Source organism: Enterococcus faecalis (assembly GCF_029024925.1).
Lineage (GTDB): Bacteria > Bacillota > Bacilli > Lactobacillales > Enterococcaceae > Enterococcus > Enterococcus faecalis.
Map to the genome: position 1 here is coordinate 222,501 of NZ_CP118962.1, position 57,671 is coordinate 280,171.

At 38.0% G+C, this 57,671-nt stretch carries 55 protein-coding genes, 14 tRNA genes and 2 pseudogenes (2 of these 71 cut by a window edge); 53 read left to right on the top strand and 18 right to left on the bottom strand.

Features of this window, described 5'->3' with window-relative positions; genetic code table 11:
* The 20 genes and pseudogenes from PYW42_RS01085 to PYW42_RS01180 form a co-directional block, all read left to right on the top strand.
* Positions 1-56: transfer RNA gene (locus PYW42_RS01085), tRNA-Ser, on the top strand; it begins 34 nt to the left of the window's first position.
* A gap of 33 nt (positions 57-89) precedes the next feature.
* Positions 90-163 (top strand) — tRNA-Met (locus PYW42_RS01090).
* Between the two features lie 38 nt (positions 164-201).
* Positions 202-278, top strand: a tRNA-Asp gene (locus tag PYW42_RS01095).
* Between the two features lies 1 nt (position 279).
* Positions 280-350, top strand: a tRNA-Gly gene (locus tag PYW42_RS01100).
* A gap of 9 nt (positions 351-359) precedes the next feature.
* Positions 360-433 (top strand) — tRNA-Ile (locus tag PYW42_RS01105).
* A gap of 14 nt (positions 434-447) precedes the next feature.
* Positions 448-519, top strand: a tRNA-Glu gene (locus tag PYW42_RS01110).
* Between the two features lie 12 nt (positions 520-531).
* Positions 532-621: transfer RNA gene (locus tag PYW42_RS01115), tRNA-Ser, on the top strand.
* A 33-nt stretch (positions 622-654) separates the two neighbouring features.
* Positions 655-728 (top strand) — tRNA-Met (locus PYW42_RS01120).
* 48 nt (positions 729-776) lie between these two features.
* A tRNA-Asp gene (locus PYW42_RS01125) sits at positions 777-850 on the top strand.
* 5 nt (positions 851-855) lie between these two features.
* A tRNA-Phe gene (locus tag PYW42_RS01130) sits at positions 856-928 on the top strand.
* A gap of 14 nt (positions 929-942) precedes the next feature.
* A tRNA-Gly gene (locus PYW42_RS01135) sits at positions 943-1,013 on the top strand.
* 13 nt (positions 1,014-1,026) lie between these two features.
* Positions 1,027-1,100, top strand: a tRNA-Ile gene (locus tag PYW42_RS01140).
* Between the two features lie 10 nt (positions 1,101-1,110).
* Positions 1,111-1,198 (top strand) — tRNA-Ser (locus tag PYW42_RS01145).
* A 15-nt stretch (positions 1,199-1,213) separates the two neighbouring features.
* Positions 1,214-1,285, top strand: a tRNA-Glu gene (locus tag PYW42_RS01150).
* 143 nt (positions 1,286-1,428) lie between these two features.
* The gene (locus tag PYW42_RS01155; protein WP_000221326.1) at positions 1,429-2,388 is read left to right on the top strand and encodes an IS30-like element IS6770 family transposase; all 960 of its coding nucleotides are present in this window, start codon (positions 1,429-1,431) and stop codon (positions 2,386-2,388) included.
* Between the two features lie 237 nt (positions 2,389-2,625).
* Positions 2,626-3,759 (top strand): annotated as a pseudogene (locus PYW42_RS01160) (glucose PTS transporter subunit IIA); the annotation flags it as partial.
* A gap of 23 nt (positions 3,760-3,782) precedes the next feature.
* Positions 3,783-5,213, top strand: a complete 1,431-nt coding sequence (locus tag PYW42_RS01165; RefSeq protein WP_002355183.1) for a 6-phospho-beta-glucosidase — start codon at positions 3,783-3,785, stop codon at positions 5,211-5,213.
* A gap of 122 nt (positions 5,214-5,335) precedes the next feature.
* Positions 5,336-6,802 (top strand): glycoside hydrolase family 1 protein, encoded by a 1,467-nt coding sequence (locus PYW42_RS01170; protein ID WP_010708955.1) that lies wholly within the window; start codon positions 5,336-5,338, stop codon positions 6,800-6,802.
* A 20-nt stretch (positions 6,803-6,822) separates the two neighbouring features.
* Entirely contained in the window at positions 6,823-7,641 is an 819-nt protein-coding gene (locus PYW42_RS01175; RefSeq protein ID WP_002358330.1) for a histidine phosphatase family protein, read from the top strand.
* A gap of 1,083 nt (positions 7,642-8,724) precedes the next feature.
* Complete coding sequence (locus tag PYW42_RS01180) at positions 8,725-9,468, top strand: alpha/beta hydrolase (RefSeq protein ID WP_010708956.1); 744 nt, start codon at positions 8,725-8,727, stop codon at positions 9,466-9,468.
* Between the two features lie 17 nt (positions 9,469-9,485).
* Here PYW42_RS01180 and PYW42_RS01185 read toward each other — a convergent pair whose 3' ends face one another.
* Positions 9,486-10,079 carry a bifunctional transcriptional activator/DNA repair enzyme AdaA gene (locus PYW42_RS01185; RefSeq protein WP_002379037.1) on the bottom strand — a complete coding sequence of 198 codons (594 nt, stop codon included), beginning with the start codon at positions 10,077-10,079 and terminating at the stop codon, positions 9,486-9,488.
* Positions 10,080-10,190: 111 nt separating this feature from the next.
* On the opposite strand from PYW42_RS01185, the gene PYW42_RS01190 reads away from it, so the two are divergent.
* From PYW42_RS01190 to PYW42_RS01210, 5 genes are all read left to right on the top strand, one after another.
* Positions 10,191-10,682, top strand: a complete 492-nt coding sequence (locus PYW42_RS01190; RefSeq protein WP_002389531.1) for a methylated-DNA--[protein]-cysteine S-methyltransferase — start codon at positions 10,191-10,193, stop codon at positions 10,680-10,682.
* A 12-nt stretch (positions 10,683-10,694) separates the two neighbouring features.
* Positions 10,695-11,207 (top strand): DNA-3-methyladenine glycosylase I, encoded by a 513-nt coding sequence (locus tag PYW42_RS01195; protein WP_010816087.1) that lies wholly within the window; start codon positions 10,695-10,697, stop codon positions 11,205-11,207.
* Positions 11,208-11,219: 12 nt separating this feature from the next.
* The gene (locus PYW42_RS01200; RefSeq protein ID WP_002389606.1) at positions 11,220-11,894 is read left to right on the top strand and encodes an HD domain-containing protein; all 675 of its coding nucleotides are present in this window, start codon (positions 11,220-11,222) and stop codon (positions 11,892-11,894) included.
* A gap of 142 nt (positions 11,895-12,036) precedes the next feature.
* Positions 12,037-12,972, top strand: a complete 936-nt coding sequence (locus tag PYW42_RS01205) for a cation diffusion facilitator family transporter (protein WP_002355191.1) — start codon at positions 12,037-12,039, stop codon at positions 12,970-12,972.
* Between the two features lie 29 nt (positions 12,973-13,001).
* Positions 13,002-13,415, top strand: a complete 414-nt coding sequence (locus PYW42_RS01210) for a DUF4809 family protein (protein ID WP_002389555.1) — start codon at positions 13,002-13,004, stop codon at positions 13,413-13,415.
* A gap of 97 nt (positions 13,416-13,512) precedes the next feature.
* Here PYW42_RS01210 and fabI read toward each other — a convergent pair whose 3' ends face one another.
* Positions 13,513-14,265 (bottom strand): enoyl-ACP reductase FabI, encoded by a 753-nt coding sequence (gene fabI, locus PYW42_RS01215; RefSeq protein ID WP_002358338.1) that lies wholly within the window; start codon positions 14,263-14,265, stop codon positions 13,513-13,515.
* A 297-nt stretch (positions 14,266-14,562) separates the two neighbouring features.
* Between fabI and fabF the strand changes: the two genes are divergently transcribed.
* The 4 genes from fabF to PYW42_RS01235 all read left to right on the top strand — a co-directional run bounded on the left by fabF (position 14,563) and on the right by PYW42_RS01235 (position 18,246).
* Entirely contained in the window at positions 14,563-15,801 is a 1,239-nt protein-coding gene (fabF, locus tag PYW42_RS01220; RefSeq protein WP_002358339.1) for a beta-ketoacyl-ACP synthase II, read from the top strand.
* 1 nt (position 15,802) lies between these two features.
* A complete protein-coding gene (fabZ, locus tag PYW42_RS01225; RefSeq protein ID WP_002355197.1) occupies positions 15,803-16,237 on the top strand; it encodes a 3-hydroxyacyl-ACP dehydratase FabZ in 435 nt (144 codons plus the stop codon).
* Positions 16,238-16,328: 91 nt separating this feature from the next.
* The gene (locus PYW42_RS01230; RefSeq protein ID WP_002355198.1) at positions 16,329-17,219 is read left to right on the top strand and encodes a hypothetical protein; all 891 of its coding nucleotides are present in this window, start codon (positions 16,329-16,331) and stop codon (positions 17,217-17,219) included.
* Between the two features lie 58 nt (positions 17,220-17,277).
* The gene (locus PYW42_RS01235) at positions 17,278-18,246 is read left to right on the top strand and encodes a dihydroorotate oxidase (RefSeq protein ID WP_002386045.1); all 969 of its coding nucleotides are present in this window, start codon (positions 17,278-17,280) and stop codon (positions 18,244-18,246) included.
* A 40-nt stretch (positions 18,247-18,286) separates the two neighbouring features.
* Here the strand turns inward: PYW42_RS01235 and PYW42_RS01240 are convergent, their stop codons facing one another.
* Positions 18,287-18,934 (bottom strand): FusB/FusC family EF-G-binding protein, encoded by a 648-nt coding sequence (locus PYW42_RS01240; protein WP_002361142.1) that lies wholly within the window; start codon positions 18,932-18,934, stop codon positions 18,287-18,289.
* 354 nt (positions 18,935-19,288) lie between these two features.
* Between PYW42_RS01240 and efp the strand changes: the two genes are divergently transcribed.
* The 4 genes from efp (at position 19,289) to PYW42_RS01260 (ending at position 22,313) form a co-directional block, all read left to right on the top strand.
* Positions 19,289-19,849 (top strand): elongation factor P, encoded by a 561-nt coding sequence (gene efp, locus PYW42_RS01245; protein ID WP_002355202.1) that lies wholly within the window; start codon positions 19,289-19,291, stop codon positions 19,847-19,849.
* A gap of 169 nt (positions 19,850-20,018) precedes the next feature.
* Positions 20,019-20,156 carry a hypothetical protein gene (locus PYW42_RS01250; RefSeq protein ID WP_002355203.1) on the top strand — a complete coding sequence of 46 codons (138 nt, stop codon included), beginning with the start codon at positions 20,019-20,021 and terminating at the stop codon, positions 20,154-20,156.
* 89 nt (positions 20,157-20,245) lie between these two features.
* On the top strand, positions 20,246-21,163 hold the full coding sequence (locus PYW42_RS01255) for a PLP-dependent cysteine synthase family protein (protein WP_002358341.1): 918 nt from the start codon (positions 20,246-20,248) through the stop codon (positions 21,161-21,163).
* A 13-nt stretch (positions 21,164-21,176) separates the two neighbouring features.
* Positions 21,177-22,313 carry a cystathionine gamma-synthase gene (locus PYW42_RS01260; protein ID WP_002358342.1) on the top strand — a complete coding sequence of 379 codons (1,137 nt, stop codon included), beginning with the start codon at positions 21,177-21,179 and terminating at the stop codon, positions 22,311-22,313.
* A gap of 36 nt (positions 22,314-22,349) precedes the next feature.
* Here the strand turns inward: PYW42_RS01260 and genA are convergent, their stop codons facing one another.
* The 3 genes from genA to genR all read right to left on the bottom strand — a co-directional run bounded on the left by genA (position 22,350) and on the right by genR (position 26,076).
* A complete protein-coding gene (gene genA, locus PYW42_RS01265) occupies positions 22,350-23,780 on the bottom strand; it encodes a 6-phospho-beta-glucosidase GenA (protein WP_002355206.1) in 1,431 nt (476 codons plus the stop codon).
* Positions 23,781-23,806: 26 nt separating this feature from the next.
* Positions 23,807-25,141, bottom strand: a complete 1,335-nt coding sequence (gene genB, locus PYW42_RS01270) for a PTS sugar transporter subunit IIC (protein WP_002355207.1) — start codon at positions 25,139-25,141, stop codon at positions 23,807-23,809.
* Positions 25,142-25,314: 173 nt separating this feature from the next.
* Positions 25,315-26,076, bottom strand: a complete 762-nt coding sequence (genR, locus tag PYW42_RS01275) for a MurR/RpiR family transcriptional regulator (protein ID WP_002355208.1) — start codon at positions 26,074-26,076, stop codon at positions 25,315-25,317.
* Between the two features lie 198 nt (positions 26,077-26,274).
* Between genR and PYW42_RS01280 the strand changes: the two genes are divergently transcribed.
* From PYW42_RS01280 to PYW42_RS01305, 6 genes are all read left to right on the top strand, one after another.
* Positions 26,275-26,865: a dihydrofolate reductase family protein gene (locus PYW42_RS01280; protein ID WP_002386047.1), complete on the top strand. Its 591-nt coding sequence runs from the start codon at positions 26,275-26,277 to the stop codon at positions 26,863-26,865.
* 131 nt (positions 26,866-26,996) lie between these two features.
* The gene (locus tag PYW42_RS01285) at positions 26,997-28,364 is read left to right on the top strand and encodes a TrkH family potassium uptake protein (RefSeq protein WP_002370177.1); all 1,368 of its coding nucleotides are present in this window, start codon (positions 26,997-26,999) and stop codon (positions 28,362-28,364) included.
* A gap of 20 nt (positions 28,365-28,384) precedes the next feature.
* Positions 28,385-29,548 carry a cation:proton antiporter gene (locus PYW42_RS01290; RefSeq protein WP_002355211.1) on the top strand — a complete coding sequence of 388 codons (1,164 nt, stop codon included), beginning with the start codon at positions 28,385-28,387 and terminating at the stop codon, positions 29,546-29,548.
* Between the two features lie 128 nt (positions 29,549-29,676).
* The gene (locus tag PYW42_RS01295) at positions 29,677-30,117 is read left to right on the top strand and encodes a CopY/TcrY family copper transport repressor (protein ID WP_002355212.1); all 441 of its coding nucleotides are present in this window, start codon (positions 29,677-29,679) and stop codon (positions 30,115-30,117) included.
* Between the two features lie 15 nt (positions 30,118-30,132).
* On the top strand, positions 30,133-32,619 hold the full coding sequence (locus PYW42_RS01300; RefSeq protein ID WP_002411288.1) for a heavy metal translocating P-type ATPase: 2,487 nt from the start codon (positions 30,133-30,135) through the stop codon (positions 32,617-32,619).
* A gap of 21 nt (positions 32,620-32,640) precedes the next feature.
* On the top strand, positions 32,641-32,847 hold the full coding sequence (locus PYW42_RS01305) for a heavy-metal-associated domain-containing protein (RefSeq protein ID WP_002370181.1): 207 nt from the start codon (positions 32,641-32,643) through the stop codon (positions 32,845-32,847).
* Positions 32,848-32,891: 44 nt separating this feature from the next.
* Here PYW42_RS01305 and PYW42_RS01310 read toward each other — a convergent pair whose 3' ends face one another.
* The gene (locus tag PYW42_RS01310; RefSeq protein WP_002389650.1) at positions 32,892-34,262 is read right to left on the bottom strand and encodes a DUF5808 domain-containing protein; all 1,371 of its coding nucleotides are present in this window, start codon (positions 34,260-34,262) and stop codon (positions 32,892-32,894) included.
* Entirely contained in the window at positions 34,262-34,651 is a 390-nt protein-coding gene (locus PYW42_RS01315) for a GntR family transcriptional regulator (RefSeq protein ID WP_002358356.1), read from the bottom strand. Before PYW42_RS01315 ends, PYW42_RS01310 begins: the two co-directional genes overlap by 1 nt.
* A 149-nt stretch (positions 34,652-34,800) precedes the next feature.
* On the opposite strand from PYW42_RS01315, the gene PYW42_RS01320 reads away from it, so the two are divergent.
* Positions 34,801-36,129: a C1 family peptidase gene (locus PYW42_RS01320; RefSeq protein ID WP_002358357.1), complete on the top strand. Its 1,329-nt coding sequence runs from the start codon at positions 34,801-34,803 to the stop codon at positions 36,127-36,129.
* 42 nt (positions 36,130-36,171) lie between these two features.
* On the opposite strand, the gene PYW42_RS01325 is transcribed toward PYW42_RS01320, so the two are convergent.
* Together PYW42_RS01325 and PYW42_RS01330 are read right to left on the bottom strand one after the other, a co-directional pair.
* Entirely contained in the window at positions 36,172-36,792 is a 621-nt protein-coding gene (locus PYW42_RS01325) for a flavin reductase family protein (RefSeq protein WP_002389630.1), read from the bottom strand.
* A 21-nt stretch (positions 36,793-36,813) separates the two neighbouring features.
* Positions 36,814-37,788, bottom strand: a complete 975-nt coding sequence (locus PYW42_RS01330) for a ring-cleaving dioxygenase (protein ID WP_002389575.1) — start codon at positions 37,786-37,788, stop codon at positions 36,814-36,816.
* Positions 37,789-38,053: 265 nt separating this feature from the next.
* Here PYW42_RS01330 and PYW42_RS01335 point away from each other — a divergent pair, with 265 nt between their 5' ends.
* On the top strand, positions 38,054-38,410 hold the full coding sequence (locus PYW42_RS01335) for a DMT family transporter (protein WP_002386054.1): 357 nt from the start codon (positions 38,054-38,056) through the stop codon (positions 38,408-38,410).
* Positions 38,407-38,718, top strand: coding sequence for a DMT family transporter (locus PYW42_RS01340; RefSeq protein ID WP_002355223.1), 312 nt, complete (start codon positions 38,407-38,409; stop codon positions 38,716-38,718). Before PYW42_RS01335 ends, PYW42_RS01340 begins: the two co-directional genes overlap by 4 nt.
* 95 nt (positions 38,719-38,813) lie before the next feature.
* Here the strand turns inward: PYW42_RS01340 and PYW42_RS01345 are convergent, their stop codons facing one another.
* Positions 38,814-39,860 (bottom strand): chitinase, encoded by a 1,047-nt coding sequence (locus PYW42_RS01345; protein WP_002411289.1) that lies wholly within the window; start codon positions 39,858-39,860, stop codon positions 38,814-38,816.
* A 42-nt stretch (positions 39,861-39,902) separates the two neighbouring features.
* Positions 39,903-40,487 carry a lytic polysaccharide monooxygenase gene (locus tag PYW42_RS01350; protein WP_002355225.1) on the bottom strand — a complete coding sequence of 195 codons (585 nt, stop codon included), beginning with the start codon at positions 40,485-40,487 and terminating at the stop codon, positions 39,903-39,905.
* 273 nt (positions 40,488-40,760) lie between these two features.
* Between PYW42_RS01350 and PYW42_RS01355 the strand changes: the two genes are divergently transcribed.
* The 3 genes from PYW42_RS01355 to PYW42_RS01365 are packed head-to-tail and all read left to right on the top strand — an operon-like array spanning position 40,761 to position 42,932.
* A complete protein-coding gene (locus PYW42_RS01355; protein ID WP_002389611.1) occupies positions 40,761-41,495 on the top strand; it encodes an acyl-ACP thioesterase domain-containing protein in 735 nt (244 codons plus the stop codon).
* 50 nt (positions 41,496-41,545) lie between these two features.
* The gene (locus PYW42_RS01360) at positions 41,546-42,379 is read left to right on the top strand and encodes a DUF72 domain-containing protein (RefSeq protein ID WP_002358361.1); all 834 of its coding nucleotides are present in this window, start codon (positions 41,546-41,548) and stop codon (positions 42,377-42,379) included.
* A gap of 16 nt (positions 42,380-42,395) precedes the next feature.
* On the top strand, positions 42,396-42,932 hold the full coding sequence (locus tag PYW42_RS01365; protein ID WP_002389675.1) for a pyrophosphohydrolase domain-containing protein: 537 nt from the start codon (positions 42,396-42,398) through the stop codon (positions 42,930-42,932).
* A 22-nt stretch (positions 42,933-42,954) separates the two neighbouring features.
* Here PYW42_RS01365 and PYW42_RS01370 read toward each other — a convergent pair whose 3' ends face one another.
* The gene (locus tag PYW42_RS01370; protein WP_010708960.1) at positions 42,955-44,307 is read right to left on the bottom strand and encodes an aspartate kinase; all 1,353 of its coding nucleotides are present in this window, start codon (positions 44,305-44,307) and stop codon (positions 42,955-42,957) included.
* A 186-nt stretch (positions 44,308-44,493) separates the two neighbouring features.
* Between PYW42_RS01370 and PYW42_RS01375 the strand changes: the two genes are divergently transcribed.
* The 3 genes from PYW42_RS01375 to PYW42_RS01385 all read left to right on the top strand — a co-directional run bounded on the left by PYW42_RS01375 (position 44,494) and on the right by PYW42_RS01385 (position 48,373).
* A complete protein-coding gene (locus PYW42_RS01375) occupies positions 44,494-45,180 on the top strand; it encodes an HAD family hydrolase (RefSeq protein WP_002355232.1) in 687 nt (228 codons plus the stop codon).
* Positions 45,181-45,365: 185 nt separating this feature from the next.
* Positions 45,366-47,102, top strand: coding sequence for a septation ring formation regulator EzrA (ezrA, locus tag PYW42_RS01380; RefSeq protein WP_002355233.1), 1,737 nt, complete (start codon positions 45,366-45,368; stop codon positions 47,100-47,102).
* Positions 47,103-47,227: 125 nt separating this feature from the next.
* Positions 47,228-48,373, top strand: a complete 1,146-nt coding sequence (locus tag PYW42_RS01385) for a cysteine desulfurase family protein (RefSeq protein WP_002361153.1) — start codon at positions 47,228-47,230, stop codon at positions 48,371-48,373.
* Positions 48,374-48,425: 52 nt separating this feature from the next.
* Here the strand turns inward: PYW42_RS01385 and PYW42_RS01390 are convergent, their stop codons facing one another.
* Positions 48,426-49,118: a response regulator transcription factor gene (locus tag PYW42_RS01390; RefSeq protein ID WP_002355236.1), complete on the bottom strand. Its 693-nt coding sequence runs from the start codon at positions 49,116-49,118 to the stop codon at positions 48,426-48,428.
* Entirely contained in the window at positions 49,115-50,458 is a 1,344-nt protein-coding gene (locus tag PYW42_RS01395) for a sensor histidine kinase (protein ID WP_002403698.1), read from the bottom strand. Before PYW42_RS01395 ends, PYW42_RS01390 begins: the two co-directional genes overlap by 4 nt.
* Before the next feature lie 323 nt (positions 50,459-50,781).
* Between PYW42_RS01395 and PYW42_RS01400 the strand changes: the two genes are divergently transcribed.
* From PYW42_RS01400 to PYW42_RS01420, 5 genes and pseudogenes are all read left to right on the top strand, one after another.
* A complete protein-coding gene (locus tag PYW42_RS01400) occupies positions 50,782-51,759 on the top strand; it encodes a DUF4822 domain-containing protein (protein WP_002358366.1) in 978 nt (325 codons plus the stop codon).
* Between the two features lie 184 nt (positions 51,760-51,943).
* Positions 51,944-52,910: pseudogene (locus PYW42_RS01405) on the top strand (DUF4822 domain-containing protein).
* Positions 52,911-53,128: 218 nt separating this feature from the next.
* Entirely contained in the window at positions 53,129-54,172 is a 1,044-nt protein-coding gene (locus PYW42_RS01410; RefSeq protein WP_002387660.1) for a DUF4822 domain-containing protein, read from the top strand.
* A gap of 173 nt (positions 54,173-54,345) precedes the next feature.
* Positions 54,346-55,149: an ankyrin repeat domain-containing protein gene (locus tag PYW42_RS01415; RefSeq protein ID WP_002403695.1), complete on the top strand. Its 804-nt coding sequence runs from the start codon at positions 54,346-54,348 to the stop codon at positions 55,147-55,149.
* 51 nt (positions 55,150-55,200) lie between these two features.
* Positions 55,201-56,412, top strand: coding sequence for an amidohydrolase family protein (locus PYW42_RS01420; RefSeq protein WP_002391512.1), 1,212 nt, complete (start codon positions 55,201-55,203; stop codon positions 56,410-56,412).
* A gap of 109 nt (positions 56,413-56,521) precedes the next feature.
* Here the strand turns inward: PYW42_RS01420 and PYW42_RS01425 are convergent, their stop codons facing one another.
* The 3 genes from PYW42_RS01425 to PYW42_RS01435 all read right to left on the bottom strand — a co-directional run.
* Positions 56,522-56,941, bottom strand: a complete 420-nt coding sequence (locus tag PYW42_RS01425) for a type II toxin-antitoxin system death-on-curing family toxin (RefSeq protein ID WP_002355245.1) — start codon at positions 56,939-56,941, stop codon at positions 56,522-56,524.
* Positions 56,938-57,177 (bottom strand): AbrB/MazE/SpoVT family DNA-binding domain-containing protein, encoded by a 240-nt coding sequence (locus PYW42_RS01430; RefSeq protein WP_002358371.1) that lies wholly within the window; start codon positions 57,175-57,177, stop codon positions 56,938-56,940. The genes PYW42_RS01425 and PYW42_RS01430 overlap by 4 nt, the downstream gene beginning before the upstream one ends.
* Before the next feature lie 100 nt (positions 57,178-57,277).
* Positions 57,278-57,671 carry the 3' portion of an alpha/beta hydrolase gene (locus tag PYW42_RS01435; RefSeq protein WP_002391513.1) on the bottom strand. Its footprint extends 419 nt past the window's final position, so only the last 394 of its 813 coding nucleotides appear in the window; its start codon lies off the right edge, out of view; the stop codon is at positions 57,278-57,280.

Genomic DNA, 57,671 nt, shown 5'->3' on the forward strand with positions numbered 1-57,671 from the left:
CTTGAAAACCGTCAGGCGGGTAAAACCGTGCAAGGGTTCGAATCCCTTATCCTCCTTTCTTAGGAATTAAATTTCCTTGGTCTAATTATCGCGGGGTGGAGCAGTCAGGTAGCTCGTCGGGCTCATAACCCGAAGGTCGTAGGTTCAAATCCTGCCCCCGCAATTGCTTTTGATTTCAAAAGCACATAAAAAGAAAAGTATGGTTTGGTAGTTCAGCTGGTTAGAATGCCTGCCTGTCACGCAGGAGGTCGCGGGTTCGAGTCCCGTCCAGACCGCCATGCGGGTGTAGTTTAGTGGTAAAACCACAGCCTTCCAAGCTGTTGTCGCGAGTTCGATTCTCGTCACCCGCTTTTCTTTTTGGGCCTATAGCTCAGCTGGTTAGAGCGCACGCCTGATAAGCGTGAGGTCGATGGTTCGAGTCCATTTAGGCCCATAATTTTATAAAATGGCCCGTTGGTCAAGCGGTTAAGACACCGCCCTTTCACGGCGGTAACACGGGTTCGAGTCCCGTACGGGTCATAGTTTTGTTACGGAGGATTACCCAAGTCCGGCTGAAGGGAACGGTCTTGAAAACCGTCAGGCGGGTAAAACCGTGCAAGGGTTCGAATCCCTTATCCTCCTTTCTTAGGAATTAAGTTTCCTTAGTCTAATTATCGCGGGGTGGAGCAGTCAGGTAGCTCGTCGGGCTCATAACCCGAAGGTCGTAGGTTCAAATCCTGCCCCCGCAATTGCTTTTATTTTTTAAAGCATACATTTGCATAAAGCAAAAACGAATTGGTTTGGTAGTTCAGCTGGTTAGAATGCCTGCCTGTCACGCAGGAGGTCGCGGGTTCGAGTCCCGTCCAGACCGTTTTTGGCTCGGTAGCTCAGTTGGTAGAGCAATGGATTGAAGCTCCATGTGTCGGCAGTTCGATTCTGTCCCGCGCCATCCAAGAAAAATTTGCGGGTGTAGTTTAGTGGTAAAACCACAGCCTTCCAAGCTGTTGTCGCGAGTTCGATTCTCGTCACCCGCTTTTTTCTTATTTTGGGCCTATAGCTCAGCTGGTTAGAGCGCACGCCTGATAAGCGTGAGGTCGATGGTTCGAGTCCATTTAGGCCCATTTATTTCTTGGGGAAGTACTCAAGTGGCTGAAGAGGCGCCCCTGCTAAGGGTGTAGGTCGGGAAACCGGCGCGAGGGTTCAAATCCCTCCTTCTCCGTTTTTTCTTTTTAATGGCCCGTTGGTCAAGCGGTTAAGACACCGCCCTTTCACGGCGGTAACACGGGTTCGAGTCCCGTACGGGTCATAGTGAAGCATACAAACATTGTTTGTATGCTTTTTTTATTTTTATTACGCGAATTGTAAAATTAAGTTAGAAAAATAAAAAGGCATTTATGGTACACTCAAATTGTATTTCCGACGAAAGAAAACAAAGGAGTGTAACCATAAATGACCTACAAACATCTTACCATAGACGAACTGACAATGATAGAATCATATTATCTTCAACATAATAAACCGGTTGAAATCGCTAACCGAATGGGTCGTGCTATACAAACTATTTATAATGTAGTCAATAAGTTCAAGCAAGGCAAGACTGCTCTTGATTATTGGCACCAGTATAAAGAAAATAAGAAAAAATGTGGTAGAAAAGTCATTCAATTACCTGCTCATGAAGTAGATTACATTAAAGAGAAAGTCACTCTTGGTTGGACGCCTGACGTCATTATCGGGCGAAAAGAAAGGCCTGTTTCATGCGGTATGAGAACACTTTATCGTTTATTTTCTAAAGGGATATTTGATATTGACACACTACCGATGAAAGGTAAAAGAAAACCCAATGGTCATCAGGAAAAACGGGGAAAACAACAATATCAGCGCTCAATCCATGATCGACCTGATAATTATCCTGATTTCAATTCTGAGTTTGGTCACCTTGAAGGTGATACGATCGTTGGCATTCATCATAAAAGTGCCGTCATTACTTTAGTTGAAAGATTATCTAAAGTCATTATCACGATTAAACCCAACGGCCGTAAGGCATTAGATATTGAAACCGCCCTTAATCAATGGTTTTCTCGCTTCCCTAAAAACTTCTTTAAATCTATTACGTTTGACTGTGGAAAAGAATTTTCTAACTGGAAAGCCATTAGTAACCAACACGATATTGATATATATTTTGCGGACCCTGGAACACCTTCTCAACGCCCATTAAACGAGAATTCTAACGGGATTCTGCGTCGTAATGGACTGCCGAAATCAATGGATTTTAGAGAAGTGAATCAGACATTTATTTCCAGTGTCAGCAATCAACGTAATCATATTCCAAGAAAATCATTGAATTACAGAACACCAATTGAGATATTTTTGAGCTATGTACAAGAAGCATTTTATTCTAACTTAATTTGACAAATCATATTACAAAAAAATGTCGTTGAAAGCGTTGACATTTGTTGTAAATATGTTATTCTTTGAATGTAGGGATAAGTAAATAGATGGATAGTGATTGTTTAAAGACAAGCTAAACCTAATTTTTTCATGAAGCGACAGGTGTGTCGTTCTTTTTGAAGAAATTGGGTTTTTCTTTTTTCAACGAAACACAAAGGAGGTGGGGCATTGATTATTCACAAAATTTTAAACAATAATGTGGTTATTACATTATTAGTACCGTTTTTCGTCTTGTTGATTGCCTTACCAATTGGTTTATTAGTAATTGGGCCAATCGTTAGCATGCTAACAGATTTATTAAGCGCTGGCTTTACAGCATTAATGAGTTTCTCACCAGCTTTGTATGGTTTGATTCTTGGTTTCTTCTGGCAAGTCTTAGTTATTTTTGGTTTACATTGGAGCGTTGTGCCATTAGCTATTATGCAAGTGACACAAGAAGGTTCAAGCCAAGTATTAACGGGATCATTTGCAGCTAGTTTTGCGCAAACAGCGGTTGTTTTAGCGATGTTCTTCAAATTGAAAGATAAAAAGTTAAAAGCTTTGTGTCCGCCAGCAATTATCTCTGGTATTTTTGGTGTAACAGAGCCAGCAATTTATGGAATCACTTTACCAAAAAAATGGCCATTTATTTATTCAATGATTGGTGGCGCTGTCGGTGGTTTATATTTGATGATCAACAATGTGACAGCTTATACAATGGGTGGTTTAGGAATTTTCGGTGTGCTAAACTTTATCAATGGTGATGATGCAAGTGGGATGATTCAGTCCTTTATTGCAATTGCCATTGCAGCGGTCGTTGGTTTTGGTCTAACATTCTTCTTCTGGAAAGACAATACAGTTGAGGAAGAAGAAGTGATTATTGATAAAACAACGATTAAAAAAGAAAATATTACAAGTCCAGTCAAAGGACGAGTGTTATCTTTAAAAAATGCAGAGGATCCTGCTTTTGCAAATGGAGCTTTAGGAAATGGAGTCGTGATTGAACCAACGGAAGGTAAAGTGGTTGCACCCTTTGATGGAACGATTGTCACACTATTCCCAACAAAACATGCATTAGGTTTGATTTCAGATAACGGCACAGAATTATTGATTCATATTGGGATTGATACAGTTCAATTAGAAGGCGAAGGCTTTGAAGCTTTTGTAAAACAAGGTGACCGCGTGAAAAAAGGTCAAACATTAGTAACCTTTGATTTAGAAGGAATTAAAAAAGCTGGGTTTAGTACACAAATTCCAATCGTTGTGACGAATACAGCGGATTATTTAGATATTTTGGAAGTCGGCAGTAATGAAGTTTCAACAAGTGATGATTTGCTGACCGCTTTAATATAAAAAGATGTGGAGGAAGAGAATTTATGGCATTTAGAAAAGACTTTTTATGGGGTGGCGCAACAGCAGCCAATCAATGTGAAGGTGGCTATAACGAAGGCGGACGTGGTTTGGCAAACGTCGATTTAGCGCCAACTGGTCCAGATCGTTTTCCAGTAATCACTGGTGAAAAGAAAATGTTTAACTTTGATGAGGAACATTTCTATCCTGCACAAGAGGCGATTGATATGTATCATCGCTATAAAGAAGATATCGCCTTGTTTGGTGAAATGGGTTTTAAAACATACCGTTTATCCATTGCTTGGAGTCGAATTTTTCCAATGGGAGATGAAACAGAGCCGAATGAAGAAGGCTTGAAGTTCTATGAAGACTTATTCAAAGAATGTCATAAATATGGGATTGAGCCACTAGTAACGATTACACACTTTGACTGCCCAATGCACTTAGTGGAAGAATATGGCGCTTGGCGTAGTCGTAAGTTAGTAGGTTTCTATGAAAATCTTTGCCGTGTAATTTTCAACCGATATAAAGGATTAGTCAAATATTGGTTAACATTTAACGAAATTAATATGATTTTACATGCACCATTTATGGGAGCAGGTCTATACTTTGAAGAAGGCGAAAACAAAGAACAAGTGAAATACCAAGCGGCCCATCATGAACTACTAGCAAGTGCAATTGCGACAAAAATTGCTCATGAGGTAGATCCTGAAAACCAAGTAGGTTGTATGTTAGCGGCTGGTTCCAACTACGCTTATACTTGTAAACCAGAAGATGTTTTCGCTGCTCGACAAGCAGATCGTGAAAATTATTTCTTTATTGATGTCCAATCACGTGGGGAATACCCTGCGTATGCTTTAAAAGAAATGGCCCGTAAAGGTATTCAAATTGAAATGGAAGAAGGCGACGAAGAACTTTTAAAAGAACATACGGTGGACTTCATTTCGTTCTCTTATTATTCTTCTCGTGTCACATCAACAGATCCAGAAATTAATGAGCAAACAGCTGGTAACATCTTTGCCTCTGTGAAAAATCCTTATTTAAAAGCCAGTGAATGGGGTTGGCAAATTGATCCACTTGGTTTGAGAATTACGATGAATGACTTATATGATCGTTATCAAAAACCACTATTCATTGTTGAAAATGGCTTAGGAGCGGTAGATACACCAGACGAAAATGGTTATGTAGTCGATGATTATCGTATCGATTATTTGGCGGCGCATATTCAAGCGATGAAAGATGCCGTTGAACAAGATGGTGTCGACTTGTTAGGCTATACGACTTGGGGCTGTATTGATTTAGTATCAGCTGGAACAGGTGAAATGAAAAAACGCTATGGCTTTATCTATGTGGATCGCGATAACGAAGGAAATGGTACGTTAAAACGAAGCAAGAAGAAATCGTTTGATTGGTACAAAAAAGTAATCGCAACAAATGGTGAAGATTTAAGTAATTAATAAAATTAGCAACTATTAAAGGGCGTTTGACGTTGGCAGAAAAAACAAGGACTCTTCTGCCAGCGTCAATTCCCTTGATGGTTTCTTTGTTATGCCTAAAAACAGAGGGAAAGAGGGATTTTATGGGATTTCCAGAAAATTTTTTATGGGGCGGCGCAACAGCTGCTAACCAATATGAAGGTGGCTACCTTTCAGGAGGCAAAGGTCTGAGTACATTAGATGCAATTACTGGTGGTAGTCAAACAGAACCGCGACGGATTACGTATTTAACTAAAGAAGGCCAAAAAGCTTCGTGTACGCGCGACCAAGCATTACCCGAAGGAGCGATTGGCTATATCGATGAAGAATTATACTACCCTAGTCATGTAGCGACCGACTTTTACCATCATTACGAAGAAGATATCGCCTTATTTGCAGAAATGGGTTTCAAATGTTTTCGGCTGTCTATCGCCTGGAGCCGGATTTGCCCAAATGGAACAAAAGAGATTAATGAAGAAGGCTTAGCCTTTTATGATAAAGTTTTTGATGCTTTGCTACGCAATGGAATTGAGCCCGTTGTGACGATTAACCATTTTGATATTCCGATGTATTTGGCCGATGAATATGATGGTTGGAAAAATCGTGAAGTGATTGATTTCTTTGTTTTCTTTTGCGAAACCATTTTTACGCGTTATCAGGATAAAGTGAAGTATTGGATGACTTTTAATGAAATTAATTTTTTAAGAAGTTGGACGCAAATTGGGATTCACAATAATGATAAACAAAGTAAATATCAAGCAGCGCATCATCTATTTGTAGCAAGTGCGAAAGCAGTTGAATTAGGACATTCCATCAATCCAGATTTCCAAATTGGTATGATGGTGGCTTATATTCCAAGTTATCCTTTGTCCTGCAAATCTGAGGACGTGATGGCAGCTGTTCAATTTAACCGAGAGCAAGAATTTTATATGGATGTCCAGGCTAAGGGCTATTATCCAGCGCATAAGCTCAAAGAATTTGAGCGTGAAGGAATGACAATTCAAATGGAGTCAGAGGATTTAGCGATTATTCAAAAAGGAACAGTTGATTATATCGGGTTTAGTTATTATATGTCGACTGTTTCGACTGCTTATCCCGAAGAAGTAAAATATGTCGGAGGCAACCAAATGCCTGCGGTTAAAAATCCTTATTTGCAAGAATCTGAATGGGGCTGGGCTGTCGATCCTTTAGGGTTAAGAATTTCATTGTGTCAGTTGTCAGATCGTTACAATATGCCATTGTTTGTGGTTGAAAACGGGTTTGGTGCGGTGGATACATTGCAAGAGGATGGCTCGATTGTCGACGATTACCGCATTGATTATTTTAAACAACATATTGAAGCCATGAGAACCGCAGTAGAAGAAGACGGGGTTAACTTAATTGGTTATACGCCATGGGGTTGTATTGACTTAGTTTCAGCAGGGACTGGCGAAATGAAAAAACGTTACGGTTTTATCTATGTAGACATGGATGACGAAGGTCAGGGAACCTTGAAACGAACTAAGAAAAAATCATTTAATTGGTACAAACAAGTTATCGCTAGTAATGGTGAAAACTTAACAACTGAGTAGAAAATGAGGGGAAATAAAAAATGAAAAAACGATTGACGATTGTGGGGATGCTTTTTCTGGCCATTTTAGTAATGGTTGGTTGTGGTAAAAATCAGCAAGCAACGACAAAAGAAAAAGAGACAAAACCTGAAGAACTAACTCTTTACATTGTGCGCCATGGAAAAACCATGTTAAATACGACGGACCGCGTACAAGGATGGTCAGATGCGGTCTTAACACCAGAAGGTGAAAAAGTTGTGACAGCAACTGGGATTGGTTTGAAAGATGTTGCCTTTCAAAATGCATATAGTAGTGATAGTGGCCGCGCCTTGCAAACTGCTCAACTTATTTTAGATCAAAATAAAGCAGGCAAAGACCTTGAAGTCGTGCGTGACCCAGATTTACGTGAATTTAATTTTGGTAGCTATGAAGGGGATTTAAACAAGACAATGTGGCAGGATATTGCTGATGATCAAGGTGTTTCCTTAGAAGAATTTATGAAAAACATGACCCCTGAATCTTTTGCCAACAGTGTAGCTAAACTGGATCAACAGCGCGAGGAAAGCAAGAATAACTGGCCTGCAGAAGACTATGCTACAATTACCAAACGTTTGAAAAAAGGCTTAGATAAAATTGTTGCCACAGAATCAGCCAATCCCGGAAATGGCAATGTTTTAGTGGTCTCTCATGGCTTGAGTATTTCAGCGTTGTTAGCAACTTTATTTGATGATTTTAAAGTCCCAGAAGGCGGGTTGAAGAATGCTAGTGTCACAACAATTCATTACAAAAATGGCGAATATACTTTGGATAAAGTCAATGATGTCAGCTACTTAGAAGCAGGCGAAAAAGAATCAAAATAATCTAAGGCATCGAGAAACGGTCTAGTTAGGAGTTGGTGGAGCAAGAAAAGGGTTGCTTCACCAACTCCTATTGTTTTTTATTAAAAGTGAAGGCTTACCTCATCACATTTTTAAATAGAAGTGGTTCGAGCTCAAAAATGATTTATCGCATAACTATGCTGACTAGATTTTGGACCGTTTTTTTTACTAACTGAATAAAAGCATGTTCTGATGGGGTATTTTTACATTTATATTAAGTGAAAATTAGAAATTATTTTTTTAATTAGTGAATCAACTATTAAATAAATAGCATGAAAACATTGTGACATGTATCTGTTAAAAACCAGTCCTTTTTATGACTATTGTTGTTTTAGTTAATGAAATAGGTTGTTATTTATTATCTAAATTGTATAAGGCTGTTACTATGCTTGCTTATATTAGTAATGTGTCCCTATAAAATAGAATAATAGCTATGTCTATTTAAAATAGTGTATGCTACTATTTTTTACAACAGACAAATTTATGAAAGTAAGACTGTTTGTTGAAAAATAATTTATATATTAATGAAAAAGTTTAAGAAAGTGTATTGATGGTTTCAAGTGAAGCGATATAATTAATTTCATTAGAGAGAAGTGGTAGAATGGCGAGAAAGCAATGGTTTATTGTTAAGTCAATGTTACTATCATTCCTTATTTTGGGAGTCCTTTCCTTCATTTTCAAAGAATATATTTTTGAAAATGTTGGTTTATTGAGGGCTTCGTTAGCTCTGATAGTATTTTTCATTGGCGAGTATATCTATTTAGACTATACTTTATCAAATAACAGGGCTTTATTGATCTGTTCGGTGTTGATATTTCTGCTTTCAGCTTCATTGTTATTTTAATAAGGGAAGTGTAGGAAAAATAAATGATGATTTGAGACGGTTATTATCAGCTACTTAGAAGCAGGCGAAAAAGAATCAAAATAATCTAAGACATCGAGAAACGGTCTAGTTAGGAGTTGGTGGAGCAAGAAAAGGGTTGCTTCACCAACTCCTATTGTTGTGTTCTTTTTTTATTAAAGGTAGAATCAGAAAGAAGAATTTTTTCATTGGGAGGAAATGAGATGAAAAATAGAACAAAATCACGCTGGAAAAAAATTGTCCTAGGACTTGGGCTTTTTTTAGTAATCTTAGTCATCGGTTTGACTATTTTTATTAAAAATAGTACGTATCAAGCAACCGATTCAGCCTTAAAAATAAGTCAAAGTGCCACGCAAGAAAAAAACTATGATTATTATACAAACGGGCAAAAAAATGATACAGCACTGATTTTTTATCCAGGGGCATTGGTTGCGCCCGCTAGTTATAGTGAATGGGCGCAAGAAGTTGCTACGAAAGGTTATGATGTCTATGTTGTTCATTTACCTTTGAATTTAGCGGTTCTTGCACCAAATGCTGCAGAACAAATTATAAAGGATCATCCACAACAAAACTTCGTTTTGGCTGGGCATTCTCTGGGTGGTGTGATGGCTAGTCGTTTTGTAGCGGAAAATGAGCAACGAATCAAAGGCATGATTTATTTAGCCAGCTATCCTGACGAAAAAGGTGCACTAAACAAGCAAGATCTGCCGGTTCTGTCAATAACAGCCACAAACGATGGTGTTTTAAATTGGACTAGCTACCAAAAAGCCAAACAGTTTTTGCCAAAAGATACGCAGTATGTATCTATCGAAGGTGGGAATCATGCAGGGTTTGGTAATTACGGTGTCCAAAAAGGAGACAACAAAGCGACAATTTCTAACGAGCAACAGCAAACAGAAATCAGTCAATTGATTGTAGCGTGGCTACAATCACGCCCCAATAAATAATCCGATGAGCCGAAATGTTATTTTTTCGGCTCATTTTTACTGCGATAAACAGAGGGGGTTACGCCTGTTTCTTTTTTAAAAGTGGTGGCAAAATATGCTGCGGTTTGGAAGCCAACTTTTTTCGCGATTTGTTGAATCGTAAGGGGTGAATGGAGAAGCAATTCTTGGGCTTGCCTAATTCGGATACTTGTTAAATAAGCTAATGGGGTTTGTTTTGTCTGTTCCTTAAAGGTTCGCTGCAAATGAAAGGGACTACCGTGGCAGGCTTGCGCTAAATAGTCTAAACTTAATGGTTCCGCTGAATGCCGATCAATAAATTGCTTAATTTGAGCAACCCATTCCTCGTTAGGAACGACTTGCCCGGTTGGTTGACATCTTTTACATGGACGAAAACCAAGTGTTAAAGCTTCCTGAGCCGTTTTGAAGATCAGAACGTGGTTCTTGTTGGGCACACGGGAAGGGCACGAAGGACGACAAAAAATTTTAGTTGTGGTCACACCATAAAAAAAATCACCATCAAATTGCGTATTATTATTTTGAATGGCTTCCCAACGTTTCTGAGTAAGTCGATACGTTGTTTTCATTGTAAGCACACCTCCCGTTTTCTTCATTGTAAAAGAATCCCTAATAAAAACAAGTAAAAAGTGATAGGAGCGCAAGATTTTGAAAGCCAAAAGAATTATAATGAAGATAAGAAAAACACGAGAAAGAAGTGTAGAAATATGGCAAAAAAGATTTATTATGCGCAACAAGAATGGCAGAACGATCACTATTATCTTGGTGTGACAGACGCTGGACTAGCTTTTGTAGGTTCAGCCAATCAATCGATAGAAGAGCTGAAAAACTGGTATCCTCAAGCACAATTAGAAGCTTCTGAAAAGAAAACTGCGCCTTATAAAGAAGCATTAATAAGTTATCTTAACCAACATTCGACAACGTTTGCTTGCCCCATAGACATCAAAGGAACGCCCTTTCAAAAAGAAGTTTGGCAGGCGTTGCAAGAAATACCTTATGGTGAGACAATGACCTATCAAGAAATTTCAGAAAAAATTGGGCGTCCACGTGCGGTTCGAGCAGTTGGCACAGCGATTGGGAAAAATCCTTTATTAATGGTCATTCCTTGCCATCGAGTCATCGGCAGCAAGGGACAATTAACCGGTTACCGTGGTGGTTTAGCAATGAAACAAGCATTATTAACATTTGAACAGTCTTAAAAGGAGGCGGCGATGAACAACTATCAATGGTATACAGAACAATGGGGAAAACCTACAAGAGAGGATGATTTGCTGTTTTTATTGTTGACGGTGGGTGTTTTTCAAGTTGGTTTAAGTTGGAAAGCAGCCGCAGGGGAAAAAGTAGCATTCATGAAAAATTTTTGCCAAATGAAGCCGGAAAAAGTTGCCGCGCTGTTGCCTGACGAAGTCGATCGAATAGTAGCTGATCCAGATATGATTCGCAATCGGCGCAAAATTGAAGCAACCATTAAAAATGCGCAAGCAATTTTAAAAGTACAAGAAGAATTTGGCAGTTTTGCCAATTATCTATGGCAATTTGTAAAAAACGTCCCCGTTTTATCTATTTATGAAGAAGCATACCAAGTCCCGCGCACACAGCTTTTGTCAGATAACGTAGCAAAAGACTTAAAAAAAAGAGGATTTTCTTTTGTAGGTCCGATTGTCACCAATATGTTTCTGAAAGCTAGCGGGATTATCCAGGTGGAAATTTTAAATCCAGAATAAAGGAGTGTTAGGATGTTTGAAAATGAATCTCTCAGTTTTGAAGAACAAACAATTATTCAAGCAGCAGAGCGTTATGTTCAACAAGAATTAGCCAACGAAGCAAGTGGCCATGACTGGTGGCATATTTATCGAGTGACACAATTAGCAAAAACAATTGCAGAGAAAGAACAAGCAAATTTATTTTTATGTATATTAACAGCATTGTTACATGATATTGGCGATGAAAAATTTAACGAAAGTGAAGAGGCTGGCTTGCTAAAGGTGCAACAATGGTTGGAAGCAAATAACGTATCAACAGAGCAAACGAATCACATCCTTTCCATTATTGCTAATATGTCCTTTAAAGGAGGAAATACTGGGAAAACAGTTACTACATTAGAAGGAAAAGTGATCCAGGATGCGGATCGACTAGATGCCATCGGCGCAATTGGAATTGCACGGGTGATGGCTTATTCGGGAAATAAAGGCCGTTTAATTCACGATCCTCACAAACAACCTCGTGAACAGTTAACCCAAGAAGAATACCGGAATGGGGAAGATACTGCTATTATGCATTTTTATGAGAAACTTTTAAAGTTAAAGGAACAAATGAATACAAATTATGGTCGCTTATTGGCGGAAAAGCGTCATCAATTTATGGAACTTTATCTGGAGGAATTTTATCAAGAGTGGGACGGACACCGATAAATGAGGGCCAACTAAAACAGTCAGTACATTTCTTTTTGAATTTTAAGAGAACTCTTTTTTACAAATACCTCAGAAGTGGTAAAATGATGGATGAATAAACGGGTGGTTTATCTTAGTTTTACGTTACATATAGGAGGTAATTATGGAGACAAAAAAATCGAGCGGCATGTTTGCAGTTATTGCCGCACTGATTGCGAATATTTTAGTAGCGATTAGTAAATTTGTTGGTTTTGCTTTAAGTGGTAGTACCGCTATGATGAATGAAAGTATCCACAGTGTCGTGGACTGTAGTAATCAGGTGTTATTGCTTTTTGGGAATAAGCGCGCTTCTCGTGGACAAAGTGCGTTACATCAATTTGGAGAAGGCCGTGCAAAATACTTTTTTAGTACAATTGTTGCAACGATGCTCTTTTTTGGTGGGGGCGCGTTAGGCGTAATGGAGGCTATTCAGAAGTTACTGCATCCCTCTCATGAAGTAGAAAATGTGGCTATTGTCATTGGTATTTTAATTTTTGGTTTGCTTGTGGAAGGTAGCTCTTTGCGTGTAGCGATGAAAGAAATCAAAGAATTGAATACAGAGAAGTTATCGCTCTTAAAATTTTTGCGAGAAAGTCGTCACAGTGAAATTTTAATTATTTTTACGGAAGACTTTTGTGCGGTTATTGGTTTGTGTTTAGCTTTGGTGGGAACCCTTTTAACAATGGTAACTGGGATTGCTGCATTTGATGCTATCAGTGGTTTACTGATTGGTTTACTATTAATGTGTGCAGCCATTTTCTTAGCGAAAGAATTTTATAGTTTGATTATAGGAGAAAGTGTGACCGCTACAGATTTAGCAAAAATTAAAACCGCATTTGATCGGGCGGATGTTGAAAAACTAATTGATGTAAAGACCGTTCATTTAGGTCCAACTGAAATTTTAGTAGCGGCAAAAATTGATGTGGTAGAACCAATGGAAGAAGATGCACCTGATGTTGTGAATGCGATTGAACGAGACATTCGCAGTAAAATGCCTGATAAAAAAATCTATATCTATATTGAAGTTGACGATTATGATGTGAATTACGTTCGTAAATAACAAATGAAAGAATAACTTTAAAAAACAATATGGGGGAAGAAACGATGCAAGAGGCAATTATAACAAGTACAGTAGATTTAACCAGTGGTGGTTGCAACGCCTGTGGCTTAGTGGAAGATACCGTCTACACATTAGCAATGAATGGAGTGGACATTCCGTTAGATGGCTTGACTGTTGCTCATCTAGTTTCTGCTGTTGTTGCCAGAAATGGATTTAAACAGGAGCTGCAAATGGATATGCTAGATGACGAATATATCCTTTATCGAAAAGAAGACACAGCAGTAACTTTTAAAGAAACGTACAATCATTTAAGCTACGATAACGGTTCTGAAAAAATCCAATCTAAAAATAAACTGGAAGATTTACCAAAACTTTTTGAACAAGTCAATCAAATCCTAACAACTGTTTTTGGAATTGAAACTGTCAATTTTATTATAGAATAAAGTAAAAAATAGAACAGAAATTGGACAATCAATGAGTGAAAGAGATTGTCCAATCTCTGTTTTTTAATGTATAAATAGAAATAAAGACAAAAAATGATTAAGTTAAGTGAACGCCTTTATCGACATAAATGATGTCACCGACCACACCACTAGCTAGTTCACTGACTAAAAAGGCACAAGTGTTTCCGACTTCTTCAATGGTTACACCTGTTTTATCTGGTGTCCGCTCATTAGAAATACTAATCAATTGATCGTAGTCTTTTACACCAGTCACAGCCAATGTTTTAATCGCTCCTGCGGAGATTCCGTTGACACGAATTTTATCTGCAGCTAATTCAAAAGCTAAATATTTCACGGCAGTTTCTAAAGATGCTTTAGCAATCCCCATCATATTATAGTTAGGAATCGCACGTTCGGAACCTAAATACGTCAATGTGACAATTCCTGAACCAGGATTTAACAAAGGTTTCGCATAATGAGTGACTGCTAAAAGAGAGTAGCTACTAATATCTTGTGCTAATAGGAAACCATCACGAGTGATGTCACTAACGTTTCCAGACAATTCTTCTTTTTTGGCAAAAGCAATCGCATGGACTAGTCCATCGATCGTGCCCACTTCATTTTTAATTGTTTCAAAGGCTGCTTGAATGGACGCATCAGAAGCAACATCGCACTCCACCAACAAATCATTTTCATCTGCTAATTTAACCACTTGCTTTTTCATGCGTTCGTTTTGATACGTATAAATAACATTGGCCCCTTGATCTTTTAATGCTTTTGCACAGCCCCAAGCAATACTTTTTTTGTTGGCAACACCCATTACGACGACATTCTTATTTTGTAAAAACATATAAAATCTCCTTTAATAAAAAATTTTTGTTGATAGAATAGGCTTTTCTTCATCAAAATGTAAAAGTTACATTTATTGAGTTGACGAATAAAATTTCAACTGGTATTATCTGTGTGAGAATGATAACAAAATCTTCTCAATTTTCTAATCTTGAAAAAAACAGACATTTTTCCTGATGTCTGAATTATTAACCAAAATACTTTGAAAGTCAAACTATTTTTCTTATTTTTTAAGAAAAAGTGCTGGAAACCGCATGAAATAATAGTTTGATAATCAAAATAAACTCGGAGGTACAGTATGAAAAGAGTGGTCATAACCGGCATGGGTGCCGTAACACCATTAGGCAATACCGTAAAAGAATTTTGGCATAATCTAGTGGATGGCAAACTAGGAATTGGCAAAATTACTAAATTTGATTCTGAAGATACTGGGGTAGCTTTGGCTGGCGAAGTGAAAGAGTTTGACCCAAGTGCTGTTTTAGAACGCAAAGAGCAAAAAAGAATGGACTTATTTTCTCAATATGGCTTGGTCGCTGCTTTAGAAGCGTGGGAAATGAGTGGTTTAACAGAAGCAACGATTGACCCGACTCGTTTAGGTGTGATTGTCGGTAGTGGGATTGGCGGGATGACTACCTTACAAGACCAAGTACGGGTAATGGATAAAAAAGGCGCAAAACGCGTAACACCATTTTTCGTGCCCATGGTAATTGCTAATATGGCAGCGGGAAATATTTCGATTCGTTTAGGTGCAAAAGGACCTTCTCAAACTATCGTGACTGCTTGTGCTTCTGCGACGAATGCGATTGGTGAAGCTTTTCGCACGATTAAATATGGTTTAGCGGACATGATGGTAACTGGGGGGACAGAAGCCACAGTATGTGAAATTGGGATTGCAGGCTTTGCAGCATTGAATGCTTTAAATACAACAGAAGATGCGACTCGGGCTTCGATTCCTTTTGATAAAGAACGAAAAGGTTTTGTGATGGGTGAAGGCGCAGGAATGCTGGTTTTAGAAGAACTCGAGCATGCACAGAAACGTGGCGCAACTATCTACGGCGAAATTGTTGGCTATGGCAGCAACTGTGATGCTAGCCACATGACCGCTCCTTTAAAAGACGGTAGTGGCGCGGCGGCTGCGATGGAAATGGCGATTGCAGAAGCAGGGATTACACCGGAACAAATTGGGTATATCAATGCTCATGGTACGTCAACCCCAGCGAATGACGCTGCGGAAACAACGGCCATCAAGCGTGTCTTTGGTGAGCGAGCATCGCAAATTCCAATTTCAAGTACAAAGAGTATGACTGGACATTTATTGGGCGCGGCTGGCGGTATCGAAGCGATCGCTTGTGTGCAAACATTGCAAGAAGGAAAAGCTCATCCGACAGTAGGCTACCAAGTTGCTGATCCAGATTGTGATTTAGATTATGTCACAGAAGGTGCACGTGACATTACAGCGGACTATACAATTAGTAATTCGTTTGGCTTTGGAGGCCATAATGGTGTAATTTGCTTGAAGAAATGGGAGGAAAACTAGTATGAAAAAAGTAATGACTGCAACAGAAATTATGGAAATGATTCCTAATCGCTATCCGATTTGTTATATTGATTATGTGGATGAAATTATTCCAAATGAAAAGATTATTGCAACAAAAAATGTGACAATTAACGAAGAGTTTTTCCAAGGACATTTTCCTGGAAATCCAACAATGCCAGGCGTTTTGATTATTGAAGCATTGGCACAAGTAGGTTCGATTTTAATCTTAAAAATGGATCAATTTGAAGGTGAAACGGCCTATATTGGCGGTATCAACAAAGCCAAATTCCGTCAAAAAGTGGTCCCTGGTGATGTCTTGAAATTACATTTTGAAATCGTCAAATTACGTGACTTTGTCGGCATCGGCAAAGCGACTGCTTACGTGGAAGATAAAAAGGTCTGCGAATGTGAATTGACGTTCATTGTGGGACGATAAAAAGATAATTAGAAAGAGCAAGCGGTGAAGGCTTGCTCTTTTTTTGTTCTGGTATGATAAAATTAATAAAAGAAGGTGCTGGAGGTAAATTATGTTGAAAAACTTACAACCTCAATTTTTTAAACAAATAGTTATCTATGGTTTGTTATTTGTCTTTTGGGGAACGCTTAACTATTTTTTTGAGAGTATTCCTAAAGGACTAAATCGTATAGTTTTCGGTATTTTGTCGTTTACTTATATTTTTTTGTATATGAAAAATAGAAAGAGTGTTTCAGGGAATAAAGGGGACTTGGCAATATGGATTTTAATTATTTCGGGATTTTTTGCATTGGTAGATGTTACTTATTATTTAAATATACGCGGCAAAATTACGCTATATTTCAGCTTAGTTTATATTTTATCAATAATTCTAATATTTATAGTATGTGAACTAAAAAGTGACCCTAAGATTAAATTGAAAAATATTCTAAAAATAAGTGCTGTTGTGTATAGTTTAGGTTTTTTTGATAGAGATTGGTGGACTGTAATACCATTATTTACTGCTTTTGTTTTGTTATTTTACTCTAAAGAAGGAATAGATTACTTTGCTCAAGAAGAACTTACTGAAATAAAAATACCAAATTTTTTACAAAAAAAATGGAGAAGGACAAAATTTTTAATAGTCATATGGTCGGTAATGCTTTATAGTTCATTTGTTATTTCAGATATTTTAGAATCTTGTGGCTGGATTAATAAAATTAGTTTATATTTTTTTCCAGAAGACTCGCTAGAATTTTACAGAATCTGGTTTAGTAAAGGGTTAATACGTTTATGTATCTTAGGAATAATATATATTTTAGGAAAAAAATATCTGTTGAAATTTAAACCTGTAAACACATTAATAGAACTTTATAAAGAAGTGGCTAGAACAAATGAAACAGAGTTTAAAAGAAATACAAAAAAACACCAAATACAAAAAAATGCTCGTCGCAAATATAAATAACACTAACGTAAAAAAACATGCTATAATCATAAAAAGCTTACGTGAAGGTGGTAAGCTTATGAGTAAAACAATTTACAGGAGGGTTTTTCTTTTGGATATTTCAGTAGAGTTTTCGGGACATAAATTGGCGAATGTGTTAATGAACGCATCAGGCATTCATTGTATGACAATTAAGGAAATGGACGAGTTAGCGGCTTCTCAAGCAGGTGCTTTTGTCGCTAAGACGGCAACACCTAATCCTCGTCAGGGCAATGAGGAACCACGGTATTTTGATACACCATTAGGAAGTATTAACTCAATGGGCTTGCCTAATTTAGGGATTGATTATTATTTAGATTATCAGATTGCACGTCAAAAGGAATTTCCTGAGGAGTTACGCTTTTTATCTGTATCTGGTATGAATTATGAGGAAAATATTGCTATTTTAAAAAAAGTGCAAGAAAGTGAATACACAGGAGTGACAGAATTTAATTTGTCTTGTCCCAATTTGCCTGGTAAACCGCAAATTGCTTATGATTTTGAATTAACAGAAAAGCTTTTAACAGAAGTTTTCCAATTTTTTACTAAACCATTAGGTGTAAAATTACCCCCATTTTTTGATATTGCACATTTTGACGCAATGGCTGAAATTTTAAATAAATTCCCTTTAGTATACGTGAATAGTATTAATAGCATCGGTAATGGTTTATATATTGACAGTGACAAGGAAGAAGTGGTCATTAAACCAAAAGGAGGTTTCGGTGGGCTGGGCGGCGAATATGTCAAACCAACAGCGTTAGCCAATGTTCGTGCGTTTGCGCAACGTTTGAAACCAGAAATCAAAATTATTGGAACCGGCGGTATTACATGTGGAAAAGATGTTTTTGAGCATCTTTTATGCGGTGCGACATTAGTACAAGTTGGCACACAATTGCATCAAGAAGGTCCACAAGTTTTTGAGCGTCTAGCCAAAGAATTACAAGAAATCATGGCAGCAAAAGGTTATGAAAGTATTGAAGAATTTCGTGGGAAATTGAAAGAGATGTAACAAAAAAACCGTCAAGAAATTTTCTTGACGTTTTTTTTTGTTATTTCACAGCCTTAACATTTTCCATAAAGGCTTCCAAATATTCAGGTTGTGTTAATTGTTGGTTACAGGTGTCGCTATCATGGCAAATGTAATTGCCTTTTTTCGTGTAGGTTCCGTCGCCGCCTGATTTGGTGGTAGCTAGGAACATAGACACATTCGTGATTGTTTGACAGATGGAGCAAACACCTTTAACAATGGTGGGTGAAAGGGTGCCATGGACGCCGATTAATTTATTTTCTCGATAAGCTAAGATAAATTTTTTCTGAGTCCCAGCGTCGTTCCAACCGACATAGGTATTGTTCCGTAAATCCATGTTTTCCCACTCAGGAATCTTTAACTTTTTCACTTTGCGAAAGACTTTCGTGACTTGTGGTGTTGAAGGTTCCTTAAAGGGCAGCACGGTTTCTTTTAATTCGTCTAAATATTTTTCAGCACGTGCGCGTGTTAAACGACGATCCATCACTTTGTCCAACAAAATCGTAACAGCAGGGTGTTCTTCTGGAAATAACCCATTGATTTTTTCGACACATAAGGCCTGGACAGTTTTGACAGTCGTAGCATCGTTAACAGACGTATAGGTATTTAGTAACACAGCGACTTGTTCTTTAATTATGTTAAATTGGTAAGGTTGAATAGTTGGGTTCATGATTTTAAATTCCTTTCAAATAGACCGAGTACATACGCTGAAAGGCAATTTGTCTCACCAACGTATGTTTAGTGACAGACAACCTCATGTGTTTTTGATAAAGATAGCGTTTGACGTATCATATCATCACCCCCTTTAATGATTGATTTTTTCTATGTAAAAAGTGAAAATAATTGATGAAAGCTTGGTAATTCTAACGCAATTCAAGAAAAAAGGCAAGTTAAACTCGTTTTATTTCCCAATTCAATGTCTGGGGAGTGATAAACTTCTAAAAAAGATACGTGATTTCCTAGATTAATCCTAGGTTATTTGCTACAATAATGAAGAATTAACCAGAGAAAAGGAGAAATTACAATGATTGCAGCAAGCGATTTAAAAGCCGGTATGACTTTTGAGCAAGACGGCAAATTAATTAAAGTAATGGAAGCTAGCCACCACAAACCAGGTAAAGGTAACACGGTTATGCGTATGAAATTAAAAGATGTTCGTACGGGTTCAACAACAGATACAACAATGCGCCCAGATGAAAAAGTGAAAAAAGCGCACATCGATACAAAACCGGTTCAATATTTATACAGCCAAGATGATATGGCTATTTTCATGGATTTAGAAACATATGAACAATATGAAGTACCAACTGCTTTAATTGAAGAAGAACTAAAATATTTATTAGAAAATATGGAAGTAAAAATTCAATTTTATGGTGAAGAAGTCATTGGTTTAACTTTACCAACAACGGTAATCTTACGTGTTGCTGAAACACAACCTTCAATCAAAGGCGCAACAGTAACTGGTTCTGGTAAACCCGCTACAATGGAAACAGGATTAGTTGTTAACGTTCCAGATTTTGTTGAAGCAGACGAATTATTAGAAATCAATACTGCGGAAGGTACGTATTTAAAACGTGCTAAATAAGTAGCAGAAAAACAGAAGGCTAGCCTTCTGTTTTTTTTTGGTCTATTAATTCTTTTGCCTATAAGAAAACCATTGGTGTGATAGGAAATAGCAATAGTTAGAATCGTTGACACTAGAAAATGGGAAATGGTATAGTTTGGTCAACACATGACGAAGGAGGAAATCAACCATGACGAAAAAACAAGCTAGCCCTTTTTTAGAAACGGAAAGCTGTTGTTGTATGGTGCAAAATAGTGCAGCATACTCTTTTGTGATGGGGAAAACCTCCGTTATTTCTGAAAAATTGCCTAACACGATTCCTCTCTGAATCTAGACAACCAGAAATAAACAAAAAAGGTGCTGATGCGATCAGCACCTTTTTGTTTTATGTACATGTATTAGAAGGAGGAATTCGCTATGATTGCTCAGTCAATTTTAGACACAATCGGAGCAACACCATTATTTGAATTTACAAGTGAACAATATCCTATGCCAGAAGGCACTAAAATTTATGCGAAACTAGAATATTTGAATCCAGGTGGCAGTGTCAAAGATCGGCTTGGTGTGCATCTTCTCAAAGAAGCAATGAAAACGGGAAAGATAAATCAAGCCACAACAATTATTGAACCGACAGCGGGGAATACAGGGATTGGACTTGCATTAGCTGCCAGTCAACTGGGCCTCAAGACAATCTTTGTTGTGCCAGAAAAATTTAGTCAGGAAAAACAACAGCTGATGCAAGCGTTAGGTGCTAAAATTGTCCCTTCGCCAACAGAGCAAGGGATTGTCGGAGCGATAACTAGTGCCCAAGACTTAGCCAAGGAAATTCCTAATAGTTACGTGCCGTTACAATTTGAAAATCCGGATAATCCTGCTGCTTACTACGAAGGATTAGGACCTGAAATTGTTCAAGACCTAGGCGGGAAGATTACTAGCTTTGTCGCAGGTTTAGGCAGTGGTGGAACGTTTGCTGGTGTTGGCAGATATCTCAAAGAACAAAATAGTAAGACGCAATTATGGGGCGTGGAGCCAGAAGGTTCAATTTTAAATGGCGGACCTGCACACGGACATGAAATCGAAGGCATTGGCGTGGAGTTCGTGCCGCCTTTTCTTAAACAGATTCCTGTGGACGGCTTTTATACCATTTCAGACGAGGATGGTTTTTTCTGGGTCAAACAATTAGCCAAGAAAAGCGCTTTGCTGGTGGGAAGCTCCAGCGGCGCAGCGTTTGCGGCGGCATTAAGAGAGGCGCGCCGCTTACCAGCAGGCAGCACAATTGTAACTATTTTTCCTGACGGTAGTGACCGTTATTTATCAAAAAATATTTATTCTTAGGAGGAAAACTTTTATGAAATTCAATACCAAATTAATTCATGGCGGCATTAGCAAAGACACAACAACAGGTGCAGTGAGTGTTCCTATTTATCAAACGTCAACCTTTGAACAAAATGGCGTGGGCCAGCCAAAAGAATATGAATATTCTCGTTCAGGTAATCCCACACGTCACGCGTTAGAAACCTTAATCGCTGAGTTAGAAGGTGGGAGCCATGGCTTTGCGTTTAGCTCAGGCTTAGCTGGTATTCATGCAATCATTTCTATGTTTGGACCCGAAGATCATATTTTATTAGGTGACGATGTCTATGGGGGGAGTTTCCGTTTATTGGACAAAGTATTTGTAGCAAATGGGTTAAGCTACACGATTGTAAACGCCAGCGACTTATCAACAATTGAAGCCGCAATTCAGCCAAATACAAAAGCCTTGTTTTTGGAAACACCAAGTAATCCACTGTTAAAAATTACAGATATTGAAGCGGCGGCTAAGCTTGCTAAAAAACATCAGTTGTTAACTATTGTCGATAATACGTTTGCGACGCCTTATTTTCAACGGCCGTTAGCGTTAGGTGCTGATATTGTGGTTCACAGCGGGACAAAATATTTAGGGGGCCATAGTGATGTAGTCTCTGGTTTAGTCGTAACGAATCACCCAGAAAGCGCAGAAAAAATTGCCTTTTTACAAAATGCGATTGGTGCTGTTCTAGGACCACATGATAGTTGGCTGGTCCAACGTAGTTTAAAAACATTAGGCGTCCGGATGGCAGCGCACGCCCAAAATGCTCAAAAAATTGCAGAATTTTTAGAAGCGCATCCAGCGGTAGCAACGGTGTATTATCCAGGACTAGCGAGTCATCCTGGTCACGAAATTGCGCAAAAACAGATGTCGGGATTTAGTGGCATGATTTCTTTTGAATTAGCCAAGGATGAGCAAGTCGTTCCTTTCGTAGAAGCGTTGGAAATTTTTACTTTAGCGGAAAGTTTAGGTGGCGTAGAAAGTTTAATTGAAGTACCTGCCATTATGACTCACGCATCTATTCCCAAAGAAAATCGTGAAGCTGTGGGAATTAAAGATGGACTCATTCGTTTATCTGTAGGAATTGAAGCAGTCGAAGATTTATTGGCTGATTTAGAAAAGGGATTACAAGCATAAACAAAAGGCCCTCGTCTTTAGACGAAGGCCTTTTGTTTATAATTCTTCTCCATTCGTAGCAATCACTTGTTGATACCAAGCAAACGATTTTTTCTTTCGCCGTTCCAACGTTCCGTGACCATCGTTGTCTTTATCTACATAAATGAAGCCATACCGTTTCTTCATTTCGCCTGTACTAGCGCTCACTAAATCGATGAATCCCCAAGGTGTGTAGCCCATCAAATCAATGCCGTCATACGCAACGGCTTCTTTCATCATCTCAATATGTTCACGTAAATAAGCGATTCGGTAAGTGTCGTTAATCGTTCCGTCTGGTTCTAGCTCATCAATAGCACCAAAGCCATTTTCGACAATAAAAAGTGGTAATTCATACCGATCATTGAACCAATTCATTGCATAGCGTAAGCCCATAGGATCGATTTGCCAACCCCAATCAGATGTTGCTACATAAGGATTTCGCACCAAGTCTTTTGCTTCATTGTAGTCAAAAGTAGGGGCCTTTTCTGCACCTTTCACAGCAAATGACATGTAATAGCTAAAGCCAATATAATCAACACAGCCATTAGCTAAATCAGTTAAATCTTCTTCTGTGACATCTAATGAAATGTTTTTTCGTTTCAAATAGCATTGAATTGCACTTGGATAATGACCGCGGACATGAACATCGGTAAACCAATAACGTTTTTGCATTGCGCTAACACTCATCATCATATCCTCAGGATTACAAGAATAAGGATAAATAGGCACCATCGCAATCATACAGCCAATTTGGAAGTCGGGATTGATAGCGTGGCCAATTTTCACTGCACGTGCGCTAGCGACTAGTTCATAATGAGCAGCCTGATACATAATTGCTTCGCGGTCTTCTCCTTCTTGGTAAGCAATACCAGAGTTAGTAAAAGGTGCAAAATCTTCTTCATAATTGGCTTGGTTGTTAATTTCGTTAAAGGTCATCCAATATTTGACTTTTTTCTGGTAACGAGTGAAACAGACTTCAGCAAATTTGACAAAAAAATCAATGACCTGGCGATTGCGAAAACCGCCATATTTTGTGACTAAATGATAAGGCATTTCAAAGTGAGACAGTGTCACAACTGGCTCAATGCCATTTTTCAAACACTCGTCAAAAAGTGCATCATAAAAACGAAGGCCTTCTTCATTGGGCGTTTCTTCATCTCCGTTAGGAAAAATTCGTGTCCAAGCAATAGAGGTTCGGAAACAATTTAAACCAAGTTCTTTGAATAGTTGAATATCTTCTTGATAGCGATGGTAAAAATCAATCGCTTCATGGTTAGGATAGTGTTCATCTGGTAAAACGCCTGCGGTAATTTTACGAGGGACGCCATGTGCACCGGCAGTCATTACATCCGCCACGCTCACCCCTTTACCGCCTTGGTCCCAGCCTCCTTCTAATTGATGAGCAGCGACAGCGCCGCCCCAAAGAAAATCATTTTTCAAAATTGACATATCGTTTCAGTCCTTTGTTCAAATTTTTATACGTTTTGTGCTTCGACTTTTTCAAGGGTTTCTTCAGTAATCGGTTGATTGGTTTCTTCTGCGTAGTTAAGTGCATCCATTTTTTTAGCAAACGGTAAATAGATAAAGAAACTCATCGTCAGTACCACTACTTGAAGCAACGCTGCTTGCCAACCACCAACTAAAAGTCCAGAAATGATTGGAGGAGTAGTCCAGGGAACTTGTACCGCAGTAAAGAGAGGAACCAGTCCTGTGTACAAGGCAAAATATGTCACAACAGAAGAAACAATCGGTGTGATAATGAACGGCACAGCCATGATTGGGTTCATCACGATAGGTGTAGCAAAGACAATTGGCTCGTTAATATTGAAAACAGCTGGCCCAATTGAAAGCCGACCTAATTGCTTAAACTGAGCTGATTTGGCAAAGAAAACCATGAACACGACTAACCCGATTGTCATGCCCGCACCAGTGACCGTTAAAAATTGATCTAAAAATTGTTGTGTAACAATATGGCCACCATTAGCCAGTGTTAAGTCTTTTCCTGATTTCAAAATTTCGGTATTTTCTAAAGAGTTTGCTTGTAAAATAGGGCCCATGATACCGCCAACGATTGTTGACCCGTGAACACCGAAAAACCAAAAGAGGGGAATGACAAAACCTAATAGTAATGCGCCACCTAGTGAATCTGTGACTCCTTGAAGTGGTGATTGTAGCACTTCGTAAATAAAGTCAAAGAATGTCGTATTGAAGACTTTATCTAGAAGAATGAAAATTAGCATTGCACCAGTTACAATGACACTGGCAGGAATTAACGCAGTAAAGGAATTGGCCACATTTTCTGGTACAGCTTCTGGTAATTTGATACGAATATCATGACGTAAAAACCAACTATATACAACGCCGACTAACAAACCAACAATAATAGCTGTAATCATCCCTTTGCCAGCTGTCCAATCTTTGTTGATGACATTGCCAACTACTGCGCCAGAAACCGCATCTTTGACTTCAGATGACATAAACAAAATGAAAACCACCATGGCAATCATGCCCGCTGGGAGGCCTTCAAATCCCTCGCTTTTTACATATGAGTAGGCAATACCGATGACCGCAAATAACGACATAATCGCAAAAGATGCCCCATATGCTTGATTGAAATAAACAGCCAGACCGCTTGCGTTAACCCATTCAGAAATAGCTGTAACTGGGAAATTCGCTAATAGAAGAAACACGGAACCAACAATGGTAAAAGGCATCGTGTAAAGCATCCCGTTCCGTAAGGCAGTAATTGCTTTGGTATTGACGAATTTTAGTACTGGAGGTAATAATTTCTCGTTAATCCATTCGTTCATAAAAATCTCTCCTTTGAAGAATAATATAAATGCAAATGTATCCGTTTACATATTTACTATATAAGGTTATTTGAAGAAAAAATAGACTTTTGCTTGAATGAGAAACATGTACCAAGAAAAAAAACAAAAAAGCTCATGCTGTTTTAGACAGCATGAGCTTTTGTGAAAAACAACTAGAAAGGGGTTTCATCTAGTTCCTTTAAAAGTTGACTTGCTTGATGAGCTAGGAGTTCAATTAAAGCAATGACAGGGATTTGAGTGGTTGTATTAACTGATTTATCTGCAAATGGAGAACGTTCGTCGGGCATATAATAGGAGATGTTGTAGTCAGCCAAGCGGGCAATAGTTGAATGTTGATTGTTGGTAATGCTTAGTACTTTGGCGCCAGCTGTTTTAAAATCGGTCATTTGTTTAATCATTTCATTGGTTTCCCCAGATACAGACAGAATCAAGGCTAATGTATTTTCAAATCCGCGCTTGGGGATAGGCGTAAAGGGGTCAGCAATACTGTAAGAATTGATATTTAAGTTGGCAAAATAACGACTGCCATAACTACCTAAAATTCCGCTAGTACCAATGCCAGTAAAGGCAACGTGACGTGCTTGAACAATCATTTGAATTGCTGGACGAAGCATTTCGTAATAGGTTTCTTGGTTTAATTTTTTCAAAAAAGCATCGACGTGAACCGTGGCATCATAAAAATTTTCAAACGTTTGTGTTTGTTTGGCTTCTTCTTTCACTGCATATTTTAATTCGGAAAAACCAGCATAGCCCATTTTGTTACAAAATCGTAGAATCGTTGAGGTGGAGACATGACAGGAAGTAGCCAGTTGACGAATGGTCTGTTGAGGGATTTGGTGCAGATGTTCCAATACATAATGGTAAACGAGCATTTCTAATTCATTCAAGGTCTGAACCTTCTCTAAATCAAACAAAGTAATCCTCCTTTATATAAAAACTGAATATGTTATTTTTTTGTGTAAATCAAATAAACCAATTCTTATTTTTCTTGAAAAAAATGTAAAACAACTCAATAAAAAGTTTCTTATTTCCTATTTTACAAAAAGTAGCCCAATTATCCTAGTTTTTCTCTTTTTTCTTTTAAAAATAACAATGCGCACCCCTAGAGTTTTTTGAGAAAACAAGCTAAAATAGATAAGAAGAGAAAAGGAGGCGTCGATGTGGCACGGGAAGTAATTTTATTTATTGCAGCGAGTATTGATGGTTTCATTGCGGACAAAGCGGGCGGTGTTGCTTGGTTAGAAGAGAATATTCGTGGCGATGAAGAAGATCGTAGTTACGATGAAATGTATGAAAAAATAGACACTGTGGTAATGGGGCGGACTACTTATGATCAAGTTACACAAGAATTGTCCCCAGATGTGTATTTTTATGAAGACAAGCATTCTTATATCATTACCTCTCATCCAGAACCATCAACTGCTTCAAGAACTTTTACCAAGGAAGATCCAGTCACATTAATTCGTCGTCTCAAAGAAGAAGACGGCGCGGGAATTTGGATTGTTGGAGGCCCAAAAGTGGTTCAACCGCTTTTGGCAGCTGATTTAATTGATACCTTCATTTTGACGACAATACCACTGTTTCTGGGTGAGGGCATTGCTCTATACGAGACAATGGCTCAATCAATCCCAGTTCGTTTAAAACAGGTTTATCAAAAAAATGAGTTGGTTTATTCGATTTATCAACGTGAAAACAAAAATTAAAAAATAATTATTCGGTTGGGCAAGTTGCTTTCAAGGTTTTGAGTTTCTCATAGGGCGAGAGGAACAAAGCAACAGTTGTCTAGCCGTTTGTGTTGTTTTTGATTGACAAAGAAATGGTAGAGGAGAAAAAAATGAAACATCAGATCAAAAGAAGGTTGTATATTTCACCTGTTCAAACAATTGTCTTAGGCTTTTTTCTATTAATTGTTGTAGGCACAATCTTATTAATGATGCCTTTTTCTGCACAAGCTGGACAAAAAACGCAATGGATTGATGCTTTTTTCGTGGCAACTTCCGCCGTCTGTGTTACAGGGCTTTCGCCTTTGAATACGGCGGAACATTGGAGTCCTATCGGGCAAGTTATTATTATGATTTTGATTGAATTAGGCGGCTTAGGCTTTTTAACCGTTGCCACGATTTTCTTTAGTTTGCTGCGGAAAAAAGCGTCACTAAGTGTACGGATGTTGTATCAAGAAGCGTTAAATGTTAGTGAAGTTTCCGGAGTTTTTCGTTTAATGAAATATATTATGAAGTTTGCGGCCATTATTCAATTACTTGGAGCCTTCTTGTTGTCCTTTCAATTTGTGCCAACATTTGGGTGGAAAAAAGGGTTGTTTTTTAGTCTCTTCCATGCCGTTTCGGCATTTTGTAATGCTGGCTTTGATTTGCTAGGGGATAGTATGGTTCCTTATCAAAATTCGCCTTATCTTTTACTAGTCATTAGCTTTTTAATTATAGCTGGTGGTTTAGGATTTATTGTGTGGCGCGATATTTTTACAATGATTAAAGGCTATAAAAATAAAATTAAGCACCGTGTTAGTATTCATACACGCCTTGCTTTAACGGTGACCGCCACCTTTTTAGTCTTAGGGACCGTTATTTTTTACATTTCAGAATATCGCCATTTTCCAGCTGACATGTCTTTTTGGCAGCGTCTTGTCAACAGTTGGTTCTTGTCGGTTACACCAAGAACGGCTGGCTTTTATTCAGTTGATTATTTGAAAATGAGTAATCCAGGCCTGATTGTCACGATTTTGTGGATGTTTATTGGTGGCACTTCAGGATCAACCGCTGGCGGCTTGAAAACCACTACGTTTGGTGTGTTATTTTTACAATTTCGTGCAATTTTTAAAGGGAAACAGCGAGTGGAATTCCATGAACGCACAATTCCTGAGCGAGTAGTGCTCCAAGCGTTTACTTTGTTCTTCTTGGCAACTTTTTTATGTGTAACTGCTTCGGTTATTCTCTCGTTTACAGAAACATTACCTTTAAAAAACGGGATTGAGTATATCGTTTTTGAAGTGATTTCTGCATTTGGAACGGTCGGTTTAACAATGGGGTTAACACCAGATTTAACTGTTTTTGGTAAACTGGTGATTATTTTTCTAATGTTCGTCGGTCGTGTGGGTGTGTACACGGTGTTATTGTCATTAATTAAGAAAGGCTTGGAAAGTCAGTCGAAAGTTCAATATCCAAAAGAATCAGTGATGATTGGTTAATAGAGAAAGAGGGAAATAGAATGGAATTTTTAGGTATTTTATGTTTGATTTTAATTACAACGACTTTAGCAGGTGTTGCTTGTAAAAGAGTAGGAATTCCTGCAGTAATTGGGCAATTGCTAGTAGGGATTGTGTTAGGTCCAGCGATGTTAAATATTGTGCATCAAGATGTGTTTGTGCATGACTTTTCAGAAATTGGTGTCATTATGCTGATGTTTATTGCTGGAATGGAATGTGAATTGGAATTATTGAAAAAATATGCGAAACCTAGTGTCATGGTCGCTATTTTGGGCATCGTTTTACCGGTTGGTTTTACTATGTTGATTGGTCAGCTGTTTGCTTTTTCTTGGAAAGAAGCTTTTTTCCTTGGGTTAGTTTTAGCAGCAACGTCGGTCAGCATTTCAGTAGAAGTATTAAGAGAGTTGAATGTTTTAAGTAGTAAAGAAGGTGCAACGATTCTTGGGGCTTCCGTCGTTGACGATATCGTGGTCGTGATTATTTTAAGTGTCGCTGTCGGCATGATTGGTGCAAGTACAGGCGGCAATACAGAAGTCAGCTTTATTGTTAAGTTAATTGAACAAGGCTTATTCTTTATTGGGATTTTCTTTTTGGTCCGCTTTATCGCTCCCTATTTACTACGTTTAAGTCAAAAAATGAACATTGGGTCGTCTGTGATTATCATGTCATTGATTATCTGTTTGGGCATGGCTTATTTGGCTGATTTAGTTGGTTTAAGTTCTGTCGTAGGTGCCTTTTTTGCAGGGATTGCTGTGGGACAAACGGATGCAAAAACAGAAATTGATTTTAATATTGAAGCTATTGGCTATGCCGTGTTTATTCCCGTCTTCTTTGCCAGCATTGGCTTATCAGTGACATTTAACACGTTAGGAAAGGATTTACCTTTTATTTTGGTAATGACGATTATGGCGATTTTAACGAAATTACTGGGCGGCGCCTGGGGAGCGAAAATGGTTGGTTTCTCCAATACAAGTTCTTTAATGGTCGGTGCTGGGATGGTTTCGCGTGGGGAAATGGCATTAATCATTGCGCAAATTGGTTACCAATCTAAATTACTTTCAGAAGCGTATTATACGAGCATGATTGTGGTAATTATCTTAACGACCTTAGTTGCACCTTTCTTATTGAAATACTTTGTTAAAAAACAAGAATCTGCGTTGCAATAAAAAAAGATGAGCAGAAGTTGTTGACAAAAAAATAAAATAGCTATATGATGAGTTCAAGATAAACGACTACATTTGTAGTCGAAAACCTTGAACTCTTTTTTTATTGATGAAGGAGGAATTTAACGAGTATGGCAAAAGATAAATTAGCGACAATTACTGATGCAGAGTGGGAAGTCATGCGGGTTATTTGGACCCAAGGCAAGACCACGAGTCGTGAAGTGCATACACTTTTAAATGAGAAGAAAGAATGGAAATCAACGACCGTCAAGACGTTACTAAGTCGTTTAACAGATAAAGGGTTAGTTGGAACGGAGAAAGTAGGCAATAAATATATTTATTATCCGCTAGTAGAAGAACGTCGGAGCGTTGAAACGGTGGCAGATGAACTTTTAGCCAAAGTGTGCAGCCGTAAAGTTGGTTCCGTGGTGGAAACAATTTTAACAGAGAGTCAGTTGAGTTATGACGATTTGGATCGATTAGAGGAACTCTTGAAAGAGAAGCGCAAGACGGCGGTTGAATCCGTCCCTTGCAACTGTATTCCTGGTCAATGCCAATGTCATTTAATTTAAAAAGGAGTGAAAAAAATGGAAAGTAAAACGTTTGATATTGAAGGGATGAGCTGTGCTTCCTGTGCCCAAACGATTGAAAAGGCTACGGCGAAGTTACCTGGGATGGCAAAGGCAAGTGTCAATTTAGCTACGGAAAAATTAAGTGTCACGTATGATCAGACGGAAGTCACAGAAGAAGAAATTAAGGAAGCTGTGTCAGATGCTGGCTACAAGGCGATTAGCCCAGCCCAGCAACGAACGTTTGCGATTGAAGGAATGAGTTGTGCTTCCTGTGCCCAAACGATTGAAAAAGCTGTGAACCAATTATCTGGTGTTCAACAAGCGATTGTTAATTTAGCCACGGAAAAACTGGTGGTTAGTTATGACGACCATCAAGTAACGAGTGCTGAAATTATCAAAGCAGTTACGGATGCAGGTTATCAAGCGACAGAAGAAGTCGCTGCAGGTGCAACAGCGGACCAAGATCGTGAAAAGAAACAAAAACATATTGCTGAGATGTGGCAACGTTTTTGGATCTCAGCGGTGTTTACAGTACCCCTTCTTTATATTGCGATGGGACATATGGTAGGCTTACCATTGCCGGATTTTTTGAATCCAATGACACATGCGACGATCTTTGCAATGGTTCAATTGATTTTGACGTTACCCGTTCTATATGTCGGCAGAGAATTTTTCACAGTTGGTTTTAAAGCATTATTTAAAGGGCATCCGAATATGTTTTCTTTGGTAGCTTTAGGAACCAGTGCTGCTTTTGTGTATAGTTTATATGGCACAGTCATGATATTCTTAGGAGATACAAGTTTTACAATGGCTCTTTATTATGAATCAGCGGGTGTTATTTTAACTTTAATTACATTAGGAAAATATTTCGAAGCTGTTTCAAAAGGGAAAACCTCAGATGCGATAAAAAAATTAATGGGTTTGGCGCCGAAAACTGCTCATATTTTACGTGATGGCGCAGAAATTGAAGTGCCAGTTGATGCTGTTCAGTTGGATGACATTGTGATTGTTCGCCCAGGAGATAAAATCCCTGTTGATGGAGTGATTGTTTCAGGCAGTAGTTCTGTGGATGAAGCCATGTTAACGGGCGAAAGTTTGCCTGTTGAAAAGAAAGTCGGTGATGCAGTAATTGGTGCTAGCATCAATAAAAATGGCAGCTTTCAATTCAAGACGACAAAAGTGGGAAAAGAGACGGCCCTTGCCCAAATCATTCAATTAGTGGAAGATGCGCAAGGCTCAAAAGCGCCGATTGCACAATTAGCTGATAAAATTTCGGGTGTTTTTGTCCCAATCGTCATTGGTTTGGCTGTTCTTTCTGGCTTGGCTTGGTTCTTTTTAGGACAAGAGTCATGGATTTTCGCTTTGACAATTACTATTTCTGTGTTAGTGATTGCTTGTCCTTGTGCGCTCGGCTTGGCAACGCCGACTGCGATTATGGTGGGGACAGGTAAGGGCGCTGAAAATGGCGTTTTAATTAAAAGTGGGGATGCTTTAGAAACCACTCACAAAATTCAAACAATCGTGTTTGATAAAACAGGGACTATTACAGAAGGCAAACCGGTGGTTACAGATATTTTAGTTGCTGATTCAGCACTTTCAGAAGCTGAGTTACTAACATTAGCAGCTTCTGCAGAACAAGGATCAGAACACCCCCTAGGTGAAGCGATTGTGGGAGCGGCTAAAGAACGTCAATTGCCATTAGCAGAAGGAAGCGATTTTTCAGCGATTCCAGGTCACGGCATCCGTGTGACAGTCAACGAACGAGTCCTACTTTTGGGCAATATAAAATTAATGAAAGAAGAAGCCATTGAGCTATCAACGTTTGTTCAACAAGCGGATCGTTTGGCAGAAGAAGGGAAGACCCCAATGTTTGTGGCAAAAGATGGTTCGTTTGCGGGTATCATTGCGGTAGCAGATACTGTGAAGGATAGCAGTCAAACAGCCATTGCACGTTTGCATAAAATGGGGATCGAAGCCGTGATGATTACGGGAGACAACAAGCGTACTGCAGAGGCGATTGCAAAACAAGTAGGTATCGATCGTGTCTTAAGTGAAGTTTTACCAGAAGATAAAGCGTTAGAAGTGAAAAAACTACAAGCAGAAGGCAAAAAAGTTGCGATGGTGGGTGACGGTATTAATGATGCACCAGCACTTGCCCAAGCAGATGTGGGGATTGCTATTGGTTCAGGCACAGATGTTGCAATGGAATCGGCCGATATTGTGCTAATGCGTAGTGATTTAATGGATGTGCCTACAGCAGTTGAATTAAGTAAAGCGACCATCAAAAACATCAAAGAAAATCTTTTCTGGGCATTTGCTTATAATACATTAGGTATTCCAGTGGCTATGGGTGTGTTACACTTATTTGGTGGACCTTTGTTAAGTCCGATGATTGCAGCAGCAGCTATGAGTTTTAGTTCAGTCTCTGTCTTACTAAACGCCTTACGATTGAAAGGATTTAAACCTTCGACGGTGAAAAGAACTAGTGGAAGTCAAAAATAAAATTGAAAAGGATGAAGTGAAATGGAAAAAACAGTAAAAATTGATGGGATGAAATGTGATGGCTGTGTTCAAGCGGTCACTGAAAAATTTAGTGGAATTGACGGCGTAACGAATGTTGCGGTTCACTTGGCAGATCAAACAGCCATTGTGACAGCAGATCGTGAAGTAAGCCAAGATGAACTGAATACCACGTTGGCAGATACAAAATTTAAGGTTGTCAGCGAATAACAAAAAAACAGGGCCTACCATCATGAGTAGGCCCTGTTTTTTTGTTATGGAAGCTTTGCTTTGATTTCCTGATAAATCTTAGTCGTTTCTTGACCCTCACGCGCAGTATAATAATAAACTTTTTCCCGCGTTTCTATTTTCAGAATCGGATGACTTTTTGTATAAATTAGTAAATAAGCAGGTTTTCCAGCGACTTTAAATTCTCCTGTTAAGTAACTATCTGTCGCAGCACCCATTGTGCGGATGCGTTCTTGAGGTAAGTCATCAATCAAAGAAACAGCAGTGATTTGGTTAAAAGGAATTGACCTTGTTTTTGCTAATGGGGCAGATAACTCAATTTGTTTATTTTCAATAGTTGCTTGAAAGGCATGACTAGAAAAATCATTTATAAACATCGGCACTGTGGCAAAGAACAGCACCGCAATCGTTAAAATACCAGTAGCGGCTAGAATAATTTTCCCAGCAGGCCGTCCTAGGTTAATGGATAAATTCATACCAATGCGATCAGGAACCATGATTTTGGGGTCCTTTGGATTGATATAAATCCCATACCGCCAATATTGATCATCATCCCCATAGCGATAATCGCCAGCCTGTAAAACGAATTGATCTTGTTTTTTGCGCATTGAAAATAGGTAGTAGAAGAGAAAGCCTACATAAACAAACAAAAGAATAAAATAACAAAAAGTAAGAGCCATCGCAACCGTATAATCAATTACAATTGTGAAAGTTGGTAAAATGGTTAGCGGTGCAAAAACTAAGGAGGATAAAACCATTAAAACAGACCAATGATGCCGAAATAAATCATTGATTTGCTGATTAATTTTTGAGTCACTAGTTAGCGGTTTGACAGGTAAGCGCGCAATAAAATAATAGCCGCCAATGAACAAACTTAACATCAAAACAGTAATTAAGAAAAGAATCCAGGAACCAATCGCCGTTTGCAAGGAATAAAAGCCCCCAGCAAAAGTAAGAATAATTGCAGGTAAAAACCACCAAAATGAAATAAGTTTCTGGTTTTTATTTAAAACTAATTGCGTATCGATTAAGAGAGGACGCTTAGGTAGCAACCAGCCGTTTTGCATTTTTAAAGCGGCCATTTTGCGAATATAAACGATTTGCAGATAGTAGCCACTGCCAATAAAACTAAATAAAAGTAACAGAAAAAGGAACAATAAAATCGAATCATAAGGAATAAATAACAAAGGTAAACTAAGAACACTAAAAACGGCTGCTAGTTGAACCAAGCGTTTTTTATAACGTTTTCGGATTGCTTGAACGCTGGGATCTTGTAGTTTATCTTCTGGTAAAGTGTTTTCCAAAATAATATTTTTGTGAGGATTTGCATAAATCCCCATAGTAAATGCCATAAAAAAAGCGACAGAAACTAGGATGAAATAAAAGAATACCGCCATTATAGTGCACGCCCTTTCGAATCAAAATTTTGATAAATTTTCTGAATAAGTGCTTGGATTTCTGCTTCGGATTGCTGATGTAAAAAACTTTCAGCCAACAGAAGTTCTAAACGCTCATGCAATTGCTGTTGCCAAACAGCGGTAGCAGGTAACTTTGCGGCAATTTTGGTGCCGTTACGACGGTCAGTCACAATATAACCTGATTGTTTTAACTTATTATAAGCTTTTGAAACAGTCATCATATTGACCCCGATTTCGTCCGCCAATTGTCGGATAGAAGGCAAACTTTCATTGGGAACCAGTTCACCTTTGGCAATGCCTACAATGATTTGATCAATGAGTTGCTGATAGATGGGCTGTTCGCTTTGTTCATCTATTTCTAAAAGCATCGAATCACTCCTGTTTTATTTGTAATATCTGTATTATATATACTAATACAAAAAGAGTTGGAAAGCAAGGAATTTAGAGTAAATGGTTGTTTCTGTTTAAAGAGAAGCATATAATGAAGAAGAACGTAAAATGAAAGGACGATGAAAATATGACAGCAATTGAACCAAAATTAACAGAGAAATTCCATCAAGATTTCTTGAACAATAATAAACAAAATGCCTTACAACGTAGTGTAGTAAAAAATGGTATCAGCGCTTCAGGTGAATCTGTACAAGGAGCCGTGAATAACGTACCCGTCTTTTCAGTCGACTTAGCTACTGGAAAAGTGGCCAATCAAAAACAAAGCGGTCGCTGCTGGATGTTTGCGGCGTTAAATACATTTAGACATAGAATGTTAAATGCGTTTCAATTAAAAGATTTTGAATTATCACAAAACTATACATTTTTCTGGGATAAATATGAAAAATCAAACTATTTCTATGAAAATATTATTGCAACAGCCGATCAACCGTTGACTAGTCGTAAAGTGGCCTTTTTATTAGCGACACCACAACAAGATGGTGGGCAATGGGATATGATCGTTTCAATTTTTGATAAATATGGCGTAGTGCCTAAAACGGCAATGCCTGAAAGCAGCAACAGTTCCAATTCACGTGATTTAAACAACTATTTAAATAAAAAATTACGCAAAGATGCAACAATTTTACGTAGTTTAATTGAAAAAGGCGCTTCTGCTGAAGAAGTCCAAAAAAACAAAGAAGCAATGTTACAAGAAATTTATAATTTCTTAGCAATCTCTTTAGGAACACCGCCAGAAACCTTTGATTTTGAATACCGTGACGAAGAAAAAAATTATCATTTGGATCAAAATCTAACACCGCAAACATTCTTTGAAAAATACGTTGGCGTTAATTTACATGATTATGTAAGTATTATTAATGCTCCTACAGAAGATAAACCCTTCAACAAAACATACACTGTTGAAATGTTAGGGAATGTTGTCGGCGGCAAAGAAGTTAAATATTTAAATGTAGAAATGGCTGCTTTCAAAAAATTAGCTGCTGCACAATTGGAACAAGGCGAATCTGTTTGGTTTGGTTGTGATGTCGGACAATCTTCAACACGTGACACAGGAATTATGGCATTAGACGTTTACGATATGAACGATCTTTTTGATATTGATTTTACGATGACTAAAGCAGAACGTTTAGACTTTGGTGAAAGCTTAATGACACACGCCATGGTTTTAACAGGTGTTGATATCGTTGATGGTCAAACAACAAAATGGAAAGTGGAAAATAGCTGGGGCGAAAAAGTCGGTGAAAATGGCTTCTTCGTTATGAGCGATGCGTGGATGGACGAATACACTTATCAAATCGTTGTGCACAAAGATTTATTAACTGATGAACAGAAAAAAGCTTGGGAACAAGCGCCAACTGTTTTGGCACCTTGGGACCCAATGGGCGCATTAGCATAAAACAGAAAAAGAAGACCCCACCGTCATGGCGGGGCCTTCTTTTTACGTTGGGCGGCGAACTTCACGGATTTCGCCCAATGTTGTATAATCATTGCCTGCTAAACGAGCAATCGGTTGGAGTTTTTCAGGTAAAATGTACTGATGTTCTTCATCGAAAACGGCTGAATCAAAATAGAAATCGGTAATTTCTACAATGAATAAATCCGTAATAATTTGACCTTCATGGTTAGCAATAGGTATATATTGATGTAAGCGAGCTTCCATCCGAATCGGCGCGGCTTTGATTGCTGGAACAGCAACAGTCTGGCTGGCAATGGTTTCAATACCGAATGTGTCAATTTCACTGATCTCTGCTGCTAAAGGTGCCGAAGTCTGATTCATTTGAGTAAGAACGTCTTCGTTAACGAAATGGATGACAAGTTCTTTAGTAGCCAAGATGTTTCGTGCCGTATCTTTAGGCGCTTTGTCTGGTCGTAAAATGGATAACGTTGCTAAAGGAATTTCAGCTGCCGCTGCATTAAAGAAACTAAAGGGGGCAGCGTTGACGATACCTGTGGCTGTATCTTGTGTTGTAACCCAAGCGATTGGCCGAGGGATAATGCTTCCTGATAAAAATTTATACGCTGTTTTTGCAGATAACTCGTTACTATTGTAATGAATCATAGGAGCCTCCTAGAAAAAATACTAATTTCGTTGAACATTCGCATCTGAAGTATCGAAAGGACGCACAAATTCTTCAATCCCTGCCCGTTTTGGTTCTAAAAATGGCGGTAATGATAATTTTTCACCAGCGTGTTCATAGGTTTCATCCTCTAAAAACCCAGGACCATCGGTTGCCAGTTCAAATAAAACATGTGTTGCTGCCAAGAAATATTCAGATTTAAAGTAAAAACGTTCCACAAAGCCAGAATTAGGAAATTCCAAACGATTAATTTTTTCAATCCAGAAACGTAGTGCTTCCTCATCGGCAACGCGCAAGGCTAAGTGATGGACATTGCCGTAGCCTTCTTGAGCCGCTGGCAAATCTTCCCGATGCTCTACGATGATGCTGGCACCATTTCCACCTTCGCCAACTTCAAATAAATGGAAACTACCTTCAGCATCAATCAATTTGAATCCTAAAACTTCAGTTAAAACTAGTTGCAGATGTTCGTAATTTTCGACAGTTACAAAGGCTGGTCCTAAGCCGATTAAAGCATGTTCACTAGGGACGTTAGATTTTTTCCAAGGCGTGCCGGCTGCAACACCTTGGTTCTTTTCATCAGAAATAAGTTGGTAACGTTGATTGTCAAAGTCTTCAAATTCTAAATACTTTTTACCAAAACGTTCTTGAATTTCTCCATGATCAATTACATATTCATTAAAGCGTGATACCCAGTAATCCAAAGCAGCATCATCTTTTACACGGAAGGAAGTACGAGAAATTGTATTGGTTCCTTTGGTTCCTTTAGGTAAGCCTGGGAAGTCAAAGAAAGTCATATCTGTTCCGGGAGAGCCGGCATCATCAGCAAAAAATAAATGATATGTTTCAATATCGTCTTGGTTGACAGTCTTCTTAATTAAACGTAGACCTAAAATATCGGTGAAAAAGTGATAAATTTTTTCAGCACTTGAAGTCATGGCAGTGACGTGGTGTAAACCTAAAATTTGTGTATTCATAATAAAAATCCTCCTAAAAGAAAAATAATTTTTTGATTAATTAACTTACTAAAAGTAAGTTTAAATGATTAGTCCTAAAAATGCAAAAGAAATGTCTCGAATTCGAACTATTGTTTTTTAGTTGATTTTTTAAAAAAATAAGAATATAATGACCTGAGATATTTTAATACATAAACTTTCGTAAACATCGCCGGATGCTTGCGGCTAAAGTGTTAATGAACAGTTCTTAGGCCATAGCTGAACTGTTTGTTGGCACTTTTTTTGTTTGGAAGGGAAGGAAAACAAGATGAGTAAAGCTTGGTTAAAAGTTATTTTTGGCGCTTTTTGTGAAGTGATTTGGGTCATTGGCATGAAGCATAGTACAACATGGTGGGAGATTTTAGGGACAGTAATCGCAATCTTTATCAGTTTTTATGCGCTGATTAAAGCAGGAGAGGAATTGCCAGTCGGCACAGCCTATGCTGTATTTGTCGGCTTAGGTAGTGCTGGAACTATTGTAACAGATCATTTTTTATTCCACACACCATTGGGCATAGGAAAAGTTCTTTTTCTGTTGCTGTTATTAATAGGTGTGATTGGCTTAAAAATGGTAACTGGAAATAAAGAGGAGGAAACAAGATGAGTTGGTTATACTTAGTTATTGCAGGCTGTTTTGAAATCTTTGGCGTAGGTTCAATTAAATTATTTACAACAAAAAAAGACTTACGTTCATTGTTAATTTTAATTCTAGCGTTTAGTGGTAGTTTCTTATTTTTATATTTAGGGATGAGACAATTACCGATGGGCGTTTCTTATGCGGTTTGGACAGGAATTGGTACAGCAGGAGGCGCTATTTTAGGAATGCTCTTAGGTGAATCAAAAGACCTACGCCGGATATTTTTTATTTTTTTAATCATTGTTTCTGTGATTGGTTTAAAATTAATTGGTTAGAAAGCAAGAGAACATTGTTTGGATTATTGAAAGACAGGTGAGTAAAATTTAAAAAGAGACAGAACCAAATGCGGTGTTCTGTCTCAAAATAGCTTTTATTTTACAAGGTTACTATAACGTGTCGCAAATTCATTGTTGTAGGACTTGCCGTTGACATCTTGACCAACGTCCCAATTTGCAGACCAAGTCATTAAGCCACGGATAGGATTACCGTCTTTTGCTAACTGATCAAAAGTTTTGGCTACAGGGGTAGCCTCAACGACATAGCCGCTACCAGCAGCATCCCGATTTGCTGGTAAACCAAGGACTAATTTATCGTTTGGTATCTGTAGATAGCCGCGCGTACCATGGATTAATGAATCAGACATATAATAGAGGAACTCGTATTTTAGAGCATCGTTGCTTTGAGCAACCCAAGTCATAATTTCATCAACCCAGACACCGTCGCCGCCTTGGTTATATAATTGTGGGGCAATGTAATCATAATAACCATTTAGGGAAGTAATGTATGTTTCATAAGCGGCACCAGGTTTTAAATAAGGGAATTCTGGCGCCATCGTAATGATGAAATTTTTTCCTTGTGCTCGATAATGGTCTTTGTCTATTTTCAATGCAGCAGGGATGACGGTTTGGTTGTCGCCAGCAGTAATCGCCAATTGCTCTAAGTCGATGTCTAAACCATCAAAGCCGTATGTTTCCACTTGACGAATGATTTCATTCGCAAAGGCTTGTTCATCGCCTTTGACTAATTGGATATGTGCATCTGCTCCACCAAGTGCCAATAAAACTGCGCGACCTTGACTATTTAATTGTGCGACTTCTTGTCGGAAGGCAGTGTCTGTTTGGTTATAAGGCTTGAACGTAGGAATCCGTGTCGTGCCATCGCTTTTCATGAAGGAAACCGGTACGACATTGTAGGCTTGATTTACTTCTGAAAGGTTCAGTGATGCTGATGTTCCTTGTTTGTAACCATCGCGTCCTTTTGAGGCCCAGTTATGCCAATATCCAACCAACACTTTTTTGCCAGAGATATCTACCATCGTATCCGCAGCATCTGCAGAAGCTTGAGTAGGCGTTAACCACAAGCCAACTGCAACGGTTGAAAGAAGGAGAAAAGCAGGAATTATTTTTTTTAGCTTCATTTTTTGAGAACTCCTTTAATGTAGTTTAAGATGTGAGTATTTTTACTGAATGTTCACATCAATCGCTTGGTAAAAGGCGTTCACCGTATCACCAATGCCCCAGACAGCGTAAATGACATGATAACCTTTGCGGTCTGTCGGAATATTAATTGTTTGTTTAACAACTTTATTAGGAACTTCTTGTTTACCGTCAATTGAAGCAATTTTGTCGAAGTTTTTAATGTCTAATGGTTGATTGGGATTCCAGCCATTTTTAGTAATATAGTAATCCCAAGAAGCAGTTCTATGTTGGGCAGTTAAGTTCCAAGTGATGTCAAGGGGACCTGTTGTAATGTTTGTTTTGTGCCAACGAGTAGCTGTTTGTTCATCCAAAGGTTCAAAACCTGAGACACCTGCACTGGCTAATTTGCCAGTAATAAACGTATTTTTGGGCGCTTCGATACTTTGAGGTTCCCATTGTGCACGACCAACATTTGTATTTAAGTTACCACCAGCAGAACTACCAAAGAAAGCACGACTTCCAGGACTTGCTACGTAACCATGAGCCTCCGAAACAGTAGGGGCCAATGCAGCGCCACCTAAAACAAAACTAAAAGCCAGGACGATTGTTAATAAACTCTTTTTCACGAAAAAACCTCCTAAAAAATTATTTTGTATGCGCTTACAGATAGGAATATAACATAATAATCTTTCGGATACAAATAATAAGAAATGTTATTTTTAAAAATAAAACAATATTTTTTAAGTAATATTAAGAATGTTTTTAAATAATATAAATAATAGTGTTTTTCAAAGTTTTGTTAATTTTTCATTCGGAATCGTAATTGAAGAAATCACGTGGTATACTTTTAAGAAGAAACAATGACACGAAAGTAGCCATTGGAAAAAGGAGATTATTTCGTGGGAAAAAAACATACATCCTCTTATGAAGTTGCCTACTATGACGGCGATTTTACTGGTGCAATGAAGATACCGGCTTTGTTAGCGGTTGTCATTAAAGTATCAGAAGAACAAACAGAATTACTAGGAAGAGATGCGGCTTATGTCGCTCAATTTGGTCTAGGCTGGGTCATCACCAATTATGAAATAGAGATTCACCGCTTACCAAAAGTTGGTGAAAAAGTAGCAATTACAACGCAAGCTATGAGTTATAACAAATATTTTTGTTATCGTAACTTTTGGGTTCATGATGAAGAAGGCAATGAATGTGTCTTTGTGAAATCAACCTTTGTCTTAATGGATCAAAAAAATCGGAAAATCAGTAGTGTGTTACCAGAAATTATTGCACCTTTTGATTCTGAAAAAATCACTAAAATTTATCGCCATAAAAAAATTGAAAAGGTCACAGAGGGGAACTTTTTACCTTATCGTGTGCGTTTTTTTGATATTGATGGCAATCAACATGTTAATAATGCGATTTACTTTAATTGGTTATTGGATGTGTTAGGGTATGACTTTTTAACAACGCATCAACCGAAAAAAATTCTTGTGAAATTTGATAAAGAAGTAGAATATGGCCAAGAAGTCGAAAGTCATTACGAAATTGTCGAACAAGAAAATCAGTTGAAAACGCGCCATGAGATTCGGATTGATGGTCAAACCTATTGTGAAGCGAATATCGATTGGACCAACTAAGTTGAGATGACGGTTTAGAAAAATAAAAAGTTACGCAGAGGAGGAAGGACATGATTCGCTTAGGATTAACATCTTTTAGTGAACACGACTATTTAACTGGAAAAAAACGGGCCACGCTTTATGAATATGCCAGTCATTTACCACTAGTTGAAATGGACACGGCGTATTACGGGATTCCTCCCAAAGAACGAGTAGCTGAATGGGTCAAAGCAGTTCCCGAAAACTTTCGCTTTGTCATGAAAGTTTATAGTGGAATCAGTTGTCAAGGTGAGTGGCAAACCTATTATGCAAGTGAAGAAGAAATGATCACCGCTTTTTTAGAAAGTATGGCCCCATTAATTGAAAGTAAAAAATTATTTGCCTTTCTGGTACAATTTTCAGGAACATTTGGTTGTACGAAAGAAAATGTCGCTTACTTGCAAAAAATTCGTCACTGGTTTAAAGACCTACCCATCGCCATTGAATTACGAAATAATTCATGGTATCAACCAAACTTTGTAAAACAAATGTTGCAATTTATGAAAGAAAATCAATTTTCACTTGTGATTGTAGATGAACCGCAGATTCCTACGAATCCAGTACCCTTTTATCCGTATGTAACGAATCCTAATCTCGTGCTCTTCCGGTTTCACGGACGTAATGCGGCTGGCTGGTTAGCCAATGATGCAGAGTGGCGTAAAAAAAGAACCCTCTATCATTATAATACGCAGGAAATCGCTGATTTAAGCGAAGCTGTTTTAAAAATGTCGCAAGAAGCTAAAGAAGTGGGCGTAATTTTTAATAATAATTCTGGCGGCGATGCCGCAGAAAACGCTCTACAGATGCAAAAAGTCTTGAATTTGAGTTACGATGATTTGAATCCAAAACAATTAGATTTATTTTGAGAAAGAAGGTAGCTGAATGTCTGAAAAGCAATCCCCTTATGAAATGGCTTGTGCCTTCCACGAGGTTTTTAATCCACACCAACCAGAGCAACCAACTGCTTTTTCGCCAGAGTTAGCCAGTCGACGAGCAGAGTTTAAAGTCGAAGAACTTGTGGAATTTTTATATAGTGCTGCTGATAATGACCAAGTACTTTTTCAACAATTGGTCAACGGATTAAAAAAATCTGTCGATAAAGCAGAGCAGAAAGTCTTGGCGAAAGGCAAACCAGTATCTGATCCTTTAGTGGAGGAAGTGGATGCACTAGTTGATTTATTGTATTTTACTTATGGTTCGTTTTGCTTAATGGGCGTCAATCCAACAAAAATTATTGAAATCGTTCATCAAGCCAATATGGGGAAATTATTTCCAGATGGGCAGCCACATTATGATCCAGAAACAAATAAAGTATTAAAACCTGAAAATTGGGAACAAGATTTTGCGCCAGAAGCTAAAATTAAAGCGGAAATTCAACGCCAATTGAAAATTACTGAAACCAATGAAAAAGACGAATGAGAAAACTCATTCGTCTTTTTCATTAATCATGGAAGAACGTCCGATATAAGGCTTTGATGGCTTTTTCTTCTTGTTCTTTTTTGATACCAAACATAATACTTACTTCCGAAGATCCTTGGTTAATCATTTCTAAGTTGATTTTTTCTTTGGCTAACGCCATTGTACTTTCAGCAGTAACCCCAATTCGTTGGCGCATGCCTTCCCCGACAATCATAATCATAGAAAGGTGATGCGTGATGCGTAACTCGTCAGGCGCTAAAACTTCTTGGAGTTGAGCCATCAGTCGATTTTCAATTTCAGTTGTTAACTGGTCTTCTCTTAAAACAATCGTGATGTCATCAATTCCTGAGGGCATATGCTCATAGCTTAAGGCTAATTTTTCTAGTACTTCTAAAAGCCGTCGCCCAAAACCTAACTCTCTATTCATTAAATACTTACTAATGTAAATACTTGCGAACCCTTGATCACTAGCAATTCCTACAACAGGGGCATGCTTTACTTTGCGAGAGGTGGTAATTAGGGTGCCAGGATGATGTGGGTTGTTGGTATTTTTGATAACGACTGGAATATTTGCGCGATAGGCAGGCATTAAGGCTTCGTCGTGGAGGACGGCAAAGCCTGCATAAGCTAACTCCCGCATTTCTCTGTAGGTCAATTCTTGAATCGTTTGAGGCTGTTCAATAATTCCAGGATGGGCGACATAAATTCCGTCCACATCGGTAAAGTTTTCATACAAATCTGCTTGAACACCTGCGGCAACAATGGACCCTGTGATATCGGAACCGCCACGAGAAAAAGTACAAATTTCGCCGGCTTCTGTATAACCAAAGAAACCTGGAATAACCAAGATTTGTTGAGTCTCACGATAGACACTAATTTTCTCTAAAGCTTTTGGTAAAATGCGAGCATTGCCTGGTTCAGGTGTCACCAGGAGACCCAATTCTTTTGGACTAATGTAGCGAGCATCTAAGCCATTTTGCTTGAAAAAACTGGCAACAACTTTTGCATTATTGTCCTCGCCACTAGCTAAAAAATAGTCAAATAAAAAAGTATTGTTTTCTTTTGGTAAAGTGGCTAATTGGCGAATCGAAATAGCAATATCAGCTAAAACTGCTTTATCCAAGTGTAATTCATCAAAAAGATCTTCATAACGACGAATGATGGCAGAGATTGTCGATTCAATGTCCTCATTATTTAAGTAGCGCTGATAGTATTGAATCAATAAATCAGTGACTTTAATATCTTGCGGGGTTCGCTTTCCAGGAGCGGATACAACGACAAACGTTCGGCGCGGCTCTTCCTTGACGATTTGTAAGACTTTCTGTAACTGTGGTGCTGATGCTAGCGAGCTACCGCCGAATTTAACTACGTTCACGTTTATCACTCCTGTTTTTAATTATTTTCTCATTTGTAGATTAGTAAAAGGATACCGAAAAACATTTAGAAAAGCAACCACTTATTTTCAGAAAGTTAGGAAATCATGAAAATATTTGTTCTTCATTTTTCCTTAAAATTTTGTTAAACTGTAAAGATATGAGTCGTAACGAAGGAGTTAAATAGTATGACAGAATCCAAAACTGCCATTATTTTTGATATGGACGGTGTCCTAGTAGATAGCGAAGCTTATTATTATGAGCGACGTAAAGCATTTTTAGCGGAATTTGATTTGACCATTGAGGGCCTAACCTTGCCAGAATTAGTCGGTGCGGATATGCGTTCATTATGGCAAAAGATTGAACAAGTCAACAAAAAAGAGCTAGATATTGCTTTTTTAAATGAACAATACATAGCCTATAAAAAAGCGCATCCGATAGATTATTTAGCTGTGCTTGATGAAAATGCGAAACGTGTTTTACAATTTTTAAAAAGACAAGGCTATAAAATCGGATTAGCTTCTTCTTCCACAAAAGACGCAATTGAAGAGGTTTTGACAGTGGGGCAATTAAGTAGTTATTTTGATGCGGTCGTGAGTGGGGAAGATTTCGAAGAAAGTAAACCGGCGCCGGATATTTATCTGCACACGTTACAAGAATTAGCTGTTGCGCCACAGGAATGTATAGCCATTGAAGATTCAGAAAAAGGCATTGCCTCTGCCAAAGAAGCTGGGCTAGAAGTTTGGGCTATGCGCGATGAACACTTTGGGATGGATCAAAGTCAAGCGGATGCCTTCTTAACACAACTAAGTGATATTTGTAAAAAAATTAGTGAAAATCGGATCGATGAAAGCAGTGAATCAACCCCTTCGTAAGAAGATCGCGGGTTTTCTTAAAAAAGTTTGTTATAACTAGTGAATGAATATACAGTTTGTGCTATAATTTTCTATAGGTATTTCTGCAAGAATGCCCTTTTTCAAGGGTCAGGAACAATAGATAACCGTGTGAAGAGAACAAACAACCTTTCTTTTATTATAGAAAAATTATCGGAGGAGCCAAAATGAAGAATAATTGGATTATCATTTTAGTACTAGTAATCGTTATTATTGCTGCGGTGCTATACTTAATTGGTTATTTTATGCGCAAAAAAAATCAAGAACAATTAGATGAATTAGAAGTTCGTAAAGAAGCCCTGTTTGACTTGCCAGTCTTTGAAGAAATCGATGACATTAAAAAAATGCATCTAGTTGGACAGAGTCAAAATAGTTTCCGTGAATGGAATCAACGTTGGGTAGAACTATCGACGCGTTCTTTCGCCGAACTAGAGAGTCAAATTTATGAAGTCGAAAATCAAAATGAAATTTTCCGTTTCATGAAAGCGAAGAAAGCAGTCGTGGAAGCGAATGAAACGATGACCGAAATGGAAGCCGAAGTGGAAGTCATTCGTAATGGCTTGAAAGAATTACGTGAAAGTGAAGAGCGCAATTCATTAGAAGTTCAAAAAGCTTTGGATGTCTATGAAGAATTAAGTAAATCACTAAAAGATGATAAAGCTAGCTTTGGTCCAGCTTACTCCGAAATCCAAAAACAATTAAGAAACGTCGAAATTGAATTCACACAATTTGTCACACTAAATACATCGGGGGACCCAATCGAGGCTCGAGAAGTCCTAGAAGATGCGGAACGTCATACGTATGAATTGGAAGACTTAATGAAACGGATTCCACCAATGTATGAAGAATTAAATGAAACTTTCCCAGATCAATTAAAAGAAATCGAAGAAGGCTACAACCAATTATTAGCTGACGATTATGTGTTCCCTGAACAAAACTTTGCTGAAGAAATTCAACATGCGAAAAAACGTGTCGAGAATTCAATGGCTGATTTAGAGAAAACAGAGATTGCTGCAGTAGAGGTCGCAAATCGCGACACAGCAACGGCGATTGATGCATTATATGAAGTGATGGAACGTGAAATTGAAGCGAAGAAATATGTCGTAACCAATCAAAAAATTATTGACGATTATATTTCTCATTCCTTAAAAAATAACCGTCAATTAATGATTGAATTGGACCATGTATCACAAAGCTACACCTTAAACAACAACGAGCTAGGACGTAGTCGTGGTTTCCAAACGGAAATTGAAGAAATTATCCGCCGTCAAAAAGACTTGGAACCTCGAATGAAAGAACATACCGTTCCTTACTCTGAAATTCAAGCGTTCTATAAAGAATGCTATAAGATTTTAGATGATATTGAAAATCAACAATTAGAAATTGATGCTTCATTGAAAGAACTAAGAAAAGGCGAAAAAGTCGCCCAAGAAAAAGTCGACGAATACGAATTCCGTTTACGGAGTATCAAACGATATGTTGAAAAGCAACGATTACCAGGTTTGTCTGCTGATTACTTAGAATTTTTCTATGTGGCAACGGATCGAATTGAAGATTTAAGCCGAGCCTTAAATAAAATGCGCATTAACATGGATGAAATCAATCGTTTATGTGACTTATGCGAAGATGATTTAGAGTTATTAGATAAGAAAACAAAAGATTTAGTCAATGCAGCAGCTCTGACAGAACAAATGATGCAATATGCAAACCGCTATCGTCATACTCACGAGAACATCCGAGCGGCTTTAGATAAAAGCATGTATTTATTCTCGACAGAATTCCGTTATCAAGATGCATTAGATGAAATTGGAACGGCATTGGAAGCTGTTGAGCCAGGGGCGTTCAAACGAATCGAAGATTTTTATTTTAAAAATATCAATAACCCTAATTTAACAGCAATTTAATTAAACAATCACTAAACAGAGGTTTGTCGACAGACAAGCCTCTGTTTTTATGGCGTGGTGGTGACTTGAAGTGATACTTTAGAAAGTATATAATGGGAAAGAATTTTAAAAAAGAAGGGTGACAAATGATTTATTTTGATAATAGTGCAACTACACCGATTTACCCCCAGGCTTTAGATACATATGTAAAAACCAGTCAGCGGATTATTGGCAATCCGTCTAGCCTACATGACTTAGGCAGCCAAGCGAATCGGCTCTTACAACAAGCACGGAAGCAGATTGCGGAGCTAATCGATGTTTCAGCAAATGAAATCTATTTTACAAGTGGCGGAACTGAAGGAGATAACTGGGTTTTAAAAGGAACGGCAATCGAAAAACGAGAATTTGGTAATCATATTATTATTTCTGCAGTGGAACATCCAGCAGTTACAGAAACAGCGGAACAATTAGTCGAACTAGGTTTTGAACTTTCTTATGCGCCAGTGGATAAAGAAGGTCGTGTAAAAGTCGAGGAACTACAGAAATTAATTAGAAAAGAAACGATTTTGGTTTCTGTTATGGCAGTCAACAATGAAGTGGGAACGATTCAACCAATTAAAGAAATCAGCGAGGTTTTAGCGGAGTTTCCTAAAATTCATTTTCATGTAGACGCGGTTCAAGCAATTGGGAAAGTTAATTACTCAGAGTGGTTAACGGATCGGGTGGATTTTGCAACGTTTTCTGCACATAAATTTCATGGACCACGAGGTATTGGTTTTATGTATTGGAAACAAGGAAAACGTTTAGCGCCGCTTTTAACAGGAGGCGGGCAAGAAAACAACCAACGCAGTGGGACAGAAAACGTACCAGCAATTGTGGCAATGGCCAAAGCGTTACGCTTGCATTTAGAGAACGAACAACAACGGCCGCAACATGTGGCGACGTTACGGAGTTATTTATTAAAGGCGCTAGAAGAATTTCAAAATGTGACTGTTTTTTCACAAGATAATGAACATTTTGCGCCACACATTTTATGTTTTGCTTTGAAAGGGATTCGCGGCGAAGTGCTAGTCCATGCATTGGAAGAAAAACAGATTTATATTTCGACTACGAGTGCTTGTTCTAGCCGAAAAAAAATGGCTAGTAGCACCTTGTATGCCATGCATGTGCCTGGGGAATTGGCGACTTCCGCTGTGCGCATTAGTTTAGATGAAAGCAATACAATGGCAGAAATTGAACAGTTTATGATTGTTTTCAACCAACTTTATCAAAAATTTTCTCGTGTAAATTAATAAAAAAATAAGTCGGAGCCTAGAAATAGGCTCCGACTTATTTTTGCTCTCTTTATCGATTGAAGCGGTAGCCACTACCCCAGAGTGTTTCAATTGGAGAGTCAGAAAGATTGGCTTTTTTTAATTTTTCCCGAATCCGTTTAATATGAACAACGACAGTCGAAACCTCAGTATCTAAGGCATCAAACCCCCAGACACTTTCAAAAAGTTCTTCTTTATTCCACACACGGTTAGGATGTTCCATCAAGAAAACCAGCAATTTGTATTCTTTGCTTGTAAAAATAACTTCATTTTCTAAAACAAACACTTTGTGGGCGGCAGTGTCGACAGCGATTTCATTGATTTTTAGTAATTGTGGTGGTTGTTCTGCTTTGCTTAACAATTGATAACGGTTCATATGGGCTTTTGCTCGAGCGACTAATTCATTGGGACTAAACGGCTTGATTATATAATCATCCGCACCTAAGCCAAGCCCACGAATTTTATCAATATCTTCTTTTTTAGCCGAAACAATCATGATCGGCGTTTGCTTTTTTTTTCGAATTGCACGACAGATTTCAAAACCATCCATAGTTGGCAGCATCACATCTAAAATAATTAAATCAAAGGGCTCATTTAAAGCTGCTTCCAATCCTTTTTTTCCATCATGTTCAATTGTGACAGTCATATCGTTAATTTCTAAATAATCTTTTTGCAAATCAGCAATGCTTGGATCATCTTCAATAATTAATACATGTGGTTTCATTTTTCATCCTCCAACAACGGCAACGTAATTATCACGTTGGTGCCGTCTCCTTTTTTACTTGTGACAGTGATTGTTCCCTGATGATAGTCAATAATTTGTTTGACAATACTTAATCCCAAGCCGCTTCCTTTAACTGTTGGGGTTCGAGATTTGTCTACACGATAGAAGCGTTCGAATAAATAAGGTAATTCTTTTTTATCGATACCAATGCCGTTATCTGTAATGGTTAAAACTAAGTCTGTTTGATTATGCGTTAAAGAAATCGTAAAGGCTAGTTGTTCTTTAGTGGGATCCGCAAATTTAATGCTATTTTGAATTAGATTGGTAATCACGCGATTCATCTGCGTGGGATCCATTTGAACGTATAAAGCTTCGGTGGGAAGGACAGAAGTGATCACGAGTTCTTGTTCCAAACGGTATTCTTCAAGAATATGTGCAATAAAACGAGTGAAATTGGTCTTTTCCATTGTAAAGACAGCACGGTCTAGGTCTAATTTGGAATACAAAAATAATTCTTCAATTAAATCATTGAGGCCTAAACTTTTTTCATGAATGACCGTTAAATAGCGCTGTTTTTTTTCTTCAGTATTGGCAACGCCATCCATCAAACCTTCAACGTAACCAATAATAGAAGTAATTGGTGTTTTTAAGTCATGAGAAATATTTGCAATTAATTCTTTCCGATTAGCTTCATATTTTTCGCGTTCCGCATTGGCTTCTTCTAAATCTTGCCACATTTGTTCAAAACTAAGTTGGAGCTGTTTGACTTCTGTTGAGACGGTTTGGTGGCTAGTTGGTGTAAATGGATTTTCTTTTTGGGCATCCTTACCCAATGTTTTAGTCGCTTTTTCTAATGCTTCTAATGGCTCGATAGTGGTTTTGGTTAAGCGCTTATTAATGAGCCAAGCTGCCGCAATTGCTACAAGGATAATTAACAAAATCATCCAGATAATCCAGCGTGTGAAGAATTCAAAAAGGCTGCTTTCGCGTTTCAAGACAATAAAGCTCCCGTTAGAACCATCTAAATAATGAAAATCGGATTTGACATAATGATATAGACGCCCTGCATTATCCAGTGTGCCAGTTGGCATAATATTATTCATTTCGTAGTTTGGAATATGTACAGACAAAGATTTTTCTACTAAATTATCCGAATAATAAGGAAACCGTGCATTCTTTCGAAGAATCACACTTAATCCTTTTGCCTCAATTGTTTGAATCGTTTCCTTTAATTCTTTACTTAAAGGCGTATCTAGTAATTTCGGTGACTTTTTTAACAGTTGATCTAAGGCCAAATAACTTTCTTCTTCGTTAGCGGTCAATGGTCGTTGCTTATTCATCATTCGGTAAGCTTGGGGCAAACTGGGAACAGTTCCTAACGTGATGTAAGAAGCTAAGGATAAAACAGCTAAAACAGAGGCTAAAGTAATAATGATGGCACTAATATAAGAAATAAAAAAGCGGCGTTTAATGGTCAAAAGCGTCCCTCCTAGTGGTTTTAATCTATTTCTTACTTATAGTGTATTACAAGTGAACAAAAAAAAGCTAGTATTGTTATTAACTTTTTTTCATTTGTTTATAATTTGTTCATTTTTCGGCAAGTAGGAGTTTATAAGGCTTTGCTATTCTAAATATATCAAAAAGAAAAAGGGGATTACCAACCATGAAAAAGAAAAAAGTTTTTAGTGCGCTTACCTTATTAACCTTTAGTACGTTGTTGATTGCAGGCTGTGCTGGCGGAGCCAACTCTGCAACAGATAAATCAAGTGCAGCTAGCTCAAGCACTGCAGTCTCTAGTTCAGCAGAAGCAGCTAAAGAGCAATCAAAAGGACAAGAATTAACAGAAATTTTATCCAGTACTGATTGGCAAGGCACAAAAGTTTACGACAAAAATAATAATGATTTAACAGCAGAAAATGCTAATTTTATTGGTTTAGCAAAATATGATGGTGAAACAGGTTTTTATGAATTTTTCGACAAAGAAACAGGTGAAACCCGTGGCGATGAAGGCACATTCTTTGTGACAGACGATGGCGAAAAGCGTATCTTAATTTCGGATACACAAAACTATCAAGCGGTGGTTGATTTAACGGAAGTAACGAAAGATAAATTTACCTATAAGCGAATGGGTAAAGATAAAGACGGGAAAGATGTAGAAGTCTTTGTAGAACATATCCCTTATTCTGACGAGAAATTAACCTTTACGAATGGCCGTAAAGATTTAGAAACAGAAACTGGCAAGATTGTTACCAGTGAACCTGGGGATGACATTTTAGGGGCTACATTATGGAATGGCACGAAAGTTTTAGATGAAGACGGTAACGATGTTACTGAAGCAAATAAAATGTTTATTAGTTTAGCGAAATTTGATAATAAAACAAGTAAATATGAATTCTTTGATTTAGAAACGGGTAAAACCCGTGGAGATTTTGGTTACTTCCAAGTAATTGATAATAACAAAATCCGGGCCCACGTTTCAATTGGTGACAATAAATATGGAGCTGCATTAGAATTAACAGAATTAAATGATAAACGTTTTACGTATACACGAATGGGTAAAGACAACAATGGCAAAGAAATTAAAGTCTTTGTAGAACATGAACCATATGAAGGAGACTTTACGCCAGACTTCACGTTCTAATTAGTCAATCACGAGTGGATGAAGCGGTCAAAAGGAAGTAAAGGATTCTTTTGACCGCTTCATTTTTAACAAAAAAATAGTTTATAGTTGTTTTTAATCGTTTATAAATTGTTCATTTTTCTGACAGTGGTAGTTTAGAATCGTTTGTTAAGATAGGTTTATCAAAGAAAAGGAGCGATGCTTTATGAAAAAGAAAGTATTAAGTTCGATTACTTTAGTAACATTAAGTACGTTACTTATAGCAGGTTATGCAAGTCCAGCATTTGCAGGTCATGCAGCCAATCCAAATAGTGCTACAGCAAATTTAGGCAAACATCAAAACAATGGCCAAACAAGAGGCGACAAGGCGACTAAGATTTTATCTGGCACGGACTGGCAAGGAACCCGTGTTTATGATGCTGCTGGTAATGATTTAACGGCAGAAAATGCTAATTTTATTGGTTTAGCAAAATATGATGGTGAAACCGGTTTTTACGAGTTTTTCGACAAAAATACTGGGGAAACCCGTGGTGACCGAAGGAACATTTTTTGTGACAGGTGATGGCACAAAACGAATTTTAATTTCGCGGACACAAAATTATCAAGCCGTAGTGGATTTAACCGAAGTGAGTAAAGACAAATTTACTTACAAGCGTTTAGGGAAAGATAAACTGGGGAATGATGTTGAAGTTTACGTGGAACACATCCCTTATCACGGGAAAAAATTAGCTTTTACAAATGGACGTGAAGCATTAACCAATCAAACTGGCAAAATTGTGACAAATAAATCAGGGGATAAAATTTTAGGAACAACCTTGTGGAATGGCACAAAAGTCGTAGATAAAAACGGTAATGATGTGACAGCGGCCAATCAAAATTTCATTAGTTTAGCGAAATTTGATCCAAACACAAGTAAATATGAATTTTTCAATTTACAAACGGGTGAAACCCGCGGCGACTTTGGGTACTTCCAAGTGGTGGACAATAACAAGATTCGGGCCCATGTATCTATTGGTACGAATCGCTACGGTGCAGCGCTAGAATTAACGGAACTAAACAATGATCGATTTACGTATACTCGAATGGGTAAAGATAATGCTGGTAATGATATTCAAGTGTTCGTGGAACATGAACCTTACCAAGGCACATATCATCCAGCCTTTACTTTCTAAAAGTCTCTTGTCTTCTCTCTTATTTAACAAAAGAACGTCCCCCAACGTTCTTTTGTTTTCTCTTCTTCTATAAATAAATTGTTATTAGTTATAATTAAATATTATTATTAAGATAATTATAATGATTATTATTTAATAATTTGTTCATATTATGGACAGGTGGAGTTAATAACTACTTGCTATCCTTAAATTATCAAAAGGAAAGGGAGTAGTCGTTTATGAAGAAAAAAATCGTTGGTACAATTACGTTGTTGGCTTTAAGTGCGTTATTAGTTGGTGGAGCAGGAGGGGCTTTGACGGCAGAAGCATACGTTCCTCAAAGCGTAGACAATCCCAATAATTTAGGGGATTTACCTGAGTATTTACGTTCAGTTGGTATTAGACAAGATGAAGGATTATCAGAAAAAGATTGGGCTGGAACACGCGTTTATGATCGAAACGGGAATGACTTAACAGATGAAAATCAAAACCTATTACATGCAATCAAATTTGATGCAACCACTAGTTTCTATGAATTTTTTGATAAAGAGACTGGAGAATCAACAGGAGATGAAGGAACCTTCTTTATGACCGCTGGTATTACAGATGTTTCCCGTCTTGTAATTATTTCTGAAACCAAAAATTATCAAGGTGTATACCCACTTAGAACTTTATACCAAGATACTTTTACGTATAGACAGATGGGGAAAGATAAAAACGGAAATGATATTGAAGTTTTCGTAGAAAACAAAGCAACCTCAGGACCAGTTTATGGTCGTCCGCAGCCATACCCCAATAATCGTCCCAGAACACTAGAATTCACGAATGGACGCCGTGCCATGACAGAACAAACAGGCCAGATTGATGTAAATCGACAAGGGGATGAAATTATTGGTAAAACTTCCTTTGATGGGACACCGCAACTTCTTTGGAATGGCACAAAAGTAGTGGATAAAGATGGCAATGACGTAACTTCGGCCAACCAAAACTTTATCAGCTTAGCGAAATTTGACCAAGACAGCAGCAAATATGAATTTTTCAATTTACAAACTGGTGAAACTCGTGGCGACTATGGCTACTTTAAAGTAGGAAATCAAAATAAATTCCGTGCCCATGTTTCCATTGGAACCAATCGCTATGGCGCTGTCTTAGAGTTAACAGAATTGAATGATAATCGTTTTACGTACACACGAATGGGTAAAGATAACGAAGGAAACGATATCCAAGTCTATGTGGAACATGAACCATACCAAGGAACTTTTAATCCTGAATTTACCTTTTAAGAACAAAACATACGAATGGAAACCAAAAAAAGTTTCGACTTCTTTTGGTTTCTCTCTTTTTAAAATAGAAAAACAGAGAAAGCGTTTTAATCGACAAATAAAAAAAGATTCGTTAGATTAGAACCACTGGAGAAAAATCTCATATTTCTCTCGAGGAAAGGAAGTTGAGCACAATGAACAAAAAAAATTTAATGGGGCTATTAAGTGTCGTGACCATTCCATTACTTGCTGCGTGTCAAGGAGGAGAAACACCTTCCGCAGCGTCAAAAAATAGTCAAACGGTGACTACTCAAAGTAGTGCAAAAACTGAAAGCACCAGTACAACCCGTTCGGTGGCTCAAACAACATCAAAAGAGGAAGTGAAAGAACCGATGAAGACCTATGAAGTGGGTGCGCTTTTAGAAGCAGCCAATCAACGAGATACGAAGAAGGTCAAGGAAATTTTACAAGATACTACTTATCAAGTGGATGAAGTCGACACAGAAGGCAATACACCGCTCAATATTGCTGTGCACAATAATGACATTGAGATTGCAAAAGCGTTGATTGATCGGGATGCCGATATTAATCTGCAAAATAGCATTAGTGATAGTCCCTATCTTTATGCGGGAGCGCAAGGACGTACGGAGATTTTAGCGTATATGTTAAAAAATGCGACACCAGATTTAACTAAGCATAACCGTTACGGTGGCAATGCGTTAATTCCGGCAGCTGAAAAAGGACATATTGACAATGTGAAGCTCTTGTTAGAAGATGGACGAGAAGACATAGATTTCCAAAATGACTTTGGCTATACAGCATTGATTGAGGCAGTGGGGTTACGTGAAGGGAACCAACTTTACCAAGATATTGTAAAATTGTTAATGGAAAATGGTGCGGATCAATCCATTAAAGACAATTCTGGTCGAACAGCAATGGACTATGCCAATCAAAAAGGTTATACGGAAATTAGTAAAATTTTAGCACAGTACAACTAAGTATTGTGTCCTTTCGGGAAGGAATAAATACAGGTAGGAGTGAAGGAAAGCATGAATTATTGGTTAAAAAATGTTCGAATTGAAACAGGGTATCAAAAAGAAGGTGACTGGTTATCTGGGACAGTAACCAAAGAAGTGGCAATTGAAGTAACAGATGGAGTATTTACAAAAATCATCCCCAATGAAGAATTGGTAGAAGAACCTGGGTTGACAATTATTGATGGTCACCATCAATTGATTTTACCAGGTTTGATTGAAAAACATTGTCACTTTGATAAAAGTAAACTAGGTGTTCCGTGGTATCCGGTGACGCCAGCGAAGTCAATTGTGGAACGTGTCGAAACAGAAATCCCTTATTTAGATAGTTTAGAACTTTCTTTAACAGAACGCGCCAACCATTTAATTGACTTAGAATTACCACATGGCGCGACAGCCTTCAGAACACATGTCGACGTGGAACCGATGACAGACTTACGTTATTTTGATGAAGTCCAAGCGTTGGCCCAAACGAAACCATTTGCGGTAGAAATTGTCGTCTTTCCACAGCACGGCTTACTGCGTTCAGATTCCGTTGAATTAGTTGATCAAGCATTGGCAAAAGGTGCCGATTTTATTGGTGGCGTGGATCCTTATTCACTAGATGGTGATTACAAAAAATCATTGGCTGAAACATTCCGCTTAGCAGATAAACATGGTGTCGGTGTGGATATTCATTTACATGACCGTCACGAAGCTGGGACAACAACGATTAAAGAAATTATCCGTTTAACGAAAGAATATGGCCTACAAGACAAAGTATTTATCAGCCATGCCTTCGGGTTAAATGATTTCATTGGTGAAGAACGTGACGAAGTTTATGATGCTTTAGCAGCAGAAAAAATTCATATTAATTCCAGCGTGCCAATCACACCTAACACGATTCCGCCAATTATGGAATTGTTACGTCATGGAGTCAATGTCCATCTTGGTTGTGACAATATCTACGATTGCTGGTCTCCCTATGGTGATGGTTCATTACAAGAAAAATTGGCTCGTTTAGGTGAACTTTTTAATGTGAAAGACCAAGATGCTTTAACCCAATTATTGGGCTTAGTGACAGATGGTGTCACAACTTTAGACGAACAAGGGCAAGCAAATTGGCCGCAAGTTGGTGCTGAAGCAACTTACTTACTCACTGAAGCAGAATGTGCGGCGGCTTTTGTCGCTCGTCAGACACCGGTGGAAATCAGTGTGGTAAAAGGAACCACACTTTATCAAAAATAACAAAAAGAAGCGAGATTTCTCGCTTCTTTTTTTGTTATTAAATTTATTTGGATTAGACGCTTAATTTTACAATTGAAAACGACATCCATCTTATATTTCATTGATGAAATTAGTGAGAAGAAGTATGATTTAATTTAGCTCTGATTACTTTTGATACATCGTTTTTCAACTGATCAAAATCTGATCTATAAGTAGCAATAAAAACCAATAAATCAACGCCTTCTTGCGTATCTAATTGGAAATCATAACCGTTTAATTGTAAAAATAAGTCGGTTGCCATTACAGCTGTCCGTTTATTTGCATTGTAAAAACAATGCTTTGTTGCAATGTTAATCATTAAAATAGCTGCTTTTTCTTCAATTGTTGGGTACAGGTCAACGTCAAAGACGAATTGTGCTGGTTGGTTGCTAGCCATTTCTAATGCATTACGATCTTTGATGCCAATTTGTTCTGCGGGAGAATACGTTTGGATCAAGAAAGTATTCATTTGAAATAGATCATCCGCTGATAAATAATAAATACTTTTCATTTAGTAACCAATTCTTTGTACAGCTCATTATGTTTTTGTTTTGAGTTCTCCATCATTTGTTGTAATTTTTTTTGATGTTCTGACATATTTTTTTTAACAATAATATCTTTTAATTTTTCTTCGTCTACATAAACGGTGTCTGTCGCAGTCGCACCAATGCTTTCTAGAAACTCTTTTGACAATGTCATAACAACAGAATTCCCAACTTTTCTAAGTTTTCTTTCTTTGATTTCCACTAGTAACCCACCTTTCGTATATATTGTATATACAGTATATCATGGATCATAAAAAAGTTTCTATCACAAGTCTAATACTTTAATAAAATTTCTTGATTGCTTATCGTTCCTTCAGCCAGCTATCCAATTGCTCAAATAAAGTGATGACCGAAGGATCTTTGGTTTGTTTTAAAAAATCATGTTCTAAATAGTAAACCGCTTTAAAGGTACTCTCAGGAATGGTCCGTCCGATTTTTTTGCTATAGCGGAACGGCACTTCTTCGTCTGAGCTGCTAGCTGTACTGAAACAAGGTGGAAAAGTTTTTAATGTTTCGTCTGACAGTGCGTAAGCAGACCAGTCCCCATTTTCTGGTAATCCGTAAAAGTGCGGCAATAGCGCTTGCTGAATACTGTAATGATACAGCAGATAGCGAGAAAGAAAAGGATCATCCCAAACAGGCTTTGTTTGGTCGATGGTAGCTATTTCTTTAGCGGAAATGGCTTGCTTTAATAAT

Bases quoted from the DNA above. Each gene is read 5' to 3' on its own strand.
- PYW42_RS01175 (WP_002358330.1), top strand. From the start codon at position 6,823: ATGAAAAAACGATTGACGATTGTGGGGATGCTTTTTCTGGCCATTTTA.
- PYW42_RS01230 (WP_002355198.1), top strand. From the start codon at position 16,329: ATGTTGAAAAACTTACAACCTCAATTTTTTAAACAAATAGTTATCTAT.
- PYW42_RS01295 (WP_002355212.1), top strand. From the start codon at position 29,677: ATGGCAAAAGATAAATTAGCGACAATTACTGATGCAGAGTGGGAAGTC.
- PYW42_RS01425 (WP_002355245.1), bottom strand. From the start codon at position 56,941: ATGAAAAGTATTTATTATTTATCAGCGGATGATCTATTTCAAATGAAT.
- PYW42_RS01305 (WP_002370181.1), top strand. From the start codon at position 32,641: ATGGAAAAAACAGTAAAAATTGATGGGATGAAATGTGATGGCTGTGTT.
- PYW42_RS01395 (WP_002403698.1), bottom strand. From the start codon at position 50,458: ATGAATAAGCAACGACCATTGACCGCTAACGAAGAAGAAAGTTATTTG.
- PYW42_RS01260 (WP_002358342.1), top strand. From the start codon at position 21,177: ATGAAATTCAATACCAAATTAATTCATGGCGGCATTAGCAAAGACACA.
- PYW42_RS01210 (WP_002389555.1), top strand. From the start codon at position 13,002: ATGGGGGAAGAAACGATGCAAGAGGCAATTATAACAAGTACAGTAGAT.
- PYW42_RS01180 (WP_010708956.1), top strand. From the start codon at position 8,725: ATGAAAAATAGAACAAAATCACGCTGGAAAAAAATTGTCCTAGGACTT.
- PYW42_RS01400 (WP_002358366.1), top strand. From the start codon at position 50,782: ATGAAAAAGAAAAAAGTTTTTAGTGCGCTTACCTTATTAACCTTTAGT.
- PYW42_RS01235 (WP_002386045.1), top strand. From the start codon at position 17,278: ATGAGTAAAACAATTTACAGGAGGGTTTTTCTTTTGGATATTTCAGTA.
- PYW42_RS01240 (WP_002361142.1), bottom strand. From the start codon at position 18,934: ATGAACCCAACTATTCAACCTTACCAATTTAACATAATTAAAGAACAA.
- PYW42_RS01415 (WP_002403695.1), top strand. From the start codon at position 54,346: ATGAACAAAAAAAATTTAATGGGGCTATTAAGTGTCGTGACCATTCCA.
- PYW42_RS01360 (WP_002358361.1), top strand. From the start codon at position 41,546: ATGATTCGCTTAGGATTAACATCTTTTAGTGAACACGACTATTTAACT.
- PYW42_RS01340 (WP_002355223.1), top strand. From the start codon at position 38,407: ATGAGTTGGTTATACTTAGTTATTGCAGGCTGTTTTGAAATCTTTGGC.
- PYW42_RS01410 (WP_002387660.1), top strand. From the start codon at position 53,129: ATGAAGAAAAAAATCGTTGGTACAATTACGTTGTTGGCTTTAAGTGCG.
- PYW42_RS01315 (WP_002358356.1), bottom strand. From the start codon at position 34,651: ATGCTTTTAGAAATAGATGAACAAAGCGAACAGCCCATCTATCAGCAA.
- PYW42_RS01290 (WP_002355211.1), top strand. From the start codon at position 28,385: ATGGAATTTTTAGGTATTTTATGTTTGATTTTAATTACAACGACTTTA.
- PYW42_RS01205 (WP_002355191.1), top strand. From the start codon at position 12,037: ATGGAGACAAAAAAATCGAGCGGCATGTTTGCAGTTATTGCCGCACTG.
- PYW42_RS01195 (WP_010816087.1), top strand. From the start codon at position 10,695: ATGAACAACTATCAATGGTATACAGAACAATGGGGAAAACCTACAAGA.
- PYW42_RS01390 (WP_002355236.1), bottom strand. From the start codon at position 49,118: ATGAAACCACATGTATTAATTATTGAAGATGATCCAAGCATTGCTGAT.
- fabZ (WP_002355197.1), top strand. From the start codon at position 15,803: ATGAAAAAAGTAATGACTGCAACAGAAATTATGGAAATGATTCCTAAT.
- PYW42_RS01285 (WP_002370177.1), top strand. From the start codon at position 26,997: ATGAAACATCAGATCAAAAGAAGGTTGTATATTTCACCTGTTCAAACA.
- PYW42_RS01185 (WP_002379037.1), bottom strand. From the start codon at position 10,079: ATGAAGAAAACGGGAGGTGTGCTTACAATGAAAACAACGTATCGACTT.
- PYW42_RS01325 (WP_002389630.1), bottom strand. From the start codon at position 36,792: ATGATTCATTACAATAGTAACGAGTTATCTGCAAAAACAGCGTATAAA.
- genA (WP_002355206.1), bottom strand. From the start codon at position 23,780: ATGTCAATTTTGAAAAATGATTTTCTTTGGGGCGGCGCTGTCGCTGCT.
- PYW42_RS01300 (WP_002411288.1), top strand. From the start codon at position 30,133: ATGGAAAGTAAAACGTTTGATATTGAAGGGATGAGCTGTGCTTCCTGT.
- PYW42_RS01255 (WP_002358341.1), top strand. From the start codon at position 20,246: ATGATTGCTCAGTCAATTTTAGACACAATCGGAGCAACACCATTATTT.
- PYW42_RS01385 (WP_002361153.1), top strand. From the start codon at position 47,228: ATGATTTATTTTGATAATAGTGCAACTACACCGATTTACCCCCAGGCT.
- PYW42_RS01375 (WP_002355232.1), top strand. From the start codon at position 44,494: ATGACAGAATCCAAAACTGCCATTATTTTTGATATGGACGGTGTCCTA.
- PYW42_RS01310 (WP_002389650.1), bottom strand. From the start codon at position 34,262: ATGGCGGTATTCTTTTATTTCATCCTAGTTTCTGTCGCTTTTTTTATG.
- genB (WP_002355207.1), bottom strand. From the start codon at position 25,141: ATGAACGAATGGATTAACGAGAAATTATTACCTCCAGTACTAAAATTC.
- PYW42_RS01365 (WP_002389675.1), top strand. From the start codon at position 42,396: ATGTCTGAAAAGCAATCCCCTTATGAAATGGCTTGTGCCTTCCACGAG.
- PYW42_RS01420 (WP_002391512.1), top strand. From the start codon at position 55,201: ATGAATTATTGGTTAAAAAATGTTCGAATTGAAACAGGGTATCAAAAA.
- PYW42_RS01190 (WP_002389531.1), top strand. From the start codon at position 10,191: ATGGCAAAAAAGATTTATTATGCGCAACAAGAATGGCAGAACGATCAC.
- efp (WP_002355202.1), top strand. From the start codon at position 19,289: ATGATTGCAGCAAGCGATTTAAAAGCCGGTATGACTTTTGAGCAAGAC.
- fabF (WP_002358339.1), top strand. From the start codon at position 14,563: ATGAAAAGAGTGGTCATAACCGGCATGGGTGCCGTAACACCATTAGGC.
- PYW42_RS01345 (WP_002411289.1), bottom strand. From the start codon at position 39,860: ATGAAGCTAAAAAAAATAATTCCTGCTTTTCTCCTTCTTTCAACCGTT.
- ezrA (WP_002355233.1), top strand. From the start codon at position 45,366: ATGAAGAATAATTGGATTATCATTTTAGTACTAGTAATCGTTATTATT.
- PYW42_RS01170 (WP_010708955.1), top strand. From the start codon at position 5,336: ATGGGATTTCCAGAAAATTTTTTATGGGGCGGCGCAACAGCTGCTAAC.
- PYW42_RS01165 (WP_002355183.1), top strand. From the start codon at position 3,783: ATGGCATTTAGAAAAGACTTTTTATGGGGTGGCGCAACAGCAGCCAAT.
- PYW42_RS01330 (WP_002389575.1), bottom strand. From the start codon at position 37,788: ATGAATACACAAATTTTAGGTTTACACCACGTCACTGCCATGACTTCA.
- PYW42_RS01320 (WP_002358357.1), top strand. From the start codon at position 34,801: ATGACAGCAATTGAACCAAAATTAACAGAGAAATTCCATCAAGATTTC.
- PYW42_RS01155 (WP_000221326.1), top strand. From the start codon at position 1,429: ATGACCTACAAACATCTTACCATAGACGAACTGACAATGATAGAATCA.
- PYW42_RS01200 (WP_002389606.1), top strand. From the start codon at position 11,220: ATGTTTGAAAATGAATCTCTCAGTTTTGAAGAACAAACAATTATTCAA.
- PYW42_RS01250 (WP_002355203.1), top strand. From the start codon at position 20,019: ATGACGAAAAAACAAGCTAGCCCTTTTTTAGAAACGGAAAGCTGTTGT.
- fabI (WP_002358338.1), bottom strand. From the start codon at position 14,265: ATGTTTTTACAAAATAAGAATGTCGTCGTAATGGGTGTTGCCAACAAA.